The organism is Flavobacterium myungsuense, assembly GCF_042677265.1.
GTDB classification, from domain to species: Bacteria; Bacteroidota; Bacteroidia; order Flavobacteriales; family Flavobacteriaceae; genus Flavobacterium; species Flavobacterium myungsuense.
Map to the genome: position 1 here is coordinate 1 of NZ_JBHTIZ010000007.1, position 57,671 is coordinate 57,671.

Here is a 57,671-nt window from a genome sequence, read left to right on the forward strand (position 1 = left end):
GTTTGGTTACAAAACCAAGGTGATCTTAACTTAGTAGGTAAAACTGGTGGCTCGTTTGGTGTACGTGCTGTACAGCTAGGTCCATAACCCAGCCAAGTACCATCTATGTAAAGGGCTACTCGGAAACTGTAGTTTTTAGCCCAATTGAATCCACGGTTGGTAGGATGATCAAAAGTAAAACCCGCTGGATTAAAAGTAAAATTACCGCTTGTAACAACTCTAACAACATTTGCCTCATCTGTTACCTCGAAACGATATTGCGTAGCTCCAGCAACTGAATTACATTGAACAATTTCATTTAGGAAACGAAACGTTTTTCCACAAAAATTATCTCTTATTGTAGTACATTGTCCAATTGTTACTGTTACTGATCCCGATTGGGCTTGTGAACATGTATTTGCATCCATAACACTTAACAAAGTATAAGTAATAGTTCCAACAGCATTTGTTGGTACAGTTACTGTTGGTGTAGTTGAAGTAGTAGTTAAGTTAGTGAGTGTGGTAGTAACTCCGTTAATTACACTAGTTCTATTATAGGTAAAGATAAAAGGAGGAGTTCCTATTACTCCAGTGAAAGTAACGGCAGCCTGCCCTTGATTAACACATTGTGCTGCATTATTTACTCCTATCGTTGCGGTAGGTAAAGGATTTACAACTAGGCTACCATTCACATAGTTAATATCATAATTAGCTATACCTGTACCCACAGCATTAGAAGCTACTATTGAATAGGTATTTGCAGCTGCTCCAGAAGATGCTCCTGAACTAGTTAGGGTAACTTCATCTACACTATCACCTGAAACAATAGAACCTCGAGAAAACTCTGAACCTGTAAAGGTAAAAGTAGTTCCACCACATTTAACTTGATTATTAGACGTTATTGTTAGCGCCCTTTTTGTAATTACTCCTATATTTCCACTTACAGATGCTGCATTGCTTAAAGTATAATTAGCCGCATCTGAACCCCCTAAGCCTAATGATGTTACAGTAACTGTTTTTGCTGTACCTACGTTCTTTGTATCGTATAAACCAGCTGTATCGGTTACTATTACATCCTCTGAACCTATTATTCCTGATAAATCATAGTTTGCCGAAGTTAAAGTGGCATTAGTATTTCCATTATATTCCTTTTCAATAATGCCTGTCAAACTCGCCGTTAAACTAACTCTTGAAATTGTACCTACATTTCTAGAAATACTAGTTGGGTTACTTAAAACATAATTTGATGCATCTGCTCCACCTAATAAAAGAGACTCAACAGTCACCAACTTTCCAGTACCTTGATTCTTGTTGATATATGTACCCGAAGTATTTGTTATTGTCACAGTTTCTCCACTCACTATCCCACCGCTTAAACTGTAATTTGCAGTTGACAATGTTGCCGTATCATTGCCATCATATACTTTGCTAATTACTGTAGCAGTTAAACTTGCAGTTAAACTTTTTGCACTAATAGTACCATTGCCTACTGGCACATATGTAATAACATAATTATTACCGCTATTACCATCATTTATAACCAATCCACTTGGAGTAAGCACTTTATTCCCAGAACCAACATTTTTGTTATCAAATGTCTGAGTAGGTGCGGTTGTTGTAGTGTCACCCGACTCTAAAGTATAAGTAGGAACTCCATCCGAACTTATATTTCCATCATATGTTTTAGCATCAGTAACAGCTGTTACATTTATTGATTTTTTATTGATTGTAAAAGTATATGCAGGCGTTGAACTAGCCGCAAAATAATCATTATTTTCTGCTACACTTGCTACTACTTCATAGTTTCCTGCATTTGTAGGAGCAGTATTTGAGGAATAGGAATTTCCTCCAACATTCGTATACAATAAAGTGGGAGTAGCACTTGATGAAGTAGTTACTGTTGCTGGTCCTTGCGCAGTCCCATTATAGGTAAAAGTTTGTGTTCCTGATACGCTTATTGTTGGTGTTCCTTTAGGAACCAATTCTCCAGTAGTTGTATTAAATGTTGCTCCTAAAACGCCTCCAAAAGAAATCTTATTTAATTGAGATTGTGTTAATCCAGAACCAGTAATAATTATCTTACCCGCTGTTCCTGAACCAGAAGGACCTCCTGTACCTGTCCAACCCGTAATATTTAATGTACCTCCTGTCCAAGTTAATGCATTACTATTTGCAAATGTCAAGGTATGACTTCCTGAACCTAAAGCTATAACTGATGAACCTGTTACATTTAAGGTCCCTAATGTGTCAGAGCTACCTGTAATTCCTGTACTAAAAGTACCACCATCTAAAACTAAATTTGATGAATCTGAAATTCTATTTGCAGCACTTATTCTTAATGTTGCACCAGAATTTACTACTGTTGATCCTGTATAAGTATTTGCTCCAGAATAGATAACCGTTCCTTGAGATACGATTACACCACTAGTATTTACAATAGCACCGCTTATAGTTGTTGTACCAGTTCCTCCAGATATTGTTAAATTTCCACCTAAAAATATTTCATTATTATAGGTTGCAGAACCAGAACCATTTAAACCTATAGTACGAGTAGCACTACCTGTATTTGGTGCTACATATATAGATTGAGGAACTGTAATTCCAGTATTTGCTAATATAGAAACATTGTTAGATGTTGAAACATCACCTATATTCAATCCTAAGTCTATACCTCTTTCTGTAGTAGAAGCATTTGTACCTAAACCAGCGTTATTACCAACAATTACTGTACCAGCCCCAACTTGAGTTTGACCTGCATAAGTACTTGATCCGCTAACAGTAAGAGTTCCTAATCCTGATTTTCCTATTTTGGTGGTGTTAGTACCTCCAGTTAATTGGCCTGTTAATGTAAATGTCTTAGTTGTTGCAACATCTATAGCCGCATTAGTAGAACCTGTTGTTACCGCTATATTTGTTGATCTAGACGTATCATCAGTAATAGCAAGTGTTCCTGAGATAGCAGCGTTACCTATAGTAACAACTCCTGTCCCTAAAGAGGCATTAGTAGGAACTGAAAGTGTACCCGCTCTTAAAGTAGTACCGCCAGTATTGGTGTTTGTTCCAGACAATCTAACAGTTCCTGTTCCAATATTTACCCCTTCTTGATTTATAATAATAGGGTTGCCATTAGTATTTATATTTCCTGTAAATTCATTAATCCCAGAACCTGCAGCATATAAATTAAAATTACTACTTAAGTCATTTATAGTTCCTGAAAAAGTATTAGTTCCTGAGGTATTCAATCCTCCAACAACTCTAGTATCTGAGTTTCCAGCAGCAACAGTTATGTTATTTGCAAAAGTTGTTCCTCCGGTTGCGTTAGTTAGCCAAAGTTTAGTAACATTAGCCGCACCAACAGCTCCAACAGCAACTGCATTAGTAGAAGCAATAGAACCGGCATTACTTTCTATCCACAACTCCCCATTTTGTATAGTGGTATTACCAGTGTAGGTTTGAGCTCCGTTAATTCTAGCAATAGCACTAGCTGAATCTATTAAAACTGCTCCAGCTCCTGAAATCACATTGGTTCCGGTAGTTAAAATACCACTTACAGTTACTGTTTTTCCAGAAACAACTGAAGTAGCTGTGTTTAAGGTAATAGTGTGTGCCGCCTGAATATTTACATTATTATTCCCTGTTGCTCCAGGAGCTTGAGTAGCATCTGCCCATAACCCCGTTACACTTTCATATTCCCATTTGGTGATATCCGTCCAGTTTCCAGTTGCTTTACTTCTAAAATTAGCCACATTTGGATCAATTAGTGTGTAAGAATAAACAACTGGTGTGGTATTAAATTGAGCCCCAAATACATTATTTGCAAAACCTTCTGTACCACAAGCTCCATTCCATGCTCCAATAATGTATTTCACCGTCGTCCCTGCTGTATTGGCCGATAATGGAATGGTACCCGTTGCAATATCTCTGCCCGCATTGGTACAAATATAGGCTCCTGAAACAAATTGAGTCGTTCCGGCTCCGACACCTCTAGTCCCTGAAGGTGTGCTACCATCTGTAGTATAATATATTCCTGTATTACTCCATTGTAATTGCTCTTCAATATTCCATTGTATTACTAAATTTCTTCCAACTGATGGATTAGCACCCCAAAAATTTCCGCTTCCTGAACAAGCATTATAAGTTGCAGTAGTAGAACTAGCCACATGTACCACATATTTAGGTGCAGCTGAATTAGCGCTTACCGAAGCGTTTACTGTATTACCACTACTCACTGCGCTACTACAAGCAGTTGCTTGATTACTAAGATTTGTTATCGTTATTGCTGTGCTTCCAGCATTAAGGTTTGAAGTAGTAAAAGTTCCCGATCCACCCGTAAAAACCATACTTGCAGTACTGCCTGTTGCAGTAGTTGATCCTGATAAATTATAAGTTACTGTGTAGGTAGCAGCAGCAAGAGAGCTAGAATTTATTGTAACAGTTGAGCCACTTCCTCCACAAATAGCACTAGCCGATGGAGTACTGAAATTAGATACATTTGGCAAAACAGTAGTTGAAAAACTTGTCGTATTTCCTGAACTTAAGGTGCTTTCACAGCCTGATACTGTTATTTTTTGAATAGTAACAGTTGTACTACCACCACTGTTAGCTATATTTCCGGTTACAAATGTTCCAGTACCGCCACTCATCGTCAAAGTTGCAGTTAACCCAGTTGCTGCATTAGGAGCCGATAAATCATAGGTTACTGTAAAACTTCCGTTTCCTAGAGAACTTGAACTTACAGAAACAGTTGATGGAGAACCTACACAAGCTGCCGTTGCAGATGTAGTTGAAAAATTACTAACGTTAGGCGCAGAACATTCAGCTATTTGAAAATCTCCAAATGCAGTCAATCCTGTAGCTTGTGTAGTCGTTGCTGTTCTGGTACCAACCGTTGGAAGAGACCAACTTGTATTAAAACGCCCTACTAAAAGATTGGCAGTTGTAGGTGAGCCTATCAAATCTCCTGAAACAAAAGTAAATGTTGGAGCATAAGTAACAAGACCTGTTAATGCTACATTATTTGCAATTGTCCAATTTCTTTGCACATATTTTGATTGACTTAAACCCGTAGTTGCAAAATTAGGATGATTGCTTCCTAAAGTACTCACTTGTAAAGTTCCAGTGCTATTTGTAATGTTTCCATTAATAGCAATTGAAACTGGGGCATAAATAGCACCGTCTCCTACCTGAAAAGTAACCGTTGGATTATTTGCAGCTGCAACAATTCTTTCAAAATTTCCTTGTACGTGAGACGTATTTGAAGGAGTTCCTGCTATAGATCCCGAAGTCCCTAAAGTTAGTTTATTAGCTCCTGTATTGATAACCCCAGCCGTAAAAGTTAGAGCTCCATTAACGGTAACGTTACTTGCGAGAGTAAGTTTATTTGTTGCTGAATATGTCTTATTAATTTCTAAACCACTAAAGGTTTCTCCTCCAGTTCTAGTAATAGTTTGCGCAGTTGAACTATTATTGAAAACTACCTTAGCACTATTAGCAATACTAAATATTGATCCTGAACGACTCCAGTTTCCTCCTAAAGTTGTTGTATTACTTATACTAATGTTACCGTTAATTGTAACATCTCTACCTATTGTTAGAGTCGCATTTCCTCCTCCAAAATCCATATAAAAACTAGATCCACTATCTATAGTTAAATTCCCTAATAAGGTAGCGGCTTGACTTCCTGATCCTCCTACATTATCAGCATCCATTGTGGTATTATTACTAATTTGCACATCAAAGGGCTGTAAAGCACTAGTCCATTCTAAACCTCTTGTTTGAGGATTTACTCCTGTATTATAGATTAATTTAGATGTTGTTGCAGAGTAGGAAGGAGAAAAAGTAGTAGAATAACCACTATTCATTTGCAAGGTCCCATTCACCACTATCGCACCGTTATTAGCACCTCCTCTTGTGATTGCGCCACCTACCTGTAAAGTACTTCCTGAATTAATAGTCAGCGTTCTTGTATCATTAATCGTTAATGCTCCAACAGTCGCATTTTGATCCATAGTACAATTCCCATTAATAATTACAGTACCCAAATTAGCAGAAGTTGATGGAGTAACACCTGTATTCCAATTAGCAGCCGTTGACCAAAGGTTACCTGAATTGGCAGTAAATGTTAAATTTTGAACGGTATAAGAATAATTTGAACCAGCATTGTTATTAAAATTAATAGTTCTCAGATCTGAATCTGAACCATTCGAAGCGGGAGCTACTGCCGTACCCGAAGTAAAAACGTAATATCTTACAGTTAATCCAGCTGTGTTAGTTCCTGCAGGTATATTTGCAGAGTATGAAGTTCCTGAACCTGTCATTTGCACAACAGAACTTGAACTGAAATTGTCATTTGAATATCTCAAATATACTCCCTGGCCTGTAACCAAATTTCCAGATAATGTAGCTGTTACAGTACTTGCTAATCCATTTACACCACCAGGATTACTTACCGATGAAACACTTACAGCAGTCCCTCCAATAACAAATACAACAGCGTTGCCCCCTGCATTACTTCCATCGGTTTTAAAAATTACATTATCGGTAGCATTAGGCACGTTTATTCTCCAAGCAAAAGAGTTACCACAACTACTACCTACTGCAGTAGTAGTGCCATTTGTAAAGAAAGTGCCATTTGAAGCGGGTTGATATTCACCACATGGTGATCCATCTCCAAAAAATCTAAAATATTTATCGCCTGCAGTTCCTACAGTTTTTGTAATAATTAAACTAGATCCTGCAGAAGCGCCCATTGATTGACCGCTACCCCAACTACCTCCGCTAAAATCACCTGAATTCAATGAATTTTGAGCATGAATACCATTATTAAAAAAGAACGCAATCAATAAAAAAACTAAACTTTTATTAATTGAAAGCCCTTTTGAATTGGGTTGGATGATAGAAGAAGCTAGTGAAGCATTCTTCAAATTAAGTAAATTGTAAATCATAATAAACTGGTTTAAAAAATTAAATATATTGGTTTGGTATTTTTTAAATCTTAACTTTCTAAATAATTTGATGTTTGCTTAGAAAATAAATGAATTGTTAACTCTATATGTATTTTGTGTAAATCACATATATTTTAATCTATAAAATAGCTGTTTTTAAATACATTTTACAAACAATTAACAATCTAAATTATTAAAAAAACATTAACTACCAAATCTTAAAAATAAATATGACAGACTATAACGTTTTCGTGTTGATAAATAGTTATTTTTTAAGGTAATAAAAACTTACAATGAAAAAAAAGAACTAAAAAATTATAAATTTAGGAATAAAAAAAGCATGAATAAATTGCGCTTAGCGATACTAAACCACATAATACCTTGATTTTCATATTCTAAAAACTAGAAAAAGGAAATTTATATGTTTTTGAGTTATAACTTGTATCCTCTACTCTCATAAAACAAATCATCTTACTGAATTTAAATCGTTAAATCGATATAAGTTAAGAAGTTACAATAATTTAAAATTAGAATCATTTTCAATTCAAATAAAGTTAGTATTTTAGCATAAAAATTTTAAACCACAACTTATGATGACAAACTACACTTTATTAAAGACTACAATAGTAGCCTTATTTTTTTCTTATACTTCTTGGAGTCAAGCTACTATAGCACAATGGAACTTTAATGGCCCATCTGCAACCGAAGTTGCTGGAGGTGGAACTTCGCCTCAAGTATCGCTTGGTATTGGAACTGCCCAATTAGTTGGAGCTGCAACGGCTACTTTTGCTGCGGGAAATACAACACCAGGAACACTTGAAACTGAAACAGCAGCTACAAATTTTGGTTGGAATACTACTGGATATGCTTCAGCAGGAACAGACAACAAAGGAAGAGGCGTGCAGTTTAATGTTAGTACCGTTGGCCAAGCAGGAATAGTATTTAAATTTGAACAACGTTTAAGTAATTCTGCCAGTAATACTTATATAGTATTCTACACCGCAGATAGAACTGCTGGTTCTCCCAATTGGATAGAAGCTCAAACATTTTCAGTTACTCCGGCAGCAACTGGTACTGGTGATACTTGGTACAATAACCCACTTAGAACTGTAGATGTTTCTACAATTACTGCCTTAGACAATAATCCAAATGTTGCTTTTAAAGTAGTTAGTGCTTTTGATCCTACAGCTGGAGATTATGTTGCCGCACGCTCTACAAATGTGTATTCAACAGGTACTGGCGGTACTGTTCGTTATGATATGGTAACGATTACTAGCAATACAACATTAGGAACAAAAGGATTTGAAAGTGCCAAAAACAACTTTAAAATGTTTCCAAATCCATCAAACAAAGAAATTGTCCAGTTTAATGAGGCTCAAGATGTAAGCGTTTTTGATATTTTAGGAAAATTGATTTTGAAAGTTAAAAACACAACCACTATTGATACTAAATCATTTCGATCTGGAGTGTATCTAGTGAAAACAAAAACAGGAATCACTCGAAAGTTGATTGTGAAATAATTTACAATTCTACTATCATATATAAAAAAAGAGTTTTGATGCTATCAGAACTCTTTTTTTTTATACATGACAATTATCATTTTTAAGTATTAAATGTAAACTTACTTTTGGATACTGAAAAATAGTATCATGAAAAAATCATTGCTTCAAAAGTATAATATTCCAGGACCAAGATATACGAGTTATCCAACTGTTCCGTACTGGAATGAAACCGATTTTAATTATCAAATTTGGATAGATACCTTAAAAAAATCTTTTTCAGAAAGCAATGATTCAGAAGGCATTAGTCTGTACATTCACCTGCCATTTTGCGAAAGTTTATGCACCTTTTGCGGATGCAACAAACGTATTACCAAAAACCACAGTGTAGAACATCCCTACATTGAAGCTATATTAAAAGAATGGTCTTTGTATTGTAAAATACTTAACAAAAAACCAACTATAAAAGAAATTCATTTGGGAGGTGGTACTCCTACTTTTTTTTCCTCTAAAAACTTAGAAGATTTAATAAACGGAATTTTTAGTCATGCTACTAAAGCTGAAAATCATGAATTTAGTTTTGAAGGCCATCCCAATAATACCAAACGAGAACATTTACAAAAATTATACGATTTAGGCTTTCGTAGAGTGAGTTTTGGGGTTCAAGATTATTCTGAAAAAGTGCAAAAAGCCATTCATAGAGAGCAACCTTTTCATAATGTGGCAAAAGTTACTTTTTGGGCGAAAGAAATTGGTTATACTTCTATTGGTCACGATATTATTTTTGGTTTGCCTTTTCAAAAACTAGAAGATGTAATTGATACTATCGAAAAAACAAATTCATTGCAACCCGATAGATTGGCTTTTTACAGTTATGCCCATGTGCCATGGATAAAAGGAAATGGCCAACGTGGATTTAAAGATGAAGATGTTCCTAAAGACGATATAAAAAGACAGCTGTATGAAGTAGGCAAACATTTATTATATGAAAATAATTATCATGAAATAGGAATGGATCATTTTGCCTTGAAATCTGATAGTATGTTTAAAGCCTTTGAAAACAAGCAATTGCACAGAAATTTTATGGGATACAGCTCTTCTAAAACACAATTAATGATTGGTTTAGGAGTATCAGCAATTAGCGATAGTTGGTATAGTTTTGCCCAAAACGTGAAAAGCCTTGAAGACTATTTTCAAATGCTTGAATGGGACAAATTACCTGTTTTTAGAGGTCATTTATTAACTGATGAAGATTTAATTATAAGAAAACACATTCTTAATTTGATGTGTCAATTTGAAACATCGTGGGCAGACCAATCCAATTATTTTAATGAGATACCCGAAGTTATCATGCAATTAAAAGAGCTAGAAAATGACGGATTGGTAACAATTTTAAATAATGGAGTTCAAATTACCGAAGCTGGGAAACCTTTTGTTCGTAACATTTGCATGGCTTTTGATTTGCTTTTAAAACGAAAAGCACCAGAAACACAGTTGTTTTCGATGACTGTTTAATTAATGACAATTTGGGTGTGCTTGAATAAATAAACTTAAATTTCCCGGAGAAACATAAGGAATACCAAGTCCTAGTCCTCTAAGAATAAATAAAATTCCGATACATACAGCAGCATAAGGAATAATTTTCTGAATTTTATTTCGAATGGGAAGCGTTAAAAAGGAGTTGAGATACACCACACTACTCATTAAAGGAACAGTACCCAATCCAAACAAAGCCATATACAAAACTCCAAAACTGATACTCTGCATCGCAATGGCGCCAAACAAGGCAACATAAACCATTCCGCAAGGTAAAAATCCGTTTAACAATCCTATAGTAAATAGCGATTTGTAACTTTTGTTTTTAAACTGACTTCCTAAAGTGGTCTTTACCTTTGAAATTAATTTAAAAATTGGTTTTGAAAAATTATAATTGGCAAAATTTTTCTCTGGAATTAATACTATCAAAATCATCGCAATACCAATAAAAATAGATAGCTGTTGCTGAATTCCGGCAATAAATAAACCTTGTCCGAGCATACCAAAAATAAAACCAATGCTTGCATAGGCAGTAAGTCTACCTATATGATACGTTATAATTTGTGTGGTTTTTTTAGCAGGATTGGTTCTATCAACGGGAAGCATCATAGCGATTGGGCCACACATTCCTATGCAGTGCAAACTACTAATAAGACCAAAGATAAAAGCAGAATAAAGCATTTTTTTTTTAGATTATAGATGATAGACCGATAGATGATAGACAGAAGTTTATGTCGATAAAAAAATTATTTTCTTAAAAATTTGTCTATATTCTATTATCTTTTGGTCTTTTTCTTTAATTTATATATACTATTTCTTTAGTAAGATATGATTTTCCTTCATATTGCCATTCCATATTAATATCCCATCGACCGCCTAACAAACTTGTTTTAGGTATGAGCAAAGTTGGATTAGTTAACGAAATAGGAATTTCGAAATCTAATTTTTTGTTAGACGGTCTATAAAGGGATACTTTACCTTTGATATTTTTTGGGATAAATTGATTTGGAAAATTAATGCTTACTCCTTGAGCATTATTTACTATTGATGGTTTGTACTTTAAATCGGCTGCATTTTGAATACGAATCATTTCGTCTCCAAATTTTGCATCGTGTTTATAGTATTCTTCAACTACCAAGTCATTATCATATTTACTTTCTGTTTGTACTTTTATAATAAAATAAAAAATAAAACTTGCAAATAATACAAATGCTATAACTATCGATGTTCCCCAATTGATTTTCATTTTTATTTCTTTATTTAGTCAAAAGTCCGTGGACTTAAAAAACTTGTTGTTGTCGTTTCAATTTTTCTATCGCCATTATAAACCTCAATCTTCAGTTTTGTTTTATCACTTTCTAATAAAAATCTATTGATTTCAATAAATAAAGTACCGCCAGTCATTCCTTGTTTTGGTATTTTTAAATCTTGCACGCCAACTACCTTCAAATTTCCTTTAATTCCATTTAGTTTAAAATGCACTTTATTAAAATCTTCATTTGTTTTATTGATAATTTTAAAGGTAAAAATATTACTAATAGCGTCGCCTTTATGTTCGTATAACTGACCCGGTAATCTTAAAATAACAGTTTCGACATCGTTTCTTAAAAACAATAATCCTGTTAAAACACCAACTAATATGAATAATACGGCAGTATACCCTTTCATCCTATTGGTAAACTTGAATTTTGCTTTTTTCTCAATTTCATCTTCAGAAGCGTAACGAATAAGTCCTTTGGGTAAATTGACACTTTCCATTATTGTATCGCATTCGTCAATACATGCGGTACAATTTATACATTCTAATTGAACTCCGTTTCTTATATCAATTCCTGTTGGACAAACGTGAACACATTGTTTGCAATCTATACAATCTCCTTTTCCAGTAGTAGCTCTATCTTCTTGTTTGTTGAATTTCGCTCTTCCTAATTCTTTTTCACCACGAACAAAATCATAGGCAACATTAATCGATTTATTGTCTAAAAGTACTCCTTGTAATCTTCCGTATGGACAAGCAATAATGCAAACCTGCTCTCTAAACCAAACAAAAATAAAGTAAAAAACCCCTGTAAAAATAAGTAATGCTACCAAAGTACTGAAGTTGTTTTTTGGCCCTTCCTCAATCATTTTAAACAGCTCGTCACTGCTTATTAAATAGGCTAAAAATATATTAGCTATAAAAAAAGATAGAATTAAAAATATGAACCACTTCAACCCTTTCTTTCTAATTTTTTCAGCATTCCATACTTGTTTTGACAGTCTAATTTGTGCGCCACGATCCCCTTCAATCCAATATTCTATTCTTCTGAACACCATTTCAAGAAAAATAGTTTGTGGACAAATCCAACCACAAAATAATCGCCCAAAAATAACTGTAAAGAGAACAACAAAGACTACTCCAATAATCATGAAAAGAACGAAAAGATAAAAATCTTGTGGCCAAAACGGGAATCCGAATATATTAAATCTTCGTTCCAAAACATTAAACATCATAAACTGATTGCCATTAATTTTTACAAACGGATTGGCAACTAGAACTAGCAATAAAAAATAACTAACCCATTTTCGATAATTGTAAAATTTACCGCTTGGTTTTTTTGGAAAAATAAATTTCCTGTTCCCCTCTTCATCAATCGTTGCGATAGAATCTCTAAAAGATTCATCTGAATAATTAGACATTTTTTACTTATTTACTTGAGTGCTATCCATTTTGGCAGTTGCAATAATATCAGTTTTTGCTGTGTTTGGGTCAATCCAAATTTCACCTTCTGCAACTTTCGCGTCTTTAGGGTTACTTCCTTGTAAAGAAATAACATAACTCGCTACTTTTTGCATTTCTGTAGGTTTCAATGTACCTTTCCAAGAAATCATTCCTTTTCCATCTCTACCACCATGTTCAAGTGTATGGAAAATATTTTTGATTCCTCCACCTAAAATCCAATGATTATCTGTTAAGTTAGGTCCTATTTGTCCACCACCATCTGCTCTGTGACAAGCTACACAATTGTTGGTAAAAATAGTTTTTCCTTCAGCTAAACTAGGTGCATCTGTTAATAAAGTAACTGTTTCTTCATCCATCATATCAGGTGCGTTTTTCATATATTCTGCTACTTCAATTTTAGCTTGAGCCATTTCATTTTTGAGTTCCATTTCTTGATCTGGAGCTCCTAAAATTTCAAATCTAACGAGATAAATTATGGCAAATACTATGCATCCGTAGAACAAATAAACCCACCATGGTGGTAAAACGTTATCCAACTCTTTAATTCCATCATAATCATGGTCTAACAATAATTGTCCCTCACTTTCCATCGGGACAGTTCGTGTTAGTTTTTTCATTATATTTTTATACCAATCACTTTCTTTGAAACTTAAGCTATTTACTGCATCGACTTTTTGTTTTTGTTCTTCTGAAAGAATTTGATACATCACATTATCAATTGCACTTACCGTAATCTCAATTGCTATCAAAAGAAAAAGGAACACTGCCAGAAATAAGGAAATCATAGGAAACTTTATAAAAGCAAAATCATCTCCAGAGTCAACAAAATATTCCATAGCACCAACAACTGAAAGGAAAATTAAAGGTACTCGTATGTAGGAAGGGATTAATTTTTTCATTTTTTAAATTTTTAAAGTAATATAACTAGTATCCATTTTTTTTATCATTCAACGGAATTTTACTTATCTCTTCTATTTTCTCTTTCTTATAAGAGAATACCCAAAAACCTAATCCTAGAAAGAAGAAAAAAAAGATTAATAGTGAGAGTATAGGAAAAATGGCAACTCCATCTATAGTTTCCATATTGTGTTTTATTTGCTCGAACATAATGGTTTAGTTTTTAGCGTTATTTTTTACTTTTATATCAGTTCCTAACCGCTGAATATAAGCTATCATAGCTACAATTTCTCTTTCATTCATAGGTACAAATTGCTCTCCTTTTGCTTGTGCTTTTTTCTTGCAATTTTCATAACTTTTTACGAAATCGGGATCTGCTTTTAGATTCGCTTCTATATTTAGAGCTTGTTTTCTCAAGTCTTTAGTAGCATTTGCAATTTCGGCATCAGTGTAAGGAACACCAAGAGTTCTCATGGCTCTCATTTTCTTTTCTAACAAAGAAATATCCATAGATTCGTTATCAAACAACCATTTATATCCTGGCATAATGGAACCAGAAGAAATACTTTGTGGATCCCAAAAATGATTGAAATGCCAGCTGTCATTATATTTTCCACCTTCTCTCAATAAATCAGGTCCAGTTCGTTTAGAACCCCAAAGGAATGGATGATCGTATACAAACTCTCCCGCTTTGGCTTGTGGTCCGTAACGTTCTACTTCGCTTCTAAAAGGACGAACTGATTGTGAATGACAACCCACACATCCTTCACGAATGTATAAATCACGACCTTCTAATTCTAAAGGTGTATACGGTTTTACACTGGCAATAGTTGGAATATTTGATTTGACCATTATAGTTGGAACTATTTGAATAATTCCACCAATTAAAATAGCAACAACCGCAAAAAGTGTCAACTGGATAGGTCTTCTTTCCAACCAAGAATGGTATTTTTCGCCTTTAATTCTACCAGAACTTATTTTGATTAATTCAGGTGCTTCAGCTAATTCGTCTTCCACGTTTGCATTAGCACGAACAGTTAGAATAATGTTATATACCAATACAAACATTCCTATTAAATACATGGTTCCTCCAATAGCTCTCATCCAATACATTGGCATAATTTGAGTTACAGTTTCAAGGAAGTTCCCGTAGGTCAACGTTCCGTCTGGATTGAATTGTTTCCACATAGACGCTTGTGTAAAACCAGCAACATACATAGGTAATGTGTATATTATAATTCCTAAAGTTCCAATCCAAAAGTGGAAATTGGCTAATTTAATAGAGTATAATTTTCCTTTTGTCATTCGAGGTATCAACCAATATATCATACCAAATGCCATAAATCCGTTCCAAGCCAATGCACCAACGTGAACGTGGGCAATAATCCAATCGGTATAATGCGCTATAGCATTAAACTTTTTAAGCGATAACATTGGACCTTCTAAAGTCGCCATTCCGTAACCAGTTATTGCAACTACGAAGAATTTTAAAATGGGTTCTTCACGTACTTTATCCCAAGCTCCACGAAGTGTTAAAAGTCCGTTTATCATACCACCCCAAGAAGGTGCTATTAACATGATGGAGAATACAACCCCTAAGTTTTGTGCCCAAGTTGGTAAAGCAGAATATAGTAAATGGTGTGGTCCTGCCCAAATATAAATGAATATCAGAGACCAAAAATGCACAATAGATAGTCTGTAAGAATAAACAGGACGATTTGCCGCTTTAGGTATAAAGTAATACATTAAACCTAAAAATGGTGTCGTTAAGAAAAAAGCCACGGCATTATGACCGTACCACCATTGCACTAAGGCATCCTGTACACCCGCATAAATACTATAACTTTTTAAAGTTGAAACAGGCAATTCTAAACTATTAAAGATATGTAAAACAGCTACAGTAACGAAAGTGGCGATATAAAACCAAATAGCGACATATAAGTGGCGCTCTCTTCTTTTCAAAATAGTTCCAATCATATTGATACCAAAAGCAACCCAAATTAAAGCGATGGCAATATCTATTGGCCACTCTAGTTCGGCATATTCTTTTGATGTGCTATACCCTAACGGGAGAGAAACAGCTGCGGCAACAATAATGAGTTGCCAACCCCAAAAATTTAAATTACTCAAAAAGTCACTGAACATTCTGGCTTTAAGTAAACGTTGCAGGGAATAGTATACTCCTGCAAACATGGCGTTTCCTACGAAGGCAAAAATTACAGCATTGGTATGTAAAGGTCTTAATCTACCAAAACTCAACCAGGAAATTCCGTCGGTAATATTTGGAAAAAGAAACATTATTGCTAATATAAGTCCTACCAGCATGCCTACTACACCAAAAACGATAGTGGCGTAAAGAAACTTCTTTACAATTTTGTTGTCATAATAAAATTGTTGGATTTCCATAAATTAAAAAGATTATTGGTTATTGATTTTTTGTTTTGATTTTTTATTTTGATTGGAATCTGACGTAGAATCAATAATTTTTTTATCAACAAGCTCATCGTCAAAAAGCATACGAACAGAAGGCGTATAATCGTCATCATATTGTCCTGTCTTTATAGCAAAAATAAAAGCGATAAAAAAGCCAACGGCGACTACTATACTTATAGAAATTAATAAATAAATAACACCCATACCTAAAATTTGTTAGACAAAATTACTTTTAGAAATTTTTATAAAACATGATATTTGTCATGCTTACAGTTTTGCATTAAATTTAATCGGTTCTGGTCCTTAAAAGTTATACAATTCTAGTTTTTATTTGCATAATAATTACTCATCAATGTCACAAAACTTACAATGGTTATAGTGCTTAAAGGCATTATGATGGCTGCTACCAAGGGTGATAAATTTCCTGTAATAGCGAACGATAATCCAATAATGTTATATAATATCGAGAGCCCAAAACTCATTTTAATAAGACTAATTGATTTTTCTGATAATCGTAAAAAATAACCTAATTTTTCAAACTCACTGGCATCTAAAATGGCATCACAAGCAGGCGAAAAAACATTTACGTTTTCTGAAATGGAAACACCAATATTACTTTGTGCTAAAGCTCCAGCGTCGTTTAAACCATCTCCAACCATCATGACGTTTTTGCCCTCTTCTTGCAATTTTTTTATAAATTCTAATTTCTGTTCTGGCTTTTGATTAAAGATTAATTCTACTCCTTTTGGAAGCATTGCTTCTAAAGTACTTCGCTCCCCTTCATTATCACCAGAAACTATTTTTATTTGGTAATTAGTTTTTAAATTTCTAAAAAGTGAAACTAGACCCTCTCTATATTCATTATTAAAAATGTATTTTCCAAAATAAACTTCATCAATCATTATGTGTACTGCGGTTTGCTGAATACTATTTTCTTCTTGCATCCCTACAAAAGAAGCAGAACCTATTTTTATTAAATTGTTATCTATTGTTGCTTGGATTCCTTTACCCACAATCTCCTGATACCCTAAACAAGTTAATCGCTTTGTTTCAGGAAAAAAATCATATAACATTCTGCTTAACGGATGGTTTGAGGCTCTCAAAACATTTTTAATAGCTATGCAATTTTCTTCGGACAATGGTTTTCCTTCGTATGTAATATTCGATTTTTTATTGGTTGTAATTGTTCCCGTTTTATCAAAAACGATGGTATCGACTTTTGCTAATTGCTCAATAACAATAGCATTTTTAAGATAAAACTTTTGTTTTCCTAAAATTCGTAAAACATTCCCGAAAGTAAACGGAGCAGTCAATGCCAGTGCGCAAGGACAAGCTACTATTAATACTGCTGTAAAAACATTAAAAGCAATATTGGCATCAATAAATATCCAATATCCAAAACCAGCAAAGGCAATTAGTAAAAGTATTGGAGTGAAATAGCGACTAATTTTATCTGTAATGGTTTTGTGGTGTTGTTCGACATTTTTTTGAAAAATAGCATTGCTCCACAACTGTGTTAAATAACTTTGTGATACCGTATGTAACACTTCCATTTCTATAACTTTACCAATTTGTTTTCCGCCAGCAAAAACTTTGTCTCCTGATTTTTTTGTTATTGGAATGGCTTCTCCCGTTACAAAACTATAGTCAATTTCTGTTTTTTCAGAAATTAATATGCCATCAACAGGAATGAGTTCTTGGTTTCTAATTACTAATCGGTCGCCTTTTTGAATATCATAAATCGGAACACTTTCCTCAGAATTATTGCTATTTATTTTAGTAATTGCAATCGGAAAATAAGATTTAAAATCCCGCTCAAAACTCAAGAAACTATAGGTTTTAATTTGAAACATTTTACCCAATAGCATAAAAAATATCAAACCAGTTAAGCTGTCAAAAAAGCCTGAACCATAATTCATTACAATATCAAAAGTACTTCTGATAAAAAAAATCACAATTCCTAAAGCTATAGGAATATCAATGTTGAGCATACCCGATTTTATACTTTTGTAAGCAGAAACATAATATCCACTTGCAGAGTAGAAAAAACTTGGCAAGGACAATGCAAAAATTAACCAACGGAAAAATCCACGATAATGGTCTAACCAATATTCGCTTACTTCAAAATATTCTGGAAAAGAAAGCAGCATGATGTTACCAAAACAGAAAAAGGCAACTCCTAGTTTATAGGTCAAACTTCTATCAATAGTGCTTTTTTTAGTTTCATAATTCTCTAAACTTATATACGGTTCGTATCCTATCGAGCTTAATAAATTAACAATTTCTTTTAGAGAAACTATATTAGGACTGAATGTAATTCGGACTTTCTTTTCAGGAAAATTAACTTGTGACGCATTTATTCCTTTTTGAAGACGCTGTAGATTTTCCAAAATCCAAATGCATGAACTACAGTGAATATGAGGAATGTTAAGTGAAACGATAGCCGTTTTGTCCTCGTAGAATTCCAGAAGTTTTGAAACAATACTCTCATTATCTAAAAAATCATATTTACCTTTTATATCTAGCGGAGTTGCCCCAGGTGATTTTTCGAAATCATAATAACACGTCATATCATTGAGACTAAAAATTTCGTAAACGGTTTTGCAGCCGTTGCAACAAAAATCTTTGGTGTCAAATTCAATTCGTTCTTCTTTTACAATATCTAAACCACAGTGGAAACATTTTTGTGCATCCATAACTTTACTCATTTTACCTTTGGCAAATTTCTCAAACACTTGTTAAGAAAAGGATGATATTTATCATATAAATGTACTAAATTTGCAATACTAAAGAGGTACTTAAATGAGTAAATGTGAACAATGTATCGTAAGAGAATTCAGTTCTTTAAAGGCCCTTAATAAAGACGAATTACTACAACTTTCTGATTGTAAAACGTCATACACTATTAAAAAAGGGGAAACCATTTTTGAAGAAGGTGAAAATGTTAATGGTATCTATTGTATAAAAGACGGAATTTGTAAACTTACAAAATTGAGCCCCAATGGTAAAGATCAGATTGTTAAGTTGGTAAAAAAAGGCGAATTATTAGGACAACGCGCTATGATTAGCGAAGAACCTGTGAACCTAAGTGCCGTGGCTCTTGAAGAAATGCAGGTGTGCTTCATACCCAAATCAGATATCATGGGTTACTTTGATAAAAACAATCAGTTTTCTATGAATGTGATGCGAACCATTTGCAGTGATTTGAAAGATGCTGATGACCATATGGTTTCTATGGCGCAAAAAACAGTTAAAGAACGATTAGCAGAAACCTTACTTTATTTAGAAGAAACTTTTGGAAAAAGTAGTGACGGCTCCTTAAACGTTCAACTTTCTAGAGAAGAATTATCAGGAATGATAGGTACTGCTACCGAAAGTTGCATTCGATTATTATCTGATTTTAAAAAATTAGGTTTGATAGAATTGAATGGTAAAAAAATAGTTTTAAAAGATAGTAGTAAATTGAAGAGAATTTCGGAATAGCGTTACAACTTCTTTGCCTCTTCCCAAAAAATATCCATCTCAGCAAGTGTCATATTCTTTCTGGTGCTCGTCTGCGACGAGTACCTACTTACTTTCGTATGACAAATAAAGCGTTTGAAACGCGGGTCATAAAACATTCTACCATAAAGGCTCTACATTTACATTACAAAACACTGTATTATCCTATTCATAATTTCTATAGCTGCTATTTACATAATCTCTTTCATGAAAAACGATTTCGGCAGCTACAGGATTATAATGTATATAATTAACTCGCTGTTCTATTTTTTCTAAAGTATCTAATATAACTGGATGAAAACCATCCTGCCATAATTTATAATTTTTAGCCCTTCCTGATTTTTGTGCTTCATAACTAAATTTCCGTAAAAGCCATTCTCGTCTACTCTCTGGATGTTCTTGAATTGCTTCTACAAGTTTTTTGGACGTAAATTTTTTAAAATCCCGAATTACATTTTGCAACTCGCCATCAAATGCTGTTACGATTAAATGTATATGACTCGTCATATATACATAAGCATGTACACTCAGTCCTTTTTCCTTTATACAGTAATTTAAGGAATCATCAATAATAGTACAATAAATAGGTCTTGTAAATAAATCTACCCAATCTACAACTGTTATAGTAATAAAAGTAGGTACAGTGCTATCTATAACTTTGTATTTCTCAGACATTGTTTTCTTTCAAATATATTGATTTTATGAAAACTATGAAAAAGTTGGTTTATAGTATTTATGCTTTTGTAACCGCGTTGCAAACGCTACGATTTGTCTTTTAACTAGATAGGTACTCGATGTAATCGAGCACCAGAGAACATGCAATTCCGCGCTATCCGTTTTGCGACAAATCCGCGCCATCGGGTGTTATTACAAACTGACTTTAGTATACTTAATTATATTCTTTTTTTTATAAATAATAACCGATTTTCGATAACCACTTTCCTCGAAGTTTAAGTAATATACCCCGTTTATTGAATCACATTTGGATCTTGTTTGGTAGAGTACTTTTCCAATCATATCTTTTGGAATGATGATAGTGACTGAATAATAAGTGTCATTAAAATTCAGTGGTGATTCTTCTTTTTTTATTTTATATTCATTTTGAAAATCAACATTAATAATTACCTCTAATTCTTTAATATTATTTAAATTTTCATCACATGAAAAAATAATAAAAAATAAAAAACAAACAAATATTCTCATCTCTATTAAATTATAGTTGTTCCCATGAAGTATATCGTATATGGTGTACCAGCACCATTATAACCAGCACCTGCTGCTGTTGCAAGATTTCTAAAAATCCCTTTAGCAGTGAAATCTTCCTTCATATCAAAATTATAAGTGTCAAGTAATGCCATTATATCCCCATTACCAATATACACAACAGCTATAGAGCCGTAAATCTACGCTTGACTTGGAAGTGTAGGGTTTGAAAAATAAGCCCGATAGCGCGGATTTGCAATCCGTGAACACAAACAAAGATTAAAACTAAATTTTAATTCTAATTTGTATTGATTACAACTTCTTCGCCTCTTCCCAAAAAACATCCATCTCAGCTAAAGTCATATCCTTTAAAGGTTTGCCTAATTCACCCGCTTTGCTTTCCAGGTATTGGAATCGTTTGATAAATTTTTTATTGGTGCGTTCTAAGGCATCTTCGGGATTTATGTTTAAAAATCGAGCGTAATTGATCATCGAAAATAATACATCTCCAAACTCAGCTTCTATTTTATCTTGATTTCCTTCCTGAACTTCAACTTGCAATTCCTCTAATTCTTCTTGCACTTTATCCCAAACCTGATGCAGTTCTTCCCAATCAAACCCCACTCCTTTTACTTTATCTTGAATTCTACTTGCTTTTACTAATGCTGGTAAACTTTTGGGAACGCCTTCTAAAACCGATTTCTTGCCTTCTTTTAGTTTTAGCTTTTCCCAATTTTGTTTTACTTCTTCTTCGTCAGCCACAACTACATTACTATAAATATGTGGATGGCGATGAATGAGTTTATCGCAAATTTCATTGCAAACATCAGCTATATCAAAATCGTTGGTTTCACTTCCTATTTTAGCATAAAAAACAATATGCAACAATAAATCGCCTAACTCTTTTTTTACTTCGTTTAAATTATTATCTAAAATCGCATCTCCTAATTCATAAGTCTCCTCAATAGTTAAATGCCGCAACGTTTGAATGGTTTGCTTTTTATCCCAAGGACATTTCTCTCGCAATTCATCCATAATAGTTAATAGTCGTTCAAAAGCTTGGAGCTGATTTTTTTTGGAGTTCATTAAGAAAGGTTAAATGGTTTAAATTATCATTGTAAAAATAAGAAATCCTGTCAGGAAAACATCGTGACAGGATAAAATATAATGTAAAGAGTTAAATTACTCTTTCTTTGTTTTTGTTTTTTTTGCTGTAGCTTTTGGTTTTTCTGCAACAACTACTTCTTCAGTAGCATTAGAAACAGTTTCTTCTATTTGCTTTTCTTTGTCATTATCGGTAGCTTCAGTTTTAGGCTCTTCTTTAGAAACTAATCCGTTTGCTTGAAGCATATTGTACCAATTTAATACTTTTTTTATGTCAGATGGGTACACTCTATCAGCATCGTAATCTGGCAAAATTTCTTGAAAATAAGCAATCAATTTTCCATTATCTTCCTTATGAGAAATAGCTGTTGGACCATTATCTTCCTTAACAGCAATATTTCGCATTACCTCAGTCAATGGCTTTTCAGCACTGTTTGTATAAATAGAAATTTCTGATAAAAGACTCACATTACTTCTTAACCCAACGGTTACTTTTTTTCCGTCAAGTAATGACTCGGCAACAAATCCAGTTCTGGTTTGAACTTTTAGTAAGTATAATCCTGGTTTACCTGAAATTGACAATATTTTTTCTAAATTCATTTTGTAATTTTATAATTATGTGGTAATATATTTTGGCTAAGTAAACTGTAAAATTATCTTCCTTTAGCTGAGATAAATTTCATTTTATAATCAGGTCGAGTTTTGCCTTCCATAATATTTTGAAGTTTCTTTTTAATCAATTGTTTTTTTAATGAGGATAACAAATCGGTAAAAAGAACACCTTCAATATGGTCGTATTCATGCTGAATTACACGAGCTACAAGTCCGTCAAATACTTCTGTTTTTTTAATAAAATCTTGATCGTAATATTCGATTGTAATTTTTTCGTGTCTAAAAACATCTTCTCTAACTTCTGGAATACTCAAACAACCTTCATTGAAACCCCACTCCTCACCTTCTTCTTTTATCATTTTTGCATTGATAAAAGTTCGTTTAAAGTTTTTTAGTTGGCTTTGCTCATCATTAGACAAGTCATCATCTTCTCCAAAAGGAGAGGTGTCTATCACAAACAAACGAATAGGAAGTCCTACTTGTGGTGCAGCAAGTCCTACCCCATAAGCATTGTACATGGTTTCGTACATGTTTGCAATTGTTTCTTTTAGATTAGGATAATCTGGTGCAATTTCCTCTCCTACTTTACGTAAGACAGGATCTCCATATCCTATAATTGGTAAAATCATTTTTAAAATATTTCGATTTGGAGTCAAAATTCATAACAATATCTTGACATGGTTGGCAAAAATAGTAAAAATTAAAGAATGAATAATTTACTTTTAAATAATTAGGATAATTTTATCAAAAAAAATCAAATCATCTTTCTGGTCAGATAGTCTTGTAGCATAATTGTTGCAGAAATTTCGTCTACTAATGCTTTATCCTGTCTCTTTTTTTTGTTTAATCCGCTATCTATCATCGTTTGAAATGCCATTTTAGAGGTAAAGCGTTCATCAACTCTGATAATTTTCATTTCAGGAAAAGCTTTAGAAAATTTCTTAACAAACTCTTCAATTATTGCAGTACTTTCAGAGGGTTCTCCATTCATTTGTTTGGGTTCTCCGATGAGAACTTTAGCAACATTTTCCTTATTAAAATAGGCAGTCAAAAATGATATGGCAGTTTCTGAAGGAATAGTAGTAAGTCCTGATGCAATTATTTGTAGTTCATCAGTTACTGCAATACCAGTTCTCTTGAGTCCATAATCTATTGAGAGTATTCTAGGCATTTTTTTGGTAAAGGTACAGCTTCGTTTTGAGTTATAATTTCTTTTTTTACTTGAAATTTATAAAAATTAAAAAGAGTATATGACACCTTATTTTAAAGAATGTTTAGGATTTATATTTAAAAAAAACAATTTTATAAAAAAATTTAACCTATTTTATTAAATCATTACAATTATGTTAAAAAAAATAACGTAATTGCAACACTAAATTTTCAATATGAAGCATCATAAAGCGCTTTTTTTATTATTACTAATTGCTTCATTTGCTAATTCGCAAAACAAAGTCTTTTCAATAGACCATGTTGAATCTAGAGATAGCAATCTAGAATGGACGCTTATTAAAAACGTTGGAGAACAATTGGTTCACTTTTCTAAAAGCGAAATTAATTTGTTTATTGATAAAAGATACCATCTTACCATTATTTCAAAAACTGACTTGCCAGAAAAAGGAATTATTTATTTATGTAATGATGAAACAAAAAATTTAGTTACCGTTATGCTTATTGATAATGTAAAGATGTATTTATATAGTAAAACAAAACGTTTTCTAATTAATTTTGAAAACAAAAAACTATTAAAACTTACTGCTGATATAGATTAATAGTATAATATTATTTATTTTTTCTTAAATTATTTTACTCTTCCTCTCTTCAAAAAGTTACTGAATAACTATAAAATATTTTCAGTATTCTATTTTAAATTAGAGCAATTATAAAAAATGATTTTATATTTGCCAAAAATCACAACTTATGACAGCTTTACAAACTATTATTGAACAAGCCTGGGAAAACCGCGCATTATTACAAGAAGAGAAAACTATAAATGCCATTAGAGAAGTCATTAACTTATTAGATTCTGGAACTTTACGAGTTGCCGAACCCATAAATGACTCTTGGCAAGTAAATGAGTGGATAAAAAAAGCAGTCGTTCTTTATTTTCCTATTCAAAAAATGGAAACTTTTGAGGTGGGTATTTTTGAATATCATGATAAAATTCCATTGAAAAAAGGGTATGCCGAAAAAGGAATACGAGTAGTTCCCCATGCAGTTGCAAGACACGGAGCCTATTTATCTAAAGGAGTTATTTTAATGCCTAGTTATGTAAATATAGGTGCGTATGTTGACGAAGGGACTATGGTAGATACATGGGCAACTGTAGGTAGTTGCGCTCAAATAGGAAAAGACGTACACCTTTCTGGTGGTGTAGGAATTGGCGGTGTTCTTGAACCATTACAAGCCGCACCCGTTATTATAGAAGACGGGGCATTTATTGGCTCGCGTTGTATTGTTGTAGAGGGTGTTCATGTGGGTAAAGAAGCGGTTCTTGGAGCTAATGTTTGCCTAACAGCTTCAACAAAAATTATTGATGTTACTGGTGAAACTCCAATAGAAAGAAAAGGATTTGTTCCTGCTCGTTCAGTAGTGATTCCAGGAAGTTATACTAAAAAATTTGCTGCAGGTGAATTTCAAGTGCCTTGTGCTTTAATCATTGGAACTCGCAAACCGTCAACCGATTTAAAGACTTCATTAAATAATGCTTTGAGAGAATACGATGTAGCAGTTTAATTTTTAATAAAATATATTGGATATATCAATAGTCATTGTTAATTTTAGAGGTTGGAAAGCTCTAGAGAAATGTTTGGATTCATTAGAAAAAATTATTTCCCAAACTTTTTCTTTTGAGGTTATCATTGTTGATAATTATTCAAATGACGGTCAGTTTTTTATTTTTGAAAAAAAATATAAAAAATTTATTTTCATTGAAAACATAGGAAACTATGGCTTTTCTAATGGTTGCAATCGTGGAGCGTTATTGAGCAAAGGAAAATATATACTATTTCTAAATCCTGACACCTCAATTAGTTTTAATGCTTTGGAAATACTTTTACAAACGGCTATTTCACATCCAAAAATTGGAGTTCTATCTTGTTTACAAATCGATGAGAAGGGAAATCACTATAAACAAAATCTTTTATTTCCTAATTTTGTGCGGTTTTTTGGAATTTTAAGATCATTACACAGAACATTTAATAAAGCAAAACTTAAAAAGCGATTTACAACGACAAACGATTTATTTTATCCAGATTGGGTTAGCGGAGCTGTACTATTCATTAGTAGGGAATGGTTTGATAAAATTAATGGATGGAATGAAGATTATTGGCTTTATTTTGAAGATGTGGATATTTGCAAAAAAATAGCTAAAATTGGAGGAAAGGTAGCCGTTACCAAAAATGTTACTATTTTCCATCAGCATGGAGGTGCATCTCGTATTAATATTAAAACTAAAGCACTAACAAAAACCGAGGTCATCATTTCAAAACATGTTTACATTAGCAACAATTTTTCGGGTATAAAACGATTTTATTTACATAGTTTATTACTGATTGGCACTCTTTTTGGAAAATCTATTTTAGCATTTTTCGGAATGTTATTGTTTTTTATTCCAAAATTAGAAGTGAATCAATTAATACTTAAAAATAGCTGTATTTACTATTTTAATGCCTTGAAAATGAAAACCTGGATTAGTCCACGGGCCATGAATTATCCAAAAAACAAAGCTTAATCTTTTCAAAATGAAAATACTTGTGATTCAGCAAAAAATGATTGGCGATGTACTATTGAGCACAATTTTATGCGATAATTTACGTATTGCTTATCCTAACGCTACAATAGATTATATGGTATATGAATCTACCATTGCTGTACTTCAAGGAAATAAATCAATCGATAATTTAATATTATTTGAGGATAAACACAAAAAAAGTAATTGGGAATTTCTTAAATTATTATTAGCTATTCGTAAGAATAAGTATGATATGGTTATTGATGCCTACGCAAAAATTGAAAGTTATTTGACAGTGCTATTTTCAGGAGCGAATCAAAAAATATCTTTTTCTAAAAATTGGCAAAAAATACTTTTTACAGACGTTGTAGACAAAATTAAAATTCCAAAATCTAATCTTGGACTAATAATTGAACAACGACTTTCTTTACTAAATCCATTAAATTTAAAAATAGATTTAAAAACTTTTCCAAAACTTTATTTAACAAGTGAAGAAGTAAATTTTGCCAAAAGTCTATTCAAAATAAACAATTTAGACTCCACAAAAAAAACCGTTATGGTGAGCATAATCGGTAGCTCATTAGAAAAAACCTATCCTTCAAAATTTATATCCGAAATTATAGATAGAATTGCAAATAATTATGATGTGAATATGTTATTTAACTATATTCCAAATCAAATAGAATTAGCGAGAACAATTTATAATAATTGTCAAAAAGAAACACAAACTAAAATATTTTTTGATGTAATAGGAAAAAATTTAAGAGAATTTATCGCCATTATGAATGAATGTGACTTGATAATTGGCAACGATGGAGGTGCAATAAATATGGCAAAAGCATTAGACAAACCTTCTTTTACTATTTTTTCACCTTGGATTGATAAAAAAGGTTGGGCTACTTTTGAAGATGGAATAACACACGTTTCTGTTCATTTAAACGACTATAAACCCGATTTTTTCACATATAAAACAAAGAAAGAAATCAAAAAAAAACACCTTTCATTGTATAATGAATTTAATCCAAATTTATTCCAAAAAAAATTAGATGTTTTTTTAAATCATAATCTTCTAAACATAAGTCGTGCAAAAAAAACAGAGATTCAATATAAAAAATACTCTTTGAGCGGACTTGTAATTACCTATAACGAGGAGCATAACATAGAGAAAGTTATTGAGGATTTAGATTTTGCCGATGAGATTATCATTGTAGATTCTTTCAGTACTGACAATACGGTAAAAATTGCGCAATCTTATAAAAATGTAAAAGTATATCAATACCCTTTTGAAAATTATGCTGCTCAACGAAATTATGCCATTAGTTTAAGTTTAAATCCATGGATTTTATTCCTAGATGCCGATGAAAGACTGACACCAGCACTTAAAGAAGAAATTATTCAAACCGTTTTAGAAAAAAAGAGTCATTCGGCCTATTATTTTTTCCGAATTTCGATGTTTAAAAACACAAAGTTAAACTTTAGTGGTAGGCAAACAGAGAAGATTTTGAGACTTTTTAAAAAAGAAAACGCCTATTATGATTTACAAAAAACAGTGCATGAAAAATTAATCATTTCGGGAACAATTGGCACTTTAAAACACAAACTTATTCATTTTTCGTACAGTAATTATTCTAGTTATAAACAAAAGATGATTCGTTATGGATTTTTAAAAGCGGGGGATGAATTATTGAAAGGAACAAATCCTACTGTTTTTAATTTATACATACGACCTATTTATCAATTTATTTACCTATATATCATTAGGCTGGGAGTTTTAGACGGAAAAAATGGATTAATCATAAGTTACCTAAACGCATTAAGTATTTATGTACGCTTTAGAGAATTAAAAAAAATGAAGTTAAAAAATTAAGACCTCCAAAATTTTAATAGCTTCTTAATTCTGTTTTTTTTATAAAATTTTACCTGAAAATCATTAGTGTAGAACCACATTTTTTGAAAAATTGCTGCTTCAGTTTCTCTTAAATATAGTTTTGAATATTCAGCACTCATAATCTCTATCATTTCTTTTTTTGGCGTTAGTCTTGAAAGATTTTTCATTCGTTCATCAAAACTCAACTCTTGATGAAATGACATTCTATTTAAATCGACTAAAAAGAATTCGTAATCCCCATCATTCATTTTTTTAATTAAAGTATTTCCTGGAGAATGATCTAAAAATTCTATTCCCTTTTGGTGTAATGTGTAACAAAATTGAGTGAATTGACGCAAAATTATTTCATTTTCAGGAAAATCAGGAATTTCTACCAGCTCTCTAAAAGTCAAATCACATTCGAGATGTTCACTAATGTAATAACTTTTATTTAAACCTAGTAAAGTAAAAGATTCTGCAAATGCAATGGGCTGAGGAGTTCCTATTCCATGTTTCAATAAAATATTTGCGTATTCAAATGAACGTCTAGCTTTTGATTTTCTGAAAAATTTGTAAATAATTTTATTGTAAAAATTGGGTATTTTAAAAGATTTAATATTTACCGTTTTTTCTTCTAATTCAAAAAGTTTAATCGTATTTCGTTTTCCATTACCTAAAACAACTCCAGAAGAAGTGAAACTGTGAATAAAGCGAGATAAACTCTGTTCGTATTTCTGAAATTGTGAATCAACATTTAAATACATCTGTAAAATTTATAATAACAAAAGTAGGTATTGCTTTTTATTTTCACAAACTACATTTAATATAAAACCAACAAGAGTTACTGAAATCAATTTTAACAAATTACAAATAATTAAAATAATATATTTGCACCTATTAATCAACGTACATTAAATGCGAAATCAGCTTAGATTAAACGAATATAAAGTATTGTTTTACAGAATATTACTGGCTTATTTTTTTTATTTTACAACTAGAGTCCTTTTTTACCTTTACAACTCTAGCTTATTACAAGTAGAATCAATTACCGACTTTATAGCTTTATGCTATTACGGTTTAGCTTTTGATACTACTGCTATTTTGTATGTAAACTTACTATTCATTCTTTTTTCAATACTGCCATTTTTAAAAAACACTTCAAAAAGTTATCAAAAATTTATTTTCTATCTTTATTTCATTACTAACTTATTAGCTTTTGCAACAAACTTTGTAGATTTCATCTATTACAAATACACTTTTGCAAGAACAACAATTGTTGCTTTAGAAGTACTAAAACATGAAACCAATAAAGCAACTTTATTTTCGAGTTTTTTAATTCATTATTGGCATGTATTTTTATTGTTTATACTATTATCAACATGCTGGGTTTATTTATACAAAAAAGTTAGTGTCAAGAAATCTTTAGTTTCTAAAAAAGTACATTATTTTGGATTTTCTATTGTTGGGTTTCTTTTTATTTCATTATTAATTATAGGAGGAATTCGAGGTGGTGATTTTAAAAAATCTACTCGTCCTATAAACCTATTAGATGCTAGTAAACATGTTAAAAACATAGTTCATTCAGATATCGTACTCAACACCCCTTTTGCAATCATTAGAACTTTATTTACTAACAGTTTTGAAAAAACTAACTATTCAAATGTTACTGACAAAGTAATTACAGATAAAATTCAACCTATAAAACAATACCATAATAATCCTAAAACTAAACCTAATGTAGTTTTATTTATTTTAGAAAGTTATGGTAGAGAATATATAGGAGCTTTAAATAAAGATGCGAAAATTTCGAATTATAAAAGCCATGCGCCATTTTTAGACTCTTTATCGCAAAATAGTTTAATATATTCTAATGCTTATGCCAATGGGAGACAATCTATACACGGCATGTCATCAATATTAGCAGGAATTCCATCATTTAAAGATGCCTTTACTTCATCTCCTTATCCTAAACAAAAAATTGAATCACTAGTTTCTACTCTTGAAAGTGAAGGATATAGTACTTCTTTTTTTCATGGTGCTGCAAATGGTTCGATGGGATTTTTAGGGTTCGGGAATATTCTTGGCATAGACAATTATTATGGAAGAACCGAGTTTAATGACGATTCTCAATTTGATGGTTTTTGGGGCATTTGGGATGAACCTTTTCTTCAGTTCATGAAAAATACTTTAGACAAGAAAAAAGCGCCTTTTTTTGCAACTGTATTTACTGTATCTTCACACGAACCCTATATTATACCAGAAAAATATAAAAACAAATTTCATGAAGGTGGTATTCCTATGCACAAATGTGTAGAATATACTGATTTTGCCATAAAACGATTTTTTGATGAAGCTAAAAAGCAACCTTGGTTTTCTAATACCATTTTTGTTTTAGTTGCAGATCATGGCAATCAGGTTTTTTATGACGAATATAGCAAACCTATTAATCGTTTTTCTGTACCAATTATAATTTACAAACCTAATAGTAAATATATAGGTGTTGATACTGATTTAGCTCAACAAATAGACATTTACCCCACAATTTTAGATATGATTGGTTATAAAAAACGGTTTAGAAGTTGGGGACGTAGTTTGTTGGATAAAAAATCGAGCGAGCCATTCGTAATTAACTCAACTGGTAATATTTATCAATTTTTAAGAGGAAATTACATTTGTACTTTTGATGGTAAAAAAGCACTTGGTTTTTATAGCAAAGACGACAAAGGACTTGAAAAAAATTTAATTCAATACAGAAATCATGAAATGAATGACATTGAACTTCATTGTAAAGCATTGATTCAAGATTATATGCAACGTGTTGTAGATAGAAAGATGTATTATTAAATTGAAATTCTTATTTTATTATTAAAATAGATAGATTTTATAAATATTGATTAATCCCTTTTTCAATCCTCGTATATTTTTTTAATATTGTTTCACTTTGAATTTTATCGTTTAATTCAAAATTCTCTTTCGAATTAATTTTATGATGAATATGAAATACTATACCCGCGTAACGAATTCTTTTCGATTTGACACCATTGTTTCCCATTCGAATAACTAAATCCGAATCTTCTCTACCCCAGCCCTCAAAATCTTCGTTATAACCGTTTATAGCAATAAAATCGTTACGCCAAAAAGATACATTGCAACCACGAAACTTTTTTGATACTCCTTCATGTATTTTATAAAAATTAGACAAAATAGGAATGTGTATACTTCGAGATTTATTTTTTATCTCTTTAGAAAAAAAAGTGAATTTAATTTGTTTTTTTCTTATGACATCTGCTACAAAAGGAGGTAAAATATTAACTCTCGAACCATACAAATAAACTCCTTTTTGGCTAGAGTTTACATGATCTTCAATAAAATTTTTATGCAATATACAATCACCATCAATTTGAATTATATACTCAGATGATGCTTCAGCTATCGCTTTATTTAATATTTTTGATTTTCTAAAACCTAAATCTTCTTGCCATATATGATGAATTGGCACTTTACACGTTTTCTTGAATTCGTCAATTAAAGATTTTGTTTCTTGTCTAGAACCATCGTCAGCAATAAGGATTTCTGAAGGCAAAACGGTTTGTGACATAGCACTTTTTAAAACTAATTCTAATGCTTCTGGCCAATTATAAGTTGATAGTAATAAGGCAGTATTAATATTCATTAAACGTATTTTAAAAATATTTTTCGAACTTTGGTTTGTAATTTATTTTCTTAATTTGAAGATGTTTAAACCATTGTCCAAAATTTTTAGAAATTAATTTAAAATCACTAACTTTTAGGTTTTCTGCATTCTTAATATATTCCTTCATTTCATTAAAATCTTTCGATGGCAAATAACCCAATCTTTTCCAAGCCTTCGGGTTTAGATAAAAAACATCCCTAAATTCTTTATAATTATCTCTATTTGCTGATTTCCATTTATCAAAAAAGGAATCATTAATTTCGAGACTGTGTCCCCAATTTGCAAATTTATATCGAAGCTCATCTTCAGTTCTTGAAAGACATTCGTGAAGTAAAATATTATCTGTGTATATAATTCGTTCTTTAGTTTTCCTTGCAACTTTATAATTTGGATAATTAGTAGCCAGCATAACTTTTGTAGGTTTGTCTATATATAACAATCCTTCATCTAGGTATTTATATATGTTTATCAAATAACCTGAAATTTGAATTGGGTGTTTTTCAGGATTTATTAAATAACTATCATATTTGCGCAATGTCTTTATAAATTTTTCAAAGTCAATAAAAATTTCGTCAGCATCTATTTGAACCAGCCAATTACCAACCCCCATTTTTAAAGACAACATATATCTTTCACGAGTATCATTTTCAATAGGGGATAATTCAGGGATATAGAAATCATCACTGTAAAGTATAATTTTTTTTTCTATATCAAATATAGTAAGCCATTCAAAAAAAGACGCTTCAACTTCAAATTTTTGACCAGACCAAGTACGATAGTCTTTGTCTATTGCAATAAAAATAGAATCTGCATCATTATATACAGGCGGAATAGAATTTTTTAGTTTTTCATAATCATATGACATTAAAAAACCAACATGAATGTTTTTCATTTATTCAATTTAGGCATAAATATTAAAATTATATTCATTACAGCTTTAACTATTTTCCATGCAAATGGAAATTTTTGTATATGCAAAATCTGAAGAAACCGTTTAGAATTAAGTACCGAAACTAACTCATAATCTTCGGCAAAAAGCGGAAAATATTTATTTATTGTTTGCTTTCTCTCGTCTATAGAAAGATTTTTATACCTAGCAACCGAAGATACTCCAGTAAAATCAAAGTTACTTATGGTTAAATTTAAATATTTATAAGGTACATTTTTATAGCAAATTGCATAAATGAAAAATTCCCAATCAGAAGCAATTTTATACTCTTCATTATATAGAAAAAAATCAAAAAAAAGTTTTCTTCTAATAAAAGAAGATTGATGACTTAAAGTCCCTGAGTAAAAAAAAGAAAAAGAAAGTTTTTCAGGAAATGTTCTTTTTTTTGTTGAGTTATTATTTACTCGATAATAATCTCCATAGTAAATATCATAATCATCTATAAGTTCTTTCTCCATTTGTTCTAATACTTTTTCATTAAAAAAAGTATCACCGCTGTTCATGAAAATTAAAAAATCGCCTTTAGCTATCTTAATTCCTTTGTTCATAGCATTATAAACGCCTTTATCTGGTTCACTTACCCAGTATTCAATATTTTCTTTATATTGTTCAATTACATCTATTCCTCCATCACTACTACCACCATCGATTACTATAAATTCAAAATTTTGCCAAGTTTGATTGATGACGCTTTCAATGGTTTTTTTTAAACCTACTTTGTCATTATAATTAATGGTAATAATGGATAATTTAGCCATTTAAAGTTATCTGTTATCCATTAAATTTTTCTTGATACACTTTTGAAATTCCTTCAGGAAGTTCAATTGTATGTTTCCAACCTAGACTGTTTAACTTAGTTGTATCTGTTAACTTTCTTGGTGTTCCGTCTGGTTTTAATGCATCAAAAACAATATTTCCTTCAAATCCAACAATGTTTTTAACTAATTCAGCTAAATCTTTTATAGCAATTTCTTTACCAGTACCAATATTTACAAAACCTTTATCGTTGTAATTTTGCATTAAATATACACAAGCATTTGCCATATCTGAAGCGTGTAAAAACTCCCTAAGTGGAGTTCCTGTTCCCCAAACTACAACTTCACTTTCATTATTTTGCTTGGCTTCATGAAACTTTCTTAACAATGCAGGTAATACATGAGAGTTTTGTAAATCATAATTATCATTAAAACCGTACAAATTGGTGGGCATAACAGATATAAAATTACAATTATATTGATCTCTATAAGCATCGCACATTTTTATCCCTGCAATTTTTGCGATAGCATACGGCTCATTCGTTTCTTCTAACAAACCTGTTAAAAGATATTCTTCTTTTAAAGGTTGTGGAGCTAATTTTGGGTAAATACATGTTGAACCTAAAAATAATAACTTTTTTACTCCATTTTTATAACTTTGATGAATGACATTACTTTGAATAAGTATATTTTCATAAATAAAATCGGCTCTTAAAGTATTATTGGCTACTATCCCACCAACTTTGGCAGCCGCTAAAAAAACGTATTCCGGTTTTTCTTTTTCAAAGAAATCAGCAACATCTTGCTGATTGATAAGATTTAATTCAGATGATGTTCTGGTAATAATATTTGTAAAACCTTTATTTGTTAGGTCTTTAACAATAGCACTACCTACCATTCCACGATGACCAGCAACATATATTTTAGAAGTAATTTGCATGTTAACTAGATTTTATTTGAAATTTTTTAAGTGCTTTTCTTTTTTGAAAATTTCCAAATCAGCTTGCATCATCTCTTTCACCAACATATCCAAAGTATATTTTGGTTCCCAACCTAGTTTAGTTTTGGCTTTTGTATTGTCTCCAATTAACAATTCAACCTCAGTAGGTCTAAAATAGGCTGGATCAATTTTTACAACCACTTGCCCAACTTTAAAAGCATATTCAGGGTTAGATGAAGAAACAACTGTTGCGGTTTCGTTTACATCTTCTCCTTTAAAATCTACAACTACACCAACTTCGTTAAATGACATTTTAATAAACTCACGAACTGTAGTTGTAACACCAGTAGAAATTACAAAATCTTCAGGAGTTTCTTGTTGTAATATTAACCACATCGCCTCTACATAATCTTTGGCATGACCCCAGTCTCTTTGTGAGTCTATGTTACCCATATACAAGCAATCGTCCATTCCTAATGCCATTTGAGATACACCACGAGTAATTTTTCTAGTTACAAATGTTTCCCCACGTCTTGGACTCTCATGGTTAAAAAGTATTCCGTTACAAGCAAACATATCGTATGCTTCACGATAATTTACAGTAATCCAATAGGCATACATTTTAGCCACTGCATAAGGCGAACGTGGGTAAAATGGCGTAGTCTCTTTTTGAGGAACTTCTTGAACTAAACCATACAATTCTGATGTTGATGCCTGATAAATTTTAGTTTTTTTTGTTAATCCTAATAATCTAACAGCGTCTAAAATACGTAATGTTCCTATACCATCTGCATTAGCAGTATACTCAGGAATGTCAAAACTCACTTTTACATGACTCATTGCACCTAAATTATAGATTTCATCAGGTTGGGTTTCTTGAATAATTCGAATCAAGTTGGTAGAATCACTTAAATCACCATAATGCAATTTGAAATGTTGATTATTAACATGTGGGTCTTCATATATGTGATCTATTCTTTGTGTATTAAATAAAGAACTTCTACGTTTAATACCGTGAACCATATATCCTTTAGACAATAATAATTCTGCTAAATACGCCCCGTCTTGTCCAGTTATACCAGTTACTAATGCTACTTTCATTGTATATTATGTTTGTTATTTATGGTTTTTTAATTCTTCTTCTAATAGTAAATCTAAGATTTCAAAAATAGTAAAATTATAATTCCAATGCAATTCTGATTTTGCCTTTCTATTATCTCCATACATATCTTCAATTTCTGATGGACGATATAAGTCTTTACTCACCACACAAAAGCTTTGAGGTATTCCTAACTTTTCAAAAATATAAAATATAATAGCCCTCAAGGTAATTGAGTGTCCAGAGCATATCAAATAATCATCAGGAGTTTCTTTCTGCAGCATCAAAAACATTGCTTTAACATATAAAGGTGCATAACCAAAATCACGTTTTACATCAATATTTCCAACCAATAATATATCTTGAAGTCCCTTACTAATTTTAATGCTTTCCTGTATAATTTTCTTAATAAAAAAAGTATTTTGTCTTAAATAGGATTCATGATTAAACAAAACGCCACAACTTACATGCATTTCATAACTTTCTCTATAATGGATACAAGTAAAGTGAGCCGCCGCTTTAGATATTGCATAAGGACTTAAGGGATGTAAAATACTATTTTCTGTAATTGGTAAGGAATTAACTCTTCCATACATTTCGCTACTGCTCGCTTGATAAAATCTAGTTTTTCGACTTATTTGTTTTATAGTCTCTAATAAATTGAAAACACTGCTGGTATTATACTGAAAAGTTTCTATCGGATGCTTGAAAGATTGATAAACTGAACTTTGAGCAGCCAGATTATAAAATTCTAATGGTTGGTATTTATGAAATATGCTTTCTATTTCATTTTTATTCAATAAGTTGCAAATCTCTAAATCAATTTTATCATTAATACCTAAATATTTAAGTCCTTGATTTTTACTTTCAGAGTTTTCTCGAGTTAAACCAATCACTTTGTAATCCTTTTCAAGTAATAGTTTAGCTAAATAAGCACCATCCTGTCCAGTTATACCTGAAATAATAGCTGTTTTTTCTAACATTTAACAATTGCTTTTTGATACACTTTCTTACACTCCATAGCAGTTTTTTCCCAATTGAATTTTTGTACTTGAATTAATCCTTTTAGTATGTAGTCTTTTCTAAGTTTTTCATTAGTTAATAATGATTCTACTTTTTGTTTTAAATCAATTGCATTGTGTAATTCAAAGTAAACTCCTGCATCGCCAGCAACTTCAGGGAAAGAACTATGATTAGCTAAAACAACTGGACATCCACAAGCCATAGATTCTAAAACTGGAATTCCAAACCCTTCGTATTCAGAAGCAAATACAAAACACTTTGCGTTAGAGTAATAGGTAGCTAATTCATAATCTTCAAAATTATTTTGAATTACTTGTTTTGTTAGTTTTAATTCTTGAATTAATTTTCGTTCTTCTGATTGAATTTTGTTTCCCCCAGCACAAACAACAAATAAATTTGAATTTGAATGAAGTAAACTAGCCACAGCTTTTAAAAAGAAAATAAAATTTTTATAAACATTTCTATTTCCGACAAACAGTATGTAGTCTTTTGGCAAATTGAGTGTTGGTTTATGATTTACTTTAATGCTATGAGATAAATATACTACTTCAATTTTAAAAGCATCTATGTGAGGATATAATTTAATAATATCATTTTTAGTACTTTCTGAAATGGCAATAATTTTAGTTGCTTTTTCCATTAAAAGCTTTTTATTTATTATTGTTTTTTGATTTTCTCCAAGGTAATGTTGAGGAAAAAGTTCATGAATCATATCATAAACAGTCAAAACAAAAGGTTTATCTTGAAGATATTCTAAAAAATAGGGATCGAAATATGTAGGAATAAACAAATCAAAATTACTTTCCTTTAAGACTTTTATAGTAGTATTGATATTGCTTAATTTCTTCTTTTTTAAAAATTTTTTACGAATAAATTTTGGACACCATTTTGATTTAAAAAATTTATTTTCTTTAGTCTGAAATAATCCAGCCTCCTTAAGATGCAAATTATCCGAAAAAAATATAGGACATTCAATATCAATATCGTCTTCTTTATTAAAAACTAGAAATAATTCAGTAAAATATCTTGAAATACCCCCAAATCTTTGTTCGTTAAATATTTGAGGATCTAGAATTATTTTCATTTTATATTTTTTTAAAGTAAATTTTAATTTACCTAGAACTAATTATAATCTACAAAATTAGCTATTTATTTTCTATTTCGACCAAATTGTAATAAAATAGGAATTAAATATTACAGAATAAACTAAAGTATTTTCATTATTTTTGAGCAAATTTTAATTAATTATATCAATAGATGGATTGTAAAATATGTAATTATAAAACTGAAGTAATCTTTGAAAAAATAATACTCCAAAAATATAAATCTAAATTTCACAGGTGTGAAAATTGTAATTTTATTCAAACGGATGAACCTATTTGGCTTGAAGAAGCTTATAAATCTGCTATAACTACATTAGATATAGGCTTATTAAGTCGAAATAATATTCTTAAAAAACAGCTTGAAAATATCATTGATAACTATTTTTCAGAAACTAGACTATATCTAGACTACGCAGGCGGATATGGCGTTTTTGTTCGACTAATGAGAGATATTGGTTATGATTTCTACAGACAAGATGACTATTGCGATAATATTTTTGCTAATTATTTTGACATTAACGACACCCAAATTAAACAATTTGATATTGTAACTGGATTTGAAGTTTTAGAACATTTTAGTAATCCATTACAAGAAATTGAAAAAGTGTTAACCTTTTCAGAAACTGCAATTTTCTCAACTGAAATTGCTCCATTATCAATTTCTGAAGCGGAAAAATGGTGGTACTTAACGGAAGAAACTGGTCAACATATTGCATTTTATTCTGTTAAATCAATGGAGATTATTGCAGAGAAATTCAATAAAAACTATTACTGTAGAGATGGTAATATTCACATTTTTACCAATAAAAAAATTCCTAATTTTAAAAAGAAACTACCAAAAAGTTTCATTTCAAAATTATTTTATAAAAAAAGAAAAAAAGAATCACTTACTCCTAAGGATTATAAATACATACAAAGCATTTTAAATAATTAGCTTTTCAAATTCATTAATAATCTATGGAAGATATAAATAAGGAAATCCATAACGCCTTCGAAATAATTCAAAATGGTGGTATTATTCTTTATCCTACTGATACTGTTTGGGGGATAGGTTGTGATGCGACTAATCCTGATGCGGTTGCAAAAATATACAAACTCAAACAAAGGGTCGAAACGCAAAGTATGATTTGCCTTATGAATGGTGAAAAAATGATGTATAATGTCTTCAAAGATATACCCGCTGTAGCATGGGAAATTTTAGACCTTTCAGAAAAGCCAACTACATTAATACTTGATAATCCTAGAAATGTTGCTCCAAATCTGATTGCAACCGATAATACTTTGGGGATTCGAATTGTAAAAGAACCCTTTTGCTTCAAACTAATGGAACGAATGAAGAAGCCTTTAGTCTCAACTTCAGCAAATATTTCTGGGCAATCCACGCCAAAATCATTTAAAGAAATTAGTCCAGAAATTATTAAGGGTGTTGACTATGTTGTAAATTTGCATCGCGATAAAATTTGTGATAAACCCTCTACGATTATTAAATTAACTAATGATTGTCAGGTAAAAATTATTAGAAAATAAGTTTTTACCGCAAATTCGCTAATTATTTTTAAGCAAGTAATGGAAGAATATTTATACAAAGATGAAAACTATACCATAGTTGGTATTTTGTTCGAAGTTCATAAAAATCTTGGTAAAGGGTTTTCTGAAATCGTATATAAAGATGCTATTGAATATGAATTTCAACAAAATAACATTCCATATCAACGTGAAAAAGAATTTTCTATAAACTATAAAGAGACAACTTTAAAACATAAATTTTATGCTGATTTTGTAGTTTTTGAAAAAATTATACTTGAAATTAAAACTGTCGATTGCTTTAATAATAGCCACTATAATCAGTGTCTGAACTACTTAAAAGTTTCAAAAAACAAATTAGCTATTCTAGCAAATTTCAACCTAACATCTTTAGAATATAAACGTATTATAAGTTCCAAATAAAATTTGCGAATTTGCGGTAAAAATTATGAACTACACAAAAGCACTCCAAAATCCAATATTTAAAATAATTGCAAAAGCAAGTCAAGAACTTAACCTTGAAAGCTATGTAATTGGTGGATTTGTTCGTGATTACATACTACAACGCGATTTTAAAAAAGATATAGATATTGTCGCAATAGGTTCTGGAATTGAATTGGCTTTAAAAGTTTCAGAATTATTACCCCACAAACCCAAAGTACAAGTTTTTAAAAACTATGGAACAGCGATGCTTCGTTACAAAGAAATTGATATTGAATTTGTGGGTGCTCGAAGAGAAAGCTACAATATAAACAGTAGAAACCCCATTGTAGAAAACGGAACACTTGAAGATGACCAAAACCGTCGCGATTTTACCATAAACGCATTGGCTTTTTCTTTAAATGAAAGTAATTATGGCGAATTAGTTGACACATTTGGTGGATTATCTGATTTAGAAAATAAAATCATCAAAACACCCTTAAGTCCTGATATTACCTATTCTGATGACCCATTGCGAATGTTACGTGGAATCCGTTTTGCAACACAATTAAATTTTGAAATTGAAGCTGAATCATTAGAAGCCATTTCGAGAAATAACGAAAGAATCAAAATTATTTCTGGTGAACGAATTGTAGATGAATTAAACAAGATATTAGAAACTCAAAAACCATCAATTGGGTTTATTCATTTGTATAAAACAGGTTTACTAGATTTAATTCTTCCAGAATTAACTGCGTTGAATAATGTAGAAGAAATAGACGGACAAACTCATAAAAATAATTTCTATCACACTTTAGAAGTTGTAGATAATATTTGTCAGAATACCGATGATGTTTGGTTGCGATGGTCAGCTTTATTGCACGATATTGGAAAAGCTCCAACAAAAAAATTCAATAAAAAACAAGGTTGGACGTTTCACGGACACGAATTTCTTGGGGGCAAAATGGTAAAGAAAATCTTTGAACGATTGCATATGCCATTGAACAATAAATTAAAATTTGTTCAAAAAATGGTAACGATGAGTTCACGACCAATTGTTCTAGCAGAAGATATGGTAACTGACTCTGCAGTGCGTCGTTTAGTGTTTGATGCTGGCGAAGATGTTGATAATTTAATGACACTTTGCGAAGCAGATATCACGACAAAGAATCCCAAAAAATTCAAAAAATACCACGCTAATTTTGATATTGTACGCAAGAAAATAATTGAAGTTGAAGAGCGCGATCATGTGCGCCAATTCCAACCGCCTATTTCTGGTGAAGAAATTATGAAACTATTTAATTTACAACCATCAAAAGAAATTGGAATGCTTAAAGAAGCTGTAAAAGAAGCCATTTTGGACGGAAAAATTACAAATGAATATCAGGCTGCTTACGATTTCGTGATGAAAAGGGCAGAGAAATTGGGATTAAAAAAAGTGGAAAACAATAAGTAAAGATTAACTTTTGTTGAATAGATTCATCAAAGAATTAAAAATAATTTTACACAAAATATACTTCTAAAATGAAGAATAATAAATCAGTCATTTACTGGCTACTTTCAGGTTGTGTTTTACTTTTTATAATGGTTACCGTTGGCGGAATTACACGACTAACCAATTCTGGGCTTTCCATGACTGACTGGCATTTGGTTACCGATACTTTTCCTCCTTTATCAGAAGAAAAATGGAATGCTGCTTTTGACGAATATAAAAAGTTTCCTGAATATCAAAAAATCAATATTCATAATGATTTTCAACTTTCGGATTACAAATTCATTTACTTCTGGGAATGGTTTCATAGGTTTATTGGCCGCATCATCGGATTGGTTTTCTTTGTACCTTTTGTATACTTTTTAATCAAGAAAAAACTCGATTCATCAACAATAAAAAAATGCTGTATTCTTCTCGGAATGGGCGCTTTTCAGGGATTTTTAGGTTGGTTTATGGTGAAAAGTGGTTTGATTGACAATCCTGACGTGAGCCATTTTAGGCTTTCATTGCATTTAACTTTTGCTTTTATAACGTTTGCCTATACACTTTGGGTAGCTTTAGATTTGATTTATCCTGATAGAAAAGAAGTTATTGCGCCTTTAAGAAAATTAGCTAGAATTGCGATACTCTTTCTAATTATTCAGATTATCTATGGCGGATTTGTGGCTGGTTTAAATGCCGGATTAATTCACAACCATTGGCCATTAATGAGCGACGGGCAATTCATTCACGAAAGTGTAGTTCTTGAAAAAAACTCATGGTTGTTACGATTAACAGAAGGAAAAAGTGGCGTGCAATTTGTGCACCGAACACTAGCTTATGCTGTTGTTGGATTAATTGTATTTCTTTATTTTAAAAGTAAAAAATACACCCTTTCATTACAACAAGTGAATGGAATAAATGCTCTAGTATTTATAGTTTTTTTACAATTTACCCTAGGTGTGATAACATTGTTATATAGTGTACCTTTGTGGTTAGGATTATCGCATCAAATCATGGCATTTATTTTATTAGCAACCATGACTTATACGCTTCACCGATTATCAAAATAAATACCTGACTATATTGTCGCAGTTCTATTTACTAACATTTAATGTCAAAACTTACTGCTCAAGATAAATTTCTTGACTTATCTGATTACGGAAGACCTTTCGGAAAATTTCTTGCCAATCAGCTTAAAACATCACGCTTCACCCCTATTCATGTTACTCTTCTTTTTGGGATTTCGGGTTTAATTGCGATTTATTGCATCCTAACCAATCACTATTTACTAGCAGGATTTTTCATTATTCTAAAATCGTGTATCGACGCTGCTGATGGAGAGTTGGCGCGATTAAAAAATACGCCTTCTTATGTAGGAAGATATTTAGATAGTGTCTTTGATATTATTCTGAATTTCTTATTTCTAATGACAATTTGTTATGTTTCTAAAACGAGCATTTGGATTACGATTTTAGCTTTTATTGGTATTCAATTACAAGGCACGTTATATAATTATTACTACGTGATTTTAAGAAATAAATCAGTTGGCGGAGATGCAACAAGTAAAATTTTTGAATACAAATCGCCAAAAGCTTTACCTGGTGAAACTCAAAAATCGGTTGATATTTTGTTTACAATATACACTATAGTATATGGAATATTTGATAAGATAATTCACTTTTTAGATCAAGAGGCTTACAAAGTAAAAACGTTTCCAAATTGGTTTATGACATTCGTTTCAATGTATGGATTGGGTTTTCAATTGTTGCTCATTGCTATTATGCTTCCTATGAATTGGATAGAATATATAGTACCCTTTTTTATCGTTTACACTTTGTTTATTTTTGTTCTGATTGGAATTAGAAAAGTCTTTTTGAAAGCCTAAAATCACGATAGTATTTATCTATACTAAATTATTAAATAATTATTAATGAATTATTTATATTAATTCATATAAATTATTAATTTAATATAAAATCAACCTATACAAGACTTGAATTCAGATACTTTTTCTCGACTTAGAATCACTTCTTCTATGATAAAAACAAAAAAATCACCCTCAGTTTATAGCACCATTTAGTAAAAATACCCTAAACGGTTTATAAATGACAATACCGAAGTAACCAAATCAAAACCATTTCTTCTTTTTAAAATAATACACCATTCCTAAAGCAATTATAACCATAACAGCAACTACAATATAGTAGCCATAAGCGTAGTCCAATTCAGGCATGTGCTTAAAATTCATTCCGTATACACCAACTAAAAAAGTCAAAGGCATAAATATGACCGAAACTACTGTTAGTATTTTCATGATTTCATTCATTCTGTGGCTTTGAGACGAAAAATAAAAGCTCGAAGCACTATCCAAAGTATTCATATCGTATTCTATTTGTTCTAAAATCTCTAATGACTTTTGATGCAAACGGGCAAAAAAACTATAATTTGCTTTTTCAATTCCGTCATAATCATCTTCATCGTGCTCGCTTTTTAAATTAAATAAAGCATCCCGCAATGGCAAAATAGAACGTTTCAAGAAATTTAAATGCTCTCTATTGCGTTCTATACGAACCAAAACATCAGGATTATCACTCGATTTGGCTTCAATCATCAAATCCTCAATTTGATCTTCATAAAATTCAATTGTAATATAAAAATTTTCCATTACAGCCTCTAGAAGCAAGTAGAGTAAATAATCGTTTTTCTTTTTACGAACAATACCGCTATGTGTTTTTATTCGTTCTCGAATATGAGTAAAAAAATCACTCTTCTTTTCCTGAAAAGAAACCAACAAATTGTCTTTTAACAGAAAACTAATTTGCTCGACACTGACAGAATCATAATCATTATCTGGCAAAATCGATTTGATACTAAAAAAGAGAACCTTGTCTAATTCCTCCATTTTACTTCTACGATTGGTATTGAGAATATCACTTATAATAAAAGATTCTATAGCTAGCATATCGCCAATTTCTTTTATTAAATTTATATCATGTAAACCATGAATATTCAGCCATTTAACGTCGTTATACTGAAGTTCGTCTTCAATTTCTTTTTTTACTTTTTGAATAGCAACTTTCTTATATTCTTCATAACCAGCATCGTCATAAACAAACAATTGCATCTCTACAGGATCTGTTTTATGAATTCCTGTATACTCAAAATAATTAGGTTGAACCTTTCTAACTTGTTTATATTTTATTCTTTTCAAAACGTATTAATTTTAATGTCGGAAACTATACATGAAATAAAAAAACCGTTTCAAAATTAGTCTTGAAACGGTTTTAAGGTTTTGCTGTATTTTCTTATCTTAAACTAAAGCTAGATTTAGATACTAATTCGCCGTTATCAAATACATTTACAAAGTAAGACCCTTTTTCAAAATCTTTACCTGACAAATCTTGAACAACATCAACAGTTTTATTTTCAAATTTTACAGTTGTTAAAAAACTATACGTAAGTGATTTTCCATTAAAAGACTGTGTTTCTTTTTGACCTAAAACGTTGTTTTTACTATCAATTACTTGAACATAATAGGTTTTATCTCCAGATTTAGCCACTTTATTTTCTGCGATTGTAAAGCTAATTTTTAAGATATCTGCTCTACTGGCTTTGTCTGTTGCTATTTGTTTGCCAGAACTTCTTAACTTGTAAGCAGCTGTTTTTAAGTTTAAAATACTTAGTTTTGAAGCTACTTCAACCGTTTTAGACAATTCTTCATTTTGACCTACAAGAACTTCATTGTATTTTTTAGCTTCACCTAAAACCATTACAGTGCTGTCTCTTTCAGTTGTTAACTTCGTATTTGCTGTTTTCAAAACTTCAATTTCTTGCATCATTCCTTTCATTTTAGTTTCTAAAGCAAAGTATTGCGATTTGTATTTTGCCATAGAAGCAGCATCTCCTTTAGATTTCTTTAAATCGGCAATCAAGTTAACTACTTTTTCTCTTTCTGCAATTAATTCTTCAGACATAGATGTGTTTTCAGCAATTGCTGCATCATAAGTAGCTTTCAACTCTTCCAAGTCTTTCATAACAGACTCTTTCTCAGTTTTTGTAGTTGTTAGCTCTGTTAATTGTGCTTTAGCATCTGAAGTCAACTTAAAAATATAAACTAAACTTCCCACTAGAAGTATAGCTAATACAGCTACTACAGCTTTTAGACTTGAGTTGTTTTTTTGATTTTCCATAAAATTGTGTTTAGATTGTTTTAACAAAAATAATAATATTTAAGGTAATAACGTATGTTTGTACTAATATATTATTTTAGATAGTTAATTTTTTTAATATGGACAAATTAATTCCGTTTTGTATTAATGATCTTGCAAAACTTACGAACCACAGAAGTGGAGAAATTAAGTTTGGAGAAAAAATGATTACGATTGAAAAAGGTACTGATATTAAAGCATTTATAAAAAAATGCACAGCAAAATATGTGTTATTTGGCATACCAGAAGATATTGGGGTTCGAGCTAATTTTGGGAGACCGGGAGCAGCATCGGCCTGGGAAAGTACTATAAAAAGTATTGCAAATATTCAGCATAATAAATTTTGTAAAGGTGAAGACATATTGATTTTAGGCCAATTAGATGTTAGTGAAGAAATGAAAGCTGTAGAAAATTTAGATTTTCATATTACAGGAGATAGAAAAAAACTGAGTGATTTAGTCGTTGCTATTGATAAAGAAGTAGCTCATATCATTTCTTTTATTGTAAAAGCTGGTAAAAAACCTATAATTATTGGTGGAGGACATAACAATTCTTATGGAAATATAAAAGGTACCGCTTTAGCAAAAGGAAAACCTATAAACGCCGTTAACTTTGATGCCCATTCTGATTTTAGAATTTTGGAAGGAAGACACAGTGGTAATGGTTTTTCGTATGCTTATGACGAAGGTTTTTTAAGCAAATATTTCATTTTTGGCTTACACGAAAACTATACTTCAAAAAAAGTACTCAGTAACATCAAGAAAATTCAAGATAGAGTTCGGTACAATACCTATGATGAAATCTCGATAAGAAATCAAAAAAGTTTTGATAAAGAATTAACACAAGCACTAAGTTTCATAAACAATGATTTTTTTGGAATTGAAATTGATTTAGATGCCATTCCTAATATTGCCAGTAGCGCCATGACCATAAGCGGATTTTCTGTAGAACAAGTACGCCAATTTGTGCATTATTTTGGAAAAAGTCAAAATGCGACTTACTTGCATATTTGTGAAGGCGCACCTGACCTATGCGCTGAGAAAGACAACAACCTCATCGGAAAATTGATTGGATATTTAGTGACCGATTTTATAAAAGCCAACAACCCATTAGAAGAAAAAATTAATTATATGGATGTGAAGTTTTAATGATAAAAATCCAACTCAATTAAATAAACTATCTTTGCCCAGAATCCTATCACTTTTGCTGGATTCTTAATATACAAAAATATGTTATTTGAAGATTTATCACTTTCTAAAAGTATCCAAAAAGCCGTTTTCGAAGAAGGCTATACAGAGGCTACCCCAATACAAGAACAATCGATTCCTATCGTTTTATCAGGCAGAGATTTAATAGGTTGCGCTCAAACAGGAACAGGAAAAACGGCGGCTTTTGCTATTCCAATTATACATCAGTTACACCGAATTGTTGGTTCTTCAAAAAGAGCCAAACCCATTCGCGCACTAGTAATTACTCCTACAAGAGAATTAGCCGTTCAAATTGGTCAAAACTTTGATCGCTATGGAAAATACACCAATTTAACTCAGTTGACCATTTTTGGTGGTGTTTCTCAAATTCCACAAGTAGATGTTTTACGAAAAGGAGTCGATATTCTGATCGCAACTCCTGGTCGATTATTAGACTTACACAAACAAGGATTTATAGATTTAGACCAATTGCACACTTTAGTCTTAGATGAGGCCGATCAAATGTTAGATATGGGTTTTGTAAATGACGTAAAGAAAATTGTAAAACTAACTCCAAATAATAGACAAACTTTATTATTCTCTGCAACGATGCCAATCGCCATTAGAGAATTGGCTGAAATGTTTCTGAAAAATCCTGCAACCGTAACGGTTTCTCCTGTTTCATCTACGGCTGAAAAAGTAGAACAACGCGTTTATTTTGTAGATAAAACCGAAAAAAGAAACTTATTGTATCATTTGATTCGCAATGAAAAACTGTCGGACGTTTTGGTTTTTTCTAGAACAAAACACGGAGCGGACAATGTGGTAAAAGCCTTGCGTAAACATGGCGTTGCTGCCGAAGCTATTCACGGTGACAAGTCGCAAACGGCAAGACAACGTGTTTTAGATGCTTTCAAAAATAAAGAAGTGGGTGTTTTGGTTGCTACCGATATCGCAGCTCGTGGTATTGATATAGACCAATTGCCTTTTGTAATTAATTTCGATTTACCTAATATTCCGGAAACCTATGTACACCGAATAGGTAGAACTGGACGTGCAGGAAATGGCGGAATTGCCATATCGTTTTGCAGTAAAGACGAAGAACCGTATTGGAAAGACATTATGAAATTGATAAAAGTGGATGTGAAAACTATTTCAGATCATCCGTATCCTTGGCATGCAGGAAGTCCTGAAGGTACAGTAGCAACTCCTCCTAAAAACTCCAATCGTAGTGGTGAAAAGCACAAATCAAGAAAATCTGAAGCTTCTAAACAAAATAAAAAACGCTGGTATTAACCAGCGTTTTTGTTTTTAACCTCTAATCAATTTCCTGTATTTTAATCGTTTTGGGGTTAAATCTCCACCCAAACGTTTCTTTTTATTTTCTTCATAATCAGAGAATCCTCCTTCAAAATAATACACGTCTGAGTTGCCTTCAAAAGCTAAAATGTGCGTACAAATTCTATCTAAAAACCATCTGTCGTGTGAAATTACAACGGCACATCCTGCAAAATTCTCTAATCCTTCTTCTAAAGCACGAAGCGTATTAACATCTAAATCATTGGTAGGCTCATCTAATAACAGTACGTTACCTTCTTCTTTTAAAGTCATCGCAAGATGCAAACGGTTACGTTCTCCACCAGATAAAGTTGCTACTTTTTTGTTTTGATCACTTCCTCCAAAGTTAAAACGGGATAAATACGCTCTCGAATTGACTTGTCGTCCGCCCATCATAATCAATTCTTGCCCATCACAGAAATTTTCCCAAATGGATTTCTCTGGATTAATATTAGAATGCGCTTGATCTACGTAAGCAATTTTAACGGTATCGCCTATGGTAAACTCACCTGCATCAGGTTTTTCTTCACCCATAATCATTCTAAAAATAGTCGATTTACCAGCTCCATTCGGACCAATAACTCCAACAATTCCAGCCTGTGGTAAAGTAAAATTCAAATTATCGTAAAGTAATTTATCTCCAAAAGCTTTACTAACTCCTTTAGCTTCAATTACATTTGTTCCTAATCTAGGTCCATTCGGAATATAAATTTCGAGTTTTTCGTCTAGTTGTTTTTGGTCTTCATTTAGCAATTTATCGTAGTTCTGCAAACGTGCTTTTTGTTTGGTTTGACGCCCTTTCGCACCTTGACGTACCCAATCCAACTCGCGTTCTAATGTTTTTCTGCGTTTAGAAGCTACCTTTTCTTCTGATGCCATACGTATTGTTTTTTGGTCCAACCAAGACGAATAATTTCCTTTCCAAGGAATGCCTTCTCCTCTATCCAACTCTAAAATCCAACCCGCAACATTATCTAAAAAGTATCTATCGTGAGTTACTGCAATTACAGTTCCTGCATATTGAGCCAAATGTTGCTCTAACCAAAGCACGCTTTCTGCATCTAAGTGATTCGTTGGCTCATCTAAAAGCAAAACATCGGGTTGTTGCAACAACAAACGACATAATGCAACACGTCGACGCTCTCCTCCTGAAAGATTTTTAATTGGTGTATCGCCTTCAGGTGTGCGCAAGGCATCCATGGCAATTTCTAGTTTGGTATCAATTTCCCAAGCACCAAGCGCATCAATTTTGTCTTGCAATTCGGCTTGTCTGTTCATCAATTTGTCCATTTTATCAGCATCAGAATAATTTTCTTCAAGACCAAATAAATCATTGATTTGATTGTATTCTTCTAGCACTTTCATGGTTTCTGCAACACCTTCGCGAACAATTTCGATTACCGTTTTAGAATCATCAAGGATTGGCTCTTGTTCTAAATATCCAACCGTGTAACCCGGTTGAAAAACAACATCACCTTGATAGTTTTTATCAACTCCTGCAATGATTTTTAAAAGAGAAGATTTCCCTGAACCGTTTAGACCTAATATTCCAATTTTAGCTCCGTAAAAGAAACTCAAATAGATGTTTTTGAGCACTGGTTTATCTGCTCCTGGATAGGTTTTACTCAATTTCTGCATTGAGAATATTACTTTCTTATCGTCTGACATAATTGATTTTTTAATTTTGTTATTTAACTGATAATTATTGGTTTATAAATCATGAAACTTCTATAAATGCTCTGTTACATTGAAAATGTTCCCACTTAATGTGCACATTTGATACATTTATTTTGTAATCATAATTTGAAAAAACGTATTCTATGGCAACAAAGATAGTTCTAAATAAAAAGAATGCAAATGATGATTTTGGAATTCTTAGTATTCAATCTTTTAATAATGGTAAAAAAATTAAAAAGAGTTTAGGCATCAGAGTATCTATTGATGATTTTAAATATCATTTTAATTCTGATTTTAATTCTTCCAATCGATAAGAAATTAAATTTAAACAAATTAATTCTAAATTCAGCATATGTACTTATGAGTTTGAAAATGATTTAGAAATTACAAAAGAATCTAAAGTAATAGTACTCTAATAATTGATAAAGCTAAAGATAATGTTATTGATAATAGATTATCATATATTCAATATTTCAAGCATTTTTTTTACTTTTTTATTTTGAATTCACCTAAAAATAAATGGCAATTTATTCAAGGAAAAATTATAAATAAAAGTAGCTTTTTATACGTGGTTGTAAAACTGTCTAAAACCACATCATATAACGATTTGACAAAAAAATAATTCATAAAAAAAATGGCTCATAAATGAGCCATTTTTATTTTTATTCAATAATTGAAACTATCTTTTTGGTTTCACTCCCCTTATCAGTAGTAACTCTAAGAAAATATACTTGTCCTGATTTCCTTAAGAATTTGACATTTAACCTGATTTCCTTGTCATTATATCCATTTGTATCGTTCTCCTTTTGAAGTAAAACACCTCTGATGTCATAGATTTCAATTAAAACATTGGTATCTTTCTCGATATTATATTTTACATATAATTCATCTTTAAACGGAACCGGATAAACATTAAAACTTGAAGTCATTACTTCAGAAATTTGTGATGTTCTAGCAACTGAATCTACAACTGAACAACTAGAAACTAAGTCTATACTAGTTTGAGAATTTGGAAGCAAAATATAATTATTTGCAATACCATCATTCAAATTATCAATACTAGTTGAGAAACTATAAGTAACTTTTGGTGCAATACTGCCTGTAAAAGCATCTCCTTGTAATGATTTTGTTTCATATTTCACAGATAACACATAAGTTGCACCTGGTACTGCATTAAAAATTGTCAAACTGCCTTGAGAGTTATTTGAACCACTACGAACGCCTGCATCGGACAGTTTATTGCAATTAGGATTCCATAATACTATTTGATTTGAAGCTTGTATAGACATCAATTTGTATTGGTTAGCTGGAATTGAAGTAGCTTTTGTTTCAGTTACTTTGATAGTAAATTTTGAGCTAGGAGCTACAATAGAAGTGTAATAAAAGAAAACTTCTGGAGTAACTGTTTTTATTCTATTTCTGGTTACAGAGTAACAAAGATTATTTAATAATCTTTTCTTAGTGTTTTGTCTGTAATCACTACAGGTAGTTCCTGTACGAAAAATGTCGGCATTGCTTGCAAAACACGTTTTAAATATGCTAATGCTTTTAGTTGGACTATCACATCCATTAATTATTTGTTTCACAGAATACACACCAGTAGAATTTACAGTAAGTAAAGGAGTTGTTGATCCTGTATTCCATACTAAACTGCCTGTGTATCCGCTTGCAGTTAAAGTCCAAGTCCCATTACAATTATCTATGAAACTAACAGAAGGCGCCGATGGCTGTGTACCTGTTATCTCCCATTGACATTTAGTAGTATTGAATGTGGCTGTTTGGTAACATGCTGTCGTTGGTTTCAATGGTTGCGTTCCAGTAACCACCCATTTACAGGTTACAGTATCAAAAGCAGCCGATTGGTAACACGCTAAGTCAGTTGGTTTCGATTCTTGCGTTCCAGAAACCACCCATTTACAAGTTGCAGTATCAAAAGCAGCCGACTGGTAACAAGCTAAGTCAGTTGGTTTCGGTTCTTGCGTTCCAGAAACCACCCATTTACAAGTTGCGGTATCAAAAGCAGCGATTTGGTAACAAGCTAAGTCAGTTGGTTTAGGTGCTTGCGTTCCAGAAACTACCCATTTGCAGTTTGTAGTATCAAAAGCAGCCGATTGGTAACAAGCTAAATTAGTTGGTTCAGGATCTTGCGTTCCAGAAACTACCCATTTACAAGTTGCAGTATCAAAAGCAGCCGATTGGTAACAAGCTAAGTCAGAAGGTTTAGGCTCTTGCGTTCCAGAAACTACCCATTTACAAGTTGCGGTATCAAAAACAGCCGATTGGTAACAAGCTAATTCAGTTGGTTTAGGTTCTTGCGTTCCAGAAACTACCCATTTGCAGTTTGTAGTATCAAAAGCAGCCGATTGGTAACAAGCTAAATTAGTTGGTTCAGGATCTTGCGTTCCAGAAACCACCCACTTACAAGTTTCAGTATCAAAAGCAGCTGATTGGTAACAAGCTAAATCAGTTGGTTTAGGTTCTTGCGTTCCAGAAACCACCCACTTACAAGTTTCAGTATCAAAAGCAGCCGATTGGTAACAAGCTAAGTCATTTGGTTTCGGTTCTTGCGTTCCAGAAATCACCCATTTACAAGTTGCAGTATCAAAAGCAGCCGACTGGTAACAAGCCAAGTCAGTTGGTTTCGGTTCTTGCGTTCCAGAAACCACCCATTTACAAGTTGCAGTATCAAAATCAGCCGATTGGTAACAAGCCAAGTCAGTTGGTTTAGGGTCTTGCGTTCCAGAAACTACCCATTTACAAGTTGTCGTATCAAAAGCAGCCGATTGGTAACAAGCTAAATTAATTGGTTCAGGTTCTTGTGTTCCAGAAACCACCCATTTACAAGTTGCGGTATCAAAATCAGCGATTTGGTAACAAGCTAAGTCAGTTGGTTTAGGGTCTTGCGTTCCAGAAACTACCCATTTGCAGGTTGCAGTATCAAAATCAGCCGTTTGGTAACAAGCCAAGTCAGTTGGTTTAGGGTCTTGCGTTCCAGAAACCACCCATTTACAGTTTGCAGTATCAAAAGCAGCCGATTGGTAACAAGCTAAGTCAGTTGGTTTAGGTTCTTGCGTTCCTGCAATATCCCAATCACATGAAGTAGTATTGAAGGTAGCAGTTTCATAACATGCTGTATCTGGCTTTACCGGTTGCGTACCTGTTACCTCCCACTGACAAGTAGTGGTATTTAATGTAGCTGTCTCGTAACACGCTATTTCTGGCTTTGTCGCTTGTGTTTCTTTATCATCGCATCCCGAACAAAATTCATTATATGTAGCCGTATCATCTTTAAAACCTGCCCAATTGGTGTCTGAATAAACTTTGTCATCTACTTGTATACAAGACAAATTGGGATTTTGCGCAAAATTCAATTCAGTCATATTTGAATTATTTGTATTCTTTATATTCAAATAGGTTAATTGATTGGAATCACAAAACAAATTCGTCAATGCACTGTTATTACTCAAATCTAAAGCGGTTAATTGATTGGAACCACAAGATAAGAATGTCAATGCCGGGTTTTTACTTACGTCTAAGGTGGTTAATTGATTGCTACCACAAGACAACAACTGCAATGCAGGGTTATTACTTACGTCTAAGAAAGAGAGTTGATTGGAATTATTAAAGGTACTAATTGTACTTCTTGAACTAACAGCTACAGGAGTTATTTGATTAGAAGAGCACCACAAAGCCGTCAAGGCTATATTTTTACTCACATCTAGGGCTGTTAGTTGATTGTTGCTACAATTCAATTCTGTCAATGCTATATTATTGCTAACATCCAAGACTGTTAGTTGATTGTTACTAAAATCCAATGTAGTCAATGCTATATTATTGCTAACATCTATGGACGTTAATTGATTGTTACTAAAATCTAATGTTGTCAAGGCTAAATTATTGCTAACATCTATGGACGTTAATTGATTACCACTAAAATCCAATGTAGTCAAGGCAAGATTCTTACTAAGATCTACGGACGTTAATTGATTGCCACTAAAATCCAATGTAGTTAAGGCAAGATTCTTACTAAGATCTAAGGTTGTTAATTGATTATTTTCACAACGCAATGCTGTCAATGCTGTAAAATTCTCAATCCCTGTTAAATCAGTAATATTGCTGGAAGAAATATCTAAATAGGTCACAGTTTCAATTGCTGAAGTTAAGACTTTATCATCAGACACCGCATCAACAATTCCTAGATTGATTAGTAATTGCTGCAAATTAGCATCCGGAATTAGCGTGTATTCTGTTGCAGGTACATTAGGACAACTTTCTTCATAAGAGGCAGTGGCATCTTTAAACCCTGCCCAATTACTGTCTGCATACGCTTTGTCATCAACTTGTATGCAAGTTAAATTGGGATTTTGTTTAAAACTTGAATTATAACTAATTAGCTTCGTTATGTTCTTTATATTTACACTAGTTAATTGGTTGTTATTACAATTTAAAATTTTTAATTCTTTATTCTTACTTACATCTAGTGTTTTTAATTGATTGTTATCACAATACAAATAAGCCAGTGTAGTGTTACTGCTTAGATCTAATTTTGTTATTTTGTTACCGCTACAATACAAAGAAGCCAATTTAGTGTTACTGCTCAAATCTAAGGTGGTTAATTGACCGGAACCACAAATCAAACCCTCAAGTGAAATGTTTTTACTAACATCTAATTCAGTTAAATTGTTTCCGGCCCAATTCAAAAAAGTCAATTCGATGTTTTTACTTACATCTAATGTTGGTAATTGATTTAAAATACAGCTCAAATACTTTAATGAAATATTTTTACTTACATCTAGTGTTGTTAATTGATTTTCGTCACAATTCAAAAAAGTCAATTTGATGTTTTTACTTAAATCTAGTGTTGTTAATTGATTATTATTACAGAACAATTCCTTTAATGCCGCAAAATCCTGAATCCCTGTTAAATCTGTAATATTCCTACCAGGAATACCCATATCAGTCACAGTTTCAATCGCTGAAGTTAAGACTTTTCCATCAAAAGTACCTTTATCTAAACCTGCTTCAATTAAATAAGATTCAAAATTAATATCGGGAATGAGCGTATATACTGGTTCTATAAAATTGGTGCAAATTTCTTCATAAGTAGCACTTGTATTTTTATAATTTTCCCAATTAGTATCTGCATATAACTTATTATCTACTTGAATGCAGGATAAGTTGGGGTTTTGTAAAAAATCTAAATAAGTCATGTTTGAATTATTTGTATTTTTTATATTTATAGAGGTTATTTGATTGTTTGCACAATCCAAACTAATTAATGCACTGTTTTTACTGACATCTAATGTTGTTAATTGATTGCTTTTGCAATTCAAATTTGTCAATGCTGAAAAATCCTGAATCCCTGTTAAATCAGTAATACCACTCGAAGAAACATCTAACACGGTTATAGTATCAATAGATGAAGTTAACACTTCGCCATCAGCAGTGCCACTATCGAAACCTAATTCAATTAATTTATTTTCAAAATTTACATCGGGAATAAGCGTGTATCCTGATCCTGAACAACTTTCTTGAAAACTTGCGGTAATATCTTTATTATTTTGCCATTTACTATCCGCATAATACTTATTAGCGACCTGAATACAGGATAATGACGGATTTTCTTTACAATACAAATATCTTAAATTCTTCAGTCCTCTCACGTTTAAACTTGTTAATTGATTACCTTCACAAGTCAAGCTTGCTAAAACCTGCAACCCACTCAAGTTTAAACTCGTCAATTGATTGCTATTGCAATTCAAATTTGTCAATGCTACAAAATCCTGAATCCCTGTTAAATCAGTGATACCGCTAGAAGAAATATCTAACTCGGCTATACCATTAATAGAAAAGGTCAATACTTCGCCATTAGCGGTACCGCTGTCGAAACCTAATTCAATTAATTTATTTTCAAAATTTACATCGGGAATGATTGTATATCCTGATACACTACTTTCTTGATAACTTGCTGTAGTATCTTTATAATATTGCCAATAAGTGTCTGAATAAACCTTGTTATCTACTTGTATGTATTTTAAATTTGGGTTATCCGCAAAATTACTATAGCCATCTTTATTCAAATTTGTATTATTCGTGTTTTTTAAATTCAAATTGATTAATTGATTGATATTACAATACAAACTTATTAATGCAGTATTTTTACTTAAATCTAATGTTGTTAATTGATTGTTTGCACAATCCAAACTAGTTAATGCGCTGTTTTTACTAACATCTAAAGCTGTTAATTGATTGCTATTGCAATTCAAATCAGTCAATGCCACAAAATCCTGAATTCCAGTTAAATCAGTTATGTTGCTCGAAGAAACATCTAAAAAGGTTATAGTGTTAATAGAAGAAGTCAAAATTTCACCATCAGCAGTACCACTGTCGAAACCTAATTCAATTAATTTATTTTCAAAATTTACATCTGGAATAAGTGTGTAAAATGATGCACAACTTTCCTCATAAAAGGCAGTTGCATCTTTAACGTATAGTAAATTGGTGTCTGAATAAACCTTGTCATCTACTTGTATGCAAGTTAAATTTGGATTTTGAGTAAAACTATTATACCCATAACTAATTAAATTTGTATTTTTTAAATTCAAATAGCTTAATTGATTGTTGGAACAAACCAAACCATTTAATGCAGTGTTTTTACTAACATCTAATTTAGTTAATTGATTATTTTCACAACGCAATGCGGTCAATGAAATGTTTTTACTTACATCTAATGTAGTTAATGTGTTGCCGCTGCAATCCAGATAAGTCAATTCGATGTTTGATGTTTTTACTTACATCTAGCGTTGTTAATTGATTGTTATAGCAAAACAAATTAGACAATGCAATGTTTTTACTAACATCTAATGTAGATAATGAGTTGCGACCACAATCCAATGAAGTCAATGCCGCAAAATCCTGAATTCCTGTTAAATCAGTAATTATACCATTTGAACTTGTAAAACCATCAACATAAGAAACATCTAACGAAGTTAGAGTATTGATGTATGAAGTCAAGACTTTACCATCATAAGTACCTGTATCTATTCCCAATGCAATTAATTTAGATTCAAAATTAAAATCGGGAATGGACGTATATCCTGCTTCAGGAAAATTGGGACAAATTTCTTCATAAGTGGCAGTAAGATCTTTATAATTTTCCCAGTATTCATCTGCCCATAACTTATTATATACTTTAATACAGGTTAAGTTGGGGTTTTGTAAAAAATTATAATAAGTTACGCCATAGTAATTTGGAATTTTTATATTCAAAGAGGTTAGTTGATTGTTTGCACAATTAAAACTAGTTAATAAATTGTTTCTGCTTACATCTAATGTTGTTAATTGATTACTATTGCAATTCAAATTTGTCAATGCCACAAAATCCTGAATCCCTGTTAAATCAGTAATGGCGCTTGAAGAAACATCCAACACGCTTATAGTGTTAATAGATGAGGTCAAGACTTGGCCATCAGCAGTACCACCGTCGAGACCTAATTCGATTAATTTATTTTCAAAATTTACATCGGGAATGAGAGTATATCCTGATCCGCCACAACTTTCTTGATAACTTGCGGTATAATCTTTATAAAATTGCCATTTATTATCCGAATAATACTTATTATCGACTTGAATGCAACTTAGGTTTGGGTTTCCCATGAAATCTAAATTATAACTATATGAATAGTCATTTTTCATATTAAGATTATTTGCATTTTTTATATTCAAGTAGGTTAATTGATTGTAGGAACAAATTAAACTATTTAGCGCACTGTTTTTACTTACATCTAAAGAGGTTATTTGATTATAGGGACAGTACAAATAACTCAATGCAGTGTTTTTACTAACATCTAGGGAAGTTAATTTATTGTATGGACAAAACAATCCTCTTAACGCGATAAAATCCTGAATCCCTGTTAAGTCAGTGATTTGAATTCCTCCGATAAAAGATGAGACATCTAAGTAAGTCACAGTATTAATTTTTGAAGTCAAAACTTTTCCATCTTGCACATTATCAAGACCTAATTTTATTAATTTATTTTCAAAATTCACATCGGGAATGAGCGTGTAACCGAATCCTGGTGAACAATTTTCTTCGTAACTTGTTGTATTATCTTTATAATTTTGCCAGCCATTGTCAGCATAGTTCTTATTATCTACTAGTATACAAGATAAATTGGGGTTTTGTAAAAAATTCAAATGAGTCAATTTTGAATTATTGGTATTCTTTAAATTTAAATATGTTAATTGATTGGA

Annotated in this window: 46 protein-coding genes (1 of these 46 running past the window's edge); 17 read left to right on the forward strand and 29 right to left on the reverse strand. The window is 31.8% G+C overall.

Annotation, left to right across the window (positions count from 1 at the left end; genetic code table 11):
* Positions 1-6,923 (reverse strand): beta strand repeat-containing protein (locus tag ACFQ0S_RS02780; protein WP_379819045.1); only part of this gene is annotated, 6,923 nt, incomplete at its 3' end.
* Positions 6,924-7,513: 590 nt separating this feature from the next.
* Here ACFQ0S_RS02780 and ACFQ0S_RS02785 point away from each other — a divergent pair.
* Both ACFQ0S_RS02785 and hemN read left to right on the forward strand, forming a co-directional pair.
* Positions 7,514-8,443, forward strand: a complete 930-nt coding sequence (locus ACFQ0S_RS02785) for a T9SS type A sorting domain-containing protein (RefSeq protein ID WP_379753593.1) — start codon at positions 7,514-7,516, stop codon at positions 8,441-8,443.
* A gap of 129 nt (positions 8,444-8,572) precedes the next feature.
* Entirely contained in the window at positions 8,573-9,937 is a 1,365-nt protein-coding gene (hemN, locus tag ACFQ0S_RS02790) for an oxygen-independent coproporphyrinogen III oxidase (RefSeq protein ID WP_379753597.1), read from the forward strand.
* Here the strand turns inward: hemN and ACFQ0S_RS02795 are convergent, their stop codons facing one another.
* The 8 genes from ACFQ0S_RS02795 to ACFQ0S_RS02830 all read right to left on the reverse strand — a co-directional run bounded on the left by ACFQ0S_RS02795 (position 9,938) and on the right by ACFQ0S_RS02830 (position 18,706).
* A complete protein-coding gene (locus tag ACFQ0S_RS02795) occupies positions 9,938-10,639 on the reverse strand; it encodes a sulfite exporter TauE/SafE family protein (protein WP_379753600.1) in 702 nt (233 codons plus the stop codon).
* A 115-nt stretch (positions 10,640-10,754) separates the two neighbouring features.
* Positions 10,755-11,204 carry a FixH family protein gene (locus ACFQ0S_RS02800; RefSeq protein WP_379753603.1) on the reverse strand — a complete coding sequence of 150 codons (450 nt, stop codon included), beginning with the start codon at positions 11,202-11,204 and terminating at the stop codon, positions 10,755-10,757.
* 14 nt (positions 11,205-11,218) lie between these two features.
* Complete coding sequence (gene ccoG / locus ACFQ0S_RS02805) at positions 11,219-12,637, reverse strand: cytochrome c oxidase accessory protein CcoG (RefSeq protein ID WP_379753606.1); 1,419 nt, start codon at positions 12,635-12,637, stop codon at positions 11,219-11,221.
* A gap of 3 nt (positions 12,638-12,640) precedes the next feature.
* The gene (locus ACFQ0S_RS02810; protein WP_379753609.1) at positions 12,641-13,579 is read right to left on the reverse strand and encodes a cbb3-type cytochrome c oxidase N-terminal domain-containing protein; all 939 of its coding nucleotides are present in this window, start codon (positions 13,577-13,579) and stop codon (positions 12,641-12,643) included.
* Positions 13,580-13,604: 25 nt separating this feature from the next.
* Positions 13,605-13,787, reverse strand: a complete 183-nt coding sequence (locus tag ACFQ0S_RS02815; RefSeq protein ID WP_379753612.1) for a CcoQ/FixQ family Cbb3-type cytochrome c oxidase assembly chaperone — start codon at positions 13,785-13,787, stop codon at positions 13,605-13,607.
* Between the two features lie 6 nt (positions 13,788-13,793).
* Positions 13,794-15,983, reverse strand: a complete 2,190-nt coding sequence (ccoN, locus tag ACFQ0S_RS02820; protein ID WP_379753615.1) for a cytochrome-c oxidase, cbb3-type subunit I — start codon at positions 15,981-15,983, stop codon at positions 13,794-13,796.
* Between the two features lie 12 nt (positions 15,984-15,995).
* Entirely contained in the window at positions 15,996-16,214 is a 219-nt protein-coding gene (ccoS, locus tag ACFQ0S_RS02825; RefSeq protein ID WP_379753618.1) for a cbb3-type cytochrome oxidase assembly protein CcoS, read from the reverse strand.
* Positions 16,215-16,330: 116 nt separating this feature from the next.
* Positions 16,331-18,706, reverse strand: a complete 2,376-nt coding sequence (locus ACFQ0S_RS02830) for a heavy metal translocating P-type ATPase (protein ID WP_379753620.1) — start codon at positions 18,704-18,706, stop codon at positions 16,331-16,333.
* Between the two features lie 106 nt (positions 18,707-18,812).
* Between ACFQ0S_RS02830 and ACFQ0S_RS02835 the strand changes: the two genes are divergently transcribed.
* Positions 18,813-19,493, forward strand: coding sequence for a Crp/Fnr family transcriptional regulator (locus tag ACFQ0S_RS02835; RefSeq protein WP_379753623.1), 681 nt, complete (start codon positions 18,813-18,815; stop codon positions 19,491-19,493).
* Between the two features lie 183 nt (positions 19,494-19,676).
* Here the strand turns inward: ACFQ0S_RS02835 and ACFQ0S_RS02840 are convergent, their stop codons facing one another.
* From ACFQ0S_RS02840 to ruvX, 7 genes are all read right to left on the reverse strand, one after another.
* On the reverse strand, positions 19,677-20,186 hold the full coding sequence (locus ACFQ0S_RS02840) for an REP-associated tyrosine transposase (RefSeq protein WP_379753626.1): 510 nt from the start codon (positions 20,184-20,186) through the stop codon (positions 19,677-19,679).
* 192 nt (positions 20,187-20,378) lie between these two features.
* Positions 20,379-20,714, reverse strand: coding sequence for a hypothetical protein (locus tag ACFQ0S_RS02845; RefSeq protein ID WP_379753629.1), 336 nt, complete (start codon positions 20,712-20,714; stop codon positions 20,379-20,381).
* A gap of 5 nt (positions 20,715-20,719) precedes the next feature.
* A complete protein-coding gene (locus ACFQ0S_RS02850) occupies positions 20,720-20,869 on the reverse strand; it encodes a hypothetical protein (protein ID WP_379753632.1) in 150 nt (49 codons plus the stop codon).
* 157 nt (positions 20,870-21,026) lie between these two features.
* Entirely contained in the window at positions 21,027-21,800 is a 774-nt protein-coding gene (gene mazG / locus ACFQ0S_RS02855) for a nucleoside triphosphate pyrophosphohydrolase (protein ID WP_379753635.1), read from the reverse strand.
* Positions 21,801-21,896: 96 nt separating this feature from the next.
* The gene (locus tag ACFQ0S_RS02860) at positions 21,897-22,418 is read right to left on the reverse strand and encodes a DUF5606 family protein (RefSeq protein ID WP_379753638.1); all 522 of its coding nucleotides are present in this window, start codon (positions 22,416-22,418) and stop codon (positions 21,897-21,899) included.
* A gap of 53 nt (positions 22,419-22,471) precedes the next feature.
* Positions 22,472-23,059, reverse strand: coding sequence for a peptide deformylase (gene def / locus ACFQ0S_RS02865; protein WP_379753642.1), 588 nt, complete (start codon positions 23,057-23,059; stop codon positions 22,472-22,474).
* Positions 23,060-23,184: 125 nt separating this feature from the next.
* On the reverse strand, positions 23,185-23,601 hold the full coding sequence (gene ruvX, locus ACFQ0S_RS02870) for a Holliday junction resolvase RuvX (protein WP_379753645.1): 417 nt from the start codon (positions 23,599-23,601) through the stop codon (positions 23,185-23,187).
* Between the two features lie 214 nt (positions 23,602-23,815).
* Here ruvX and ACFQ0S_RS02875 point away from each other — a divergent pair, with 214 nt between their 5' ends.
* The 4 genes from ACFQ0S_RS02875 (at position 23,816) to ACFQ0S_RS02890 (ending at position 28,027) form a co-directional block, all read left to right on the forward strand.
* Positions 23,816-24,199 carry a hypothetical protein gene (locus ACFQ0S_RS02875; RefSeq protein ID WP_379753648.1) on the forward strand — a complete coding sequence of 128 codons (384 nt, stop codon included), beginning with the start codon at positions 23,816-23,818 and terminating at the stop codon, positions 24,197-24,199.
* Between the two features lie 148 nt (positions 24,200-24,347).
* Positions 24,348-25,163, forward strand: a complete 816-nt coding sequence (locus tag ACFQ0S_RS02880; RefSeq protein WP_379753651.1) for a 2,3,4,5-tetrahydropyridine-2,6-dicarboxylate N-succinyltransferase — start codon at positions 24,348-24,350, stop codon at positions 25,161-25,163.
* 16 nt (positions 25,164-25,179) lie between these two features.
* Complete coding sequence (locus tag ACFQ0S_RS02885) at positions 25,180-26,160, forward strand: glycosyltransferase family 2 protein (protein WP_379753654.1); 981 nt, start codon at positions 25,180-25,182, stop codon at positions 26,158-26,160.
* A 10-nt stretch (positions 26,161-26,170) separates the two neighbouring features.
* Positions 26,171-28,027 (forward strand): glycosyltransferase, encoded by a 1,857-nt coding sequence (locus ACFQ0S_RS02890; RefSeq protein ID WP_379753658.1) that lies wholly within the window; start codon positions 26,171-26,173, stop codon positions 28,025-28,027.
* Here the strand turns inward: ACFQ0S_RS02890 and ACFQ0S_RS02895 are convergent.
* Positions 28,024-28,791, reverse strand: coding sequence for a lipopolysaccharide kinase InaA family protein (locus ACFQ0S_RS02895; protein WP_379753661.1), 768 nt, complete (start codon positions 28,789-28,791; stop codon positions 28,024-28,026). The genes ACFQ0S_RS02890 and ACFQ0S_RS02895 overlap by 4 nt on opposite strands.
* Before the next feature lie 151 nt (positions 28,792-28,942).
* On the opposite strand from ACFQ0S_RS02895, the gene ACFQ0S_RS02900 reads away from it, so the two are divergent.
* Positions 28,943-30,871, forward strand: coding sequence for an LTA synthase family protein (locus ACFQ0S_RS02900; protein WP_379753664.1), 1,929 nt, complete (start codon positions 28,943-28,945; stop codon positions 30,869-30,871).
* Between the two features lie 37 nt (positions 30,872-30,908).
* Here ACFQ0S_RS02900 and ACFQ0S_RS02905 read toward each other — a convergent pair whose 3' ends face one another.
* From ACFQ0S_RS02905 to ACFQ0S_RS02935, 7 genes are read right to left on the reverse strand one after another with little or no spacing between them, the layout of a single operon-like run.
* On the reverse strand, positions 30,909-31,700 hold the full coding sequence (locus ACFQ0S_RS02905) for a glycosyltransferase family 2 protein (RefSeq protein WP_379753667.1): 792 nt from the start codon (positions 31,698-31,700) through the stop codon (positions 30,909-30,911).
* A 10-nt stretch (positions 31,701-31,710) separates the two neighbouring features.
* Entirely contained in the window at positions 31,711-32,613 is a 903-nt protein-coding gene (locus ACFQ0S_RS02910) for a hypothetical protein (protein ID WP_379753670.1), read from the reverse strand.
* Positions 32,610-33,428, reverse strand: a complete 819-nt coding sequence (locus ACFQ0S_RS02915; protein WP_379753673.1) for a glycosyltransferase family 2 protein — start codon at positions 33,426-33,428, stop codon at positions 32,610-32,612. The genes ACFQ0S_RS02910 and ACFQ0S_RS02915 overlap by 4 nt, the downstream gene beginning before the upstream one ends.
* Positions 33,429-33,441: 13 nt before the next feature.
* Positions 33,442-34,365: a GDP-L-fucose synthase family protein gene (locus ACFQ0S_RS02920; RefSeq protein ID WP_379753676.1), complete on the reverse strand. Its 924-nt coding sequence runs from the start codon at positions 34,363-34,365 to the stop codon at positions 33,442-33,444.
* 12 nt (positions 34,366-34,377) lie between these two features.
* The gene (gene gmd / locus ACFQ0S_RS02925; RefSeq protein ID WP_379753679.1) at positions 34,378-35,466 is read right to left on the reverse strand and encodes a GDP-mannose 4,6-dehydratase; all 1,089 of its coding nucleotides are present in this window, start codon (positions 35,464-35,466) and stop codon (positions 34,378-34,380) included.
* A 15-nt stretch (positions 35,467-35,481) separates the two neighbouring features.
* The gene (locus tag ACFQ0S_RS02930; protein WP_379753682.1) at positions 35,482-36,447 is read right to left on the reverse strand and encodes a GDP-mannose 4,6-dehydratase; all 966 of its coding nucleotides are present in this window, start codon (positions 36,445-36,447) and stop codon (positions 35,482-35,484) included.
* Positions 36,441-37,571 (reverse strand): glycosyltransferase family 4 protein, encoded by a 1,131-nt coding sequence (locus ACFQ0S_RS02935; RefSeq protein WP_379753685.1) that lies wholly within the window; start codon positions 37,569-37,571, stop codon positions 36,441-36,443. Before ACFQ0S_RS02935 ends, ACFQ0S_RS02930 begins: the two co-directional genes overlap by 7 nt.
* Positions 37,572-37,744: 173 nt before the next feature.
* On the opposite strand from ACFQ0S_RS02935, the gene ACFQ0S_RS02940 reads away from it, so the two are divergent.
* The 6 genes from ACFQ0S_RS02940 to ACFQ0S_RS02965 all read left to right on the forward strand — a co-directional run bounded on the left by ACFQ0S_RS02940 (position 37,745) and on the right by ACFQ0S_RS02965 (position 42,893).
* Positions 37,745-38,524 carry a class I SAM-dependent methyltransferase gene (locus tag ACFQ0S_RS02940; protein WP_379753688.1) on the forward strand — a complete coding sequence of 260 codons (780 nt, stop codon included), beginning with the start codon at positions 37,745-37,747 and terminating at the stop codon, positions 38,522-38,524.
* Between the two features lie 23 nt (positions 38,525-38,547).
* A complete protein-coding gene (locus tag ACFQ0S_RS02945) occupies positions 38,548-39,117 on the forward strand; it encodes an L-threonylcarbamoyladenylate synthase (protein ID WP_379753692.1) in 570 nt (189 codons plus the stop codon).
* A gap of 39 nt (positions 39,118-39,156) precedes the next feature.
* Positions 39,157-39,537 carry a GxxExxY protein gene (locus tag ACFQ0S_RS02950; RefSeq protein ID WP_379753695.1) on the forward strand — a complete coding sequence of 127 codons (381 nt, stop codon included), beginning with the start codon at positions 39,157-39,159 and terminating at the stop codon, positions 39,535-39,537.
* A 25-nt stretch (positions 39,538-39,562) separates the two neighbouring features.
* Positions 39,563-40,990: a CCA tRNA nucleotidyltransferase gene (locus ACFQ0S_RS02955; protein ID WP_379753698.1), complete on the forward strand. Its 1,428-nt coding sequence runs from the start codon at positions 39,563-39,565 to the stop codon at positions 40,988-40,990.
* Between the two features lie 68 nt (positions 40,991-41,058).
* Entirely contained in the window at positions 41,059-42,078 is a 1,020-nt protein-coding gene (locus ACFQ0S_RS02960) for a COX15/CtaA family protein (protein WP_379753701.1), read from the forward strand.
* 41 nt (positions 42,079-42,119) lie between these two features.
* On the forward strand, positions 42,120-42,893 hold the full coding sequence (locus ACFQ0S_RS02965) for a CDP-alcohol phosphatidyltransferase family protein (protein WP_379753704.1): 774 nt from the start codon (positions 42,120-42,122) through the stop codon (positions 42,891-42,893).
* Positions 42,894-43,136: 243 nt separating this feature from the next.
* On the opposite strand, the gene corA is transcribed toward ACFQ0S_RS02965, so the two are convergent.
* Positions 43,137-44,219 carry a magnesium/cobalt transporter CorA gene (gene corA, locus ACFQ0S_RS02970; RefSeq protein WP_379753707.1) on the reverse strand — a complete coding sequence of 361 codons (1,083 nt, stop codon included), beginning with the start codon at positions 44,217-44,219 and terminating at the stop codon, positions 43,137-43,139.
* Positions 44,220-44,313: 94 nt separating this feature from the next.
* Entirely contained in the window at positions 44,314-45,198 is an 885-nt protein-coding gene (locus tag ACFQ0S_RS02975) for a hypothetical protein (RefSeq protein ID WP_379753710.1), read from the reverse strand.
* A 98-nt stretch (positions 45,199-45,296) separates the two neighbouring features.
* Between ACFQ0S_RS02975 and ACFQ0S_RS02980 the strand changes: the two genes are divergently transcribed.
* Positions 45,297-46,364 carry a formimidoylglutamase gene (locus ACFQ0S_RS02980; protein WP_379753713.1) on the forward strand — a complete coding sequence of 356 codons (1,068 nt, stop codon included), beginning with the start codon at positions 45,297-45,299 and terminating at the stop codon, positions 46,362-46,364.
* 81 nt (positions 46,365-46,445) lie between these two features.
* Positions 46,446-47,699: a DEAD/DEAH box helicase gene (locus ACFQ0S_RS02985; RefSeq protein WP_379753716.1), complete on the forward strand. Its 1,254-nt coding sequence runs from the start codon at positions 46,446-46,448 to the stop codon at positions 47,697-47,699.
* Between the two features lie 15 nt (positions 47,700-47,714).
* On the opposite strand, the gene ettA is transcribed toward ACFQ0S_RS02985, so the two are convergent.
* Positions 47,715-49,409, reverse strand: coding sequence for an energy-dependent translational throttle protein EttA (gene ettA, locus ACFQ0S_RS02990; RefSeq protein WP_379753719.1), 1,695 nt, complete (start codon positions 49,407-49,409; stop codon positions 47,715-47,717).
* Positions 49,410-49,561: 152 nt separating this feature from the next.
* Here ettA and ACFQ0S_RS02995 point away from each other — a divergent pair, with 152 nt between their 5' ends.
* A complete protein-coding gene (locus ACFQ0S_RS02995; protein WP_379753722.1) occupies positions 49,562-49,732 on the forward strand; it encodes a hypothetical protein in 171 nt (56 codons plus the stop codon).
* A 348-nt stretch (positions 49,733-50,080) separates the two neighbouring features.
* Here the strand turns inward: ACFQ0S_RS02995 and ACFQ0S_RS03000 are convergent, their stop codons facing one another.
* Positions 50,081-56,188, reverse strand: coding sequence for a T9SS type A sorting domain-containing protein (locus ACFQ0S_RS03000; RefSeq protein WP_379753725.1), 6,108 nt, complete (start codon positions 56,186-56,188; stop codon positions 50,081-50,083).
* Positions 56,136-57,671 carry the 3' portion of a leucine-rich repeat domain-containing protein gene (locus ACFQ0S_RS03005; RefSeq protein ID WP_379753728.1) on the reverse strand. It continues 876 nt past the right edge of the window, so only the last 1,536 of its 2,412 coding nucleotides appear in the window; the start codon falls outside the window, past its right edge; it ends in the stop codon at positions 56,136-56,138. Before ACFQ0S_RS03005 ends, ACFQ0S_RS03000 begins: the two co-directional genes overlap by 53 nt.

Bases quoted from the DNA above. Each gene is read 5' to 3' on its own strand.
- ACFQ0S_RS02785 (WP_379753593.1), top strand. From the start codon at position 7,514: ATGATGACAAACTACACTTTATTAAAGACTACAATAGTAGCCTTATTT.
- hemN (WP_379753597.1), top strand. From the start codon at position 8,573: ATGAAAAAATCATTGCTTCAAAAGTATAATATTCCAGGACCAAGATAT.
- ACFQ0S_RS02795 (WP_379753600.1), bottom strand. From the start codon at position 10,639: ATGCTTTATTCTGCTTTTATCTTTGGTCTTATTAGTAGTTTGCACTGC.
- ACFQ0S_RS02800 (WP_379753603.1), bottom strand. From the start codon at position 11,204: ATGAAAATCAATTGGGGAACATCGATAGTTATAGCATTTGTATTATTT.
- ccoG (WP_379753606.1), bottom strand. From the start codon at position 12,637: ATGTCTAATTATTCAGATGAATCTTTTAGAGATTCTATCGCAACGATT.
- ACFQ0S_RS02810 (WP_379753609.1), bottom strand. From the start codon at position 13,579: ATGAAAAAATTAATCCCTTCCTACATACGAGTACCTTTAATTTTCCTT.
- ACFQ0S_RS02815 (WP_379753612.1), bottom strand. From the start codon at position 13,787: ATGTTCGAGCAAATAAAACACAATATGGAAACTATAGATGGAGTTGCC.
- ccoN (WP_379753615.1), bottom strand. From the start codon at position 15,983: ATGGAAATCCAACAATTTTATTATGACAACAAAATTGTAAAGAAGTTT.
- ccoS (WP_379753618.1), bottom strand. From the start codon at position 16,214: ATGGGTGTTATTTATTTATTAATTTCTATAAGTATAGTAGTCGCCGTT.
- ACFQ0S_RS02830 (WP_379753620.1), bottom strand. From the start codon at position 18,706: ATGGATGCACAAAAATGTTTCCACTGTGGTTTAGATATTGTAAAAGAA.
- ACFQ0S_RS02835 (WP_379753623.1), top strand. From the start codon at position 18,813: ATGAGTAAATGTGAACAATGTATCGTAAGAGAATTCAGTTCTTTAAAG.
- ACFQ0S_RS02840 (WP_379753626.1), bottom strand. From the start codon at position 20,186: ATGTCTGAGAAATACAAAGTTATAGATAGCACTGTACCTACTTTTATT.
- ACFQ0S_RS02845 (WP_379753629.1), bottom strand. From the start codon at position 20,714: ATGAGAATATTTGTTTGTTTTTTATTTTTTATTATTTTTTCATGTGAT.
- ACFQ0S_RS02850 (WP_379753632.1), bottom strand. From the start codon at position 20,869: ATGGCATTACTTGACACTTATAATTTTGATATGAAGGAAGATTTCACT.
- mazG (WP_379753635.1), bottom strand. From the start codon at position 21,800: ATGAACTCCAAAAAAAATCAGCTCCAAGCTTTTGAACGACTATTAACT.
- ACFQ0S_RS02860 (WP_379753638.1), bottom strand. From the start codon at position 22,418: ATGAATTTAGAAAAAATATTGTCAATTTCAGGTAAACCAGGATTATAC.
- def (WP_379753642.1), bottom strand. From the start codon at position 23,059: ATGATTTTACCAATTATAGGATATGGAGATCCTGTCTTACGTAAAGTA.
- ruvX (WP_379753645.1), bottom strand. From the start codon at position 23,601: ATGCCTAGAATACTCTCAATAGATTATGGACTCAAGAGAACTGGTATT.
- ACFQ0S_RS02875 (WP_379753648.1), top strand. From the start codon at position 23,816: ATGAAGCATCATAAAGCGCTTTTTTTATTATTACTAATTGCTTCATTT.
- ACFQ0S_RS02880 (WP_379753651.1), top strand. From the start codon at position 24,348: ATGACAGCTTTACAAACTATTATTGAACAAGCCTGGGAAAACCGCGCA.
- ACFQ0S_RS02890 (WP_379753658.1), top strand. From the start codon at position 26,171: ATGAAAATACTTGTGATTCAGCAAAAAATGATTGGCGATGTACTATTG.
- ACFQ0S_RS02895 (WP_379753661.1), bottom strand. From the start codon at position 28,791: ATGTATTTAAATGTTGATTCACAATTTCAGAAATACGAACAGAGTTTA.
- ACFQ0S_RS02900 (WP_379753664.1), top strand. From the start codon at position 28,943: ATGCGAAATCAGCTTAGATTAAACGAATATAAAGTATTGTTTTACAGA.
- ACFQ0S_RS02905 (WP_379753667.1), bottom strand. From the start codon at position 31,700: ATGAATATTAATACTGCCTTATTACTATCAACTTATAATTGGCCAGAA.
- ACFQ0S_RS02910 (WP_379753670.1), bottom strand. From the start codon at position 32,613: ATGAAAAACATTCATGTTGGTTTTTTAATGTCATATGATTATGAAAAA.
- ACFQ0S_RS02915 (WP_379753673.1), bottom strand. From the start codon at position 33,428: ATGGCTAAATTATCCATTATTACCATTAATTATAATGACAAAGTAGGT.
- ACFQ0S_RS02920 (WP_379753676.1), bottom strand. From the start codon at position 34,365: ATGCAAATTACTTCTAAAATATATGTTGCTGGTCATCGTGGAATGGTA.
- gmd (WP_379753679.1), bottom strand. From the start codon at position 35,466: ATGAAAGTAGCATTAGTAACTGGTATAACTGGACAAGACGGGGCGTAT.
- ACFQ0S_RS02930 (WP_379753682.1), bottom strand. From the start codon at position 36,447: ATGTTAGAAAAAACAGCTATTATTTCAGGTATAACTGGACAGGATGGT.
- ACFQ0S_RS02935 (WP_379753685.1), bottom strand. From the start codon at position 37,571: ATGAAAATAATTCTAGATCCTCAAATATTTAACGAACAAAGATTTGGG.
- ACFQ0S_RS02940 (WP_379753688.1), top strand. From the start codon at position 37,745: ATGGATTGTAAAATATGTAATTATAAAACTGAAGTAATCTTTGAAAAA.
- ACFQ0S_RS02945 (WP_379753692.1), top strand. From the start codon at position 38,548: ATGGAAGATATAAATAAGGAAATCCATAACGCCTTCGAAATAATTCAA.
- ACFQ0S_RS02950 (WP_379753695.1), top strand. From the start codon at position 39,157: ATGGAAGAATATTTATACAAAGATGAAAACTATACCATAGTTGGTATT.
- ACFQ0S_RS02955 (WP_379753698.1), top strand. From the start codon at position 39,563: ATGAACTACACAAAAGCACTCCAAAATCCAATATTTAAAATAATTGCA.
- ACFQ0S_RS02960 (WP_379753701.1), top strand. From the start codon at position 41,059: ATGAAGAATAATAAATCAGTCATTTACTGGCTACTTTCAGGTTGTGTT.
- ACFQ0S_RS02965 (WP_379753704.1), top strand. From the start codon at position 42,120: ATGTCAAAACTTACTGCTCAAGATAAATTTCTTGACTTATCTGATTAC.
- ACFQ0S_RS02975 (WP_379753710.1), bottom strand. From the start codon at position 45,198: ATGGAAAATCAAAAAAACAACTCAAGTCTAAAAGCTGTAGTAGCTGTA.
- ACFQ0S_RS02980 (WP_379753713.1), top strand. From the start codon at position 45,297: ATGGACAAATTAATTCCGTTTTGTATTAATGATCTTGCAAAACTTACG.
- ACFQ0S_RS02985 (WP_379753716.1), top strand. From the start codon at position 46,446: ATGTTATTTGAAGATTTATCACTTTCTAAAAGTATCCAAAAAGCCGTT.
- ettA (WP_379753719.1), bottom strand. From the start codon at position 49,409: ATGTCAGACGATAAGAAAGTAATATTCTCAATGCAGAAATTGAGTAAA.
- ACFQ0S_RS02995 (WP_379753722.1), top strand. From the start codon at position 49,562: ATGGCAACAAAGATAGTTCTAAATAAAAAGAATGCAAATGATGATTTT.